This is a genomic window from Streptomyces yatensis, from assembly GCF_018069625.1.
Lineage (GTDB): Bacteria > Actinomycetota > Actinomycetes > Streptomycetales > Streptomycetaceae > Streptomyces > Streptomyces yatensis.
In genome coordinates this window covers 4,860,036-4,917,706 of record NZ_CP072941.1, presented here as the reverse complement: position 1 = coordinate 4,917,706, position 57,671 = coordinate 4,860,036, and the positions used below count along the sequence as shown (strand labels likewise).

General features: G+C 68.9%; 41 protein-coding genes, 3 rRNA genes and 1 riboswitch (2 of these 45 cut by a window edge). Of the genes, 19 read left to right on the top strand and 25 right to left on the bottom strand.

Going from position 1 to position 57,671, the window contains the following annotated elements; translation table 11 throughout:
* The 3 genes from J8403_RS20405 to J8403_RS20395 form a co-directional block, all read right to left on the bottom strand.
* Window positions 1-416 carry the 5' portion of a hypothetical protein gene (locus J8403_RS20405; protein ID WP_211124426.1) on the bottom strand. 88 nt of this gene lie to the left of the window's left edge, so 416 of the gene's 504 nt are visible here — the first part of the coding sequence; it begins with the start codon at window positions 414-416; the stop codon falls past the left edge of the window.
* A gap of 275 nt (window positions 417-691) precedes the next feature.
* Entirely contained in the window at window positions 692-1,246 is a 555-nt protein-coding gene (locus J8403_RS20400) for a hypothetical protein (RefSeq protein WP_211124425.1), read from the bottom strand.
* 165 nt (window positions 1,247-1,411) lie between these two features.
* Window positions 1,412-1,777 carry a hypothetical protein gene (locus J8403_RS20395; RefSeq protein ID WP_211124424.1) on the bottom strand — a complete coding sequence of 122 codons (366 nt, stop codon included), beginning with the start codon at window positions 1,775-1,777 and terminating at the stop codon, window positions 1,412-1,414.
* A 551-nt stretch (window positions 1,778-2,328) separates the two neighbouring features.
* Between J8403_RS20395 and J8403_RS20390 the strand changes: the two genes are divergently transcribed.
* From J8403_RS20390 to J8403_RS20375, 4 genes are all read left to right on the top strand, one after another.
* Complete coding sequence (locus tag J8403_RS20390) at window positions 2,329-3,099, top strand: DUF6227 family protein (RefSeq protein WP_211124423.1); 771 nt, start codon at window positions 2,329-2,331, stop codon at window positions 3,097-3,099.
* Window positions 3,100-3,686: 587 nt separating this feature from the next.
* Window positions 3,687-5,048, top strand: a complete 1,362-nt coding sequence (locus J8403_RS20385) for a PP2C family protein-serine/threonine phosphatase (RefSeq protein ID WP_211124422.1) — start codon at window positions 3,687-3,689, stop codon at window positions 5,046-5,048.
* 282 nt (window positions 5,049-5,330) lie between these two features.
* A riboswitch (cyclic di-AMP (ydaO/yuaA leader) is annotated at window positions 5,331-5,465 on the top strand.
* Window positions 5,466-5,476: 11 nt separating this feature from the next.
* Window positions 5,477-6,667 (top strand): M23 family metallopeptidase, encoded by a 1,191-nt coding sequence (locus J8403_RS20380; RefSeq protein WP_211124421.1) that lies wholly within the window; start codon window positions 5,477-5,479, stop codon window positions 6,665-6,667.
* A gap of 255 nt (window positions 6,668-6,922) precedes the next feature.
* A complete protein-coding gene (locus J8403_RS20375) occupies window positions 6,923-7,867 on the top strand; it encodes an aldo/keto reductase (protein ID WP_211124420.1) in 945 nt (314 codons plus the stop codon).
* 70 nt (window positions 7,868-7,937) lie between these two features.
* Here the strand turns inward: J8403_RS20375 and J8403_RS20370 are convergent, their stop codons facing one another.
* The 3 genes from J8403_RS20370 to J8403_RS20360 all read right to left on the bottom strand — a co-directional run bounded on the left by J8403_RS20370 (window position 7,938) and on the right by J8403_RS20360 (window position 9,408).
* Window positions 7,938-8,246, bottom strand: coding sequence for a hypothetical protein (locus J8403_RS20370; RefSeq protein WP_211124419.1), 309 nt, complete (start codon window positions 8,244-8,246; stop codon window positions 7,938-7,940).
* 107 nt (window positions 8,247-8,353) lie between these two features.
* The gene (locus J8403_RS20365) at window positions 8,354-8,563 is read right to left on the bottom strand and encodes a DUF397 domain-containing protein (protein ID WP_211124418.1); all 210 of its coding nucleotides are present in this window, start codon (window positions 8,561-8,563) and stop codon (window positions 8,354-8,356) included.
* A complete protein-coding gene (locus J8403_RS20360) occupies window positions 8,563-9,408 on the bottom strand; it encodes a helix-turn-helix domain-containing protein (RefSeq protein ID WP_211124417.1) in 846 nt (281 codons plus the stop codon). The genes J8403_RS20365 and J8403_RS20360 overlap by 1 nt, the downstream gene beginning before the upstream one ends.
* Window positions 9,409-9,628: 220 nt before the next feature.
* Here J8403_RS20360 and J8403_RS20355 point away from each other — a divergent pair, with 220 nt between their 5' ends.
* Window positions 9,629-10,255, top strand: coding sequence for an ATP-binding protein (locus J8403_RS20355; protein WP_211124416.1), 627 nt, complete (start codon window positions 9,629-9,631; stop codon window positions 10,253-10,255).
* A 19-nt stretch (window positions 10,256-10,274) separates the two neighbouring features.
* Here J8403_RS20355 and J8403_RS20350 read toward each other — a convergent pair whose 3' ends face one another.
* Window positions 10,275-10,994 carry a hypothetical protein gene (locus J8403_RS20350; RefSeq protein WP_211124415.1) on the bottom strand — a complete coding sequence of 240 codons (720 nt, stop codon included), beginning with the start codon at window positions 10,992-10,994 and terminating at the stop codon, window positions 10,275-10,277.
* A gap of 347 nt (window positions 10,995-11,341) precedes the next feature.
* Between J8403_RS20350 and J8403_RS20345 the strand changes: the two genes are divergently transcribed.
* From J8403_RS20345 to J8403_RS20330, 4 genes are all read left to right on the top strand, one after another.
* A complete protein-coding gene (locus J8403_RS20345) occupies window positions 11,342-12,052 on the top strand; it encodes a hypothetical protein (protein ID WP_246585912.1) in 711 nt (236 codons plus the stop codon).
* 19 nt (window positions 12,053-12,071) lie between these two features.
* Window positions 12,072-13,490, top strand: coding sequence for a ParB N-terminal domain-containing protein (locus J8403_RS20340; RefSeq protein WP_211124414.1), 1,419 nt, complete (start codon window positions 12,072-12,074; stop codon window positions 13,488-13,490).
* Entirely contained in the window at window positions 13,490-15,325 is a 1,836-nt protein-coding gene (locus J8403_RS20335; protein WP_211124413.1) for a DEAD/DEAH box helicase, read from the top strand. Before J8403_RS20340 ends, J8403_RS20335 begins: the two co-directional genes overlap by 1 nt.
* Window positions 15,326-15,415: 90 nt before the next feature.
* A complete protein-coding gene (locus tag J8403_RS20330; RefSeq protein ID WP_211124412.1) occupies window positions 15,416-16,774 on the top strand; it encodes a DNA cytosine methyltransferase in 1,359 nt (452 codons plus the stop codon).
* On the opposite strand, the gene J8403_RS20325 is transcribed toward J8403_RS20330, so the two are convergent.
* The 8 genes from J8403_RS20325 to J8403_RS20290 form a co-directional block, all read right to left on the bottom strand.
* On the bottom strand, window positions 16,700-17,167 hold the full coding sequence (locus tag J8403_RS20325; RefSeq protein WP_211124411.1) for a very short patch repair endonuclease: 468 nt from the start codon (window positions 17,165-17,167) through the stop codon (window positions 16,700-16,702). The two genes, J8403_RS20330 and J8403_RS20325, sit on opposite strands and share 75 nt — an antisense overlap.
* Before the next feature lie 124 nt (window positions 17,168-17,291).
* A complete protein-coding gene (locus tag J8403_RS20320; RefSeq protein ID WP_211124410.1) occupies window positions 17,292-18,494 on the bottom strand; it encodes a L,D-transpeptidase family protein in 1,203 nt (400 codons plus the stop codon).
* A 50-nt stretch (window positions 18,495-18,544) separates the two neighbouring features.
* Window positions 18,545-19,387, bottom strand: a complete 843-nt coding sequence (locus tag J8403_RS20315; RefSeq protein WP_211124409.1) for a hypothetical protein — start codon at window positions 19,385-19,387, stop codon at window positions 18,545-18,547.
* Window positions 19,380-19,985: a SigE family RNA polymerase sigma factor gene (locus J8403_RS20310; RefSeq protein ID WP_211124408.1), complete on the bottom strand. Its 606-nt coding sequence runs from the start codon at window positions 19,983-19,985 to the stop codon at window positions 19,380-19,382. Before J8403_RS20310 ends, J8403_RS20315 begins: the two co-directional genes overlap by 8 nt.
* A 65-nt stretch (window positions 19,986-20,050) precedes the next feature.
* Entirely contained in the window at window positions 20,051-21,568 is a 1,518-nt protein-coding gene (locus J8403_RS20305) for a PrsW family intramembrane metalloprotease (RefSeq protein ID WP_425519899.1), read from the bottom strand.
* Window positions 21,569-21,973: 405 nt separating this feature from the next.
* Window positions 21,974-22,789, bottom strand: a complete 816-nt coding sequence (gene trmB, locus J8403_RS20300; RefSeq protein WP_059147615.1) for a tRNA (guanosine(46)-N7)-methyltransferase TrmB — start codon at window positions 22,787-22,789, stop codon at window positions 21,974-21,976.
* A 120-nt stretch (window positions 22,790-22,909) separates the two neighbouring features.
* Window positions 22,910-24,124 (bottom strand): L-2-hydroxyglutarate oxidase, encoded by a 1,215-nt coding sequence (gene lhgO / locus J8403_RS20295; protein WP_211124407.1) that lies wholly within the window; start codon window positions 24,122-24,124, stop codon window positions 22,910-22,912.
* 274 nt (window positions 24,125-24,398) lie between these two features.
* A complete protein-coding gene (locus J8403_RS20290; protein WP_211124406.1) occupies window positions 24,399-25,862 on the bottom strand; it encodes an NsdA family TPR-like regulatory protein in 1,464 nt (487 codons plus the stop codon).
* Window positions 25,863-26,809: 947 nt separating this feature from the next.
* Between J8403_RS20290 and J8403_RS20285 the strand changes: the two genes are divergently transcribed.
* On the top strand, window positions 26,810-28,897 hold the full coding sequence (locus tag J8403_RS20285; protein WP_211124405.1) for an asparagine synthase-related protein: 2,088 nt from the start codon (window positions 26,810-26,812) through the stop codon (window positions 28,895-28,897).
* A 319-nt stretch (window positions 28,898-29,216) separates the two neighbouring features.
* Window positions 29,217-33,416, top strand: a complete 4,200-nt coding sequence (locus J8403_RS20280; protein ID WP_211128344.1) for an AfsR/SARP family transcriptional regulator — start codon at window positions 29,217-29,219, stop codon at window positions 33,414-33,416.
* Between the two features lie 273 nt (window positions 33,417-33,689).
* On the opposite strand, the gene J8403_RS20275 is transcribed toward J8403_RS20280, so the two are convergent.
* Window positions 33,690-34,415 (bottom strand): TetR/AcrR family transcriptional regulator, encoded by a 726-nt coding sequence (locus tag J8403_RS20275; protein ID WP_059147619.1) that lies wholly within the window; start codon window positions 34,413-34,415, stop codon window positions 33,690-33,692.
* Window positions 34,416-34,736: 321 nt separating this feature from the next.
* On the opposite strand from J8403_RS20275, the gene J8403_RS20270 reads away from it, so the two are divergent.
* Complete coding sequence (locus J8403_RS20270; protein WP_211124404.1) at window positions 34,737-36,092, top strand: NAD(P)/FAD-dependent oxidoreductase; 1,356 nt, start codon at window positions 34,737-34,739, stop codon at window positions 36,090-36,092.
* A 235-nt stretch (window positions 36,093-36,327) separates the two neighbouring features.
* Window positions 36,328-38,283, top strand: coding sequence for an ATP-binding SpoIIE family protein phosphatase (locus J8403_RS20265; RefSeq protein WP_211124403.1), 1,956 nt, complete (start codon window positions 36,328-36,330; stop codon window positions 38,281-38,283).
* Window positions 38,284-38,412: 129 nt separating this feature from the next.
* On the opposite strand, the gene J8403_RS20260 is transcribed toward J8403_RS20265, so the two are convergent.
* On the bottom strand, window positions 38,413-39,726 hold the full coding sequence (locus J8403_RS20260; protein WP_211128343.1) for an MFS transporter: 1,314 nt from the start codon (window positions 39,724-39,726) through the stop codon (window positions 38,413-38,415).
* Window positions 39,727-39,886: 160 nt separating this feature from the next.
* On the opposite strand from J8403_RS20260, the gene J8403_RS20255 reads away from it, so the two are divergent.
* The 4 genes from J8403_RS20255 (at window position 39,887) to rrf (ending at window position 46,127) form a co-directional block, all read left to right on the top strand.
* Window positions 39,887-40,438, top strand: coding sequence for a MarR family winged helix-turn-helix transcriptional regulator (locus J8403_RS20255; RefSeq protein WP_093470421.1), 552 nt, complete (start codon window positions 39,887-39,889; stop codon window positions 40,436-40,438).
* Between the two features lie 541 nt (window positions 40,439-40,979).
* Window positions 40,980-42,506 (top strand): 16S ribosomal RNA (locus J8403_RS20250).
* A 282-nt stretch (window positions 42,507-42,788) separates the two neighbouring features.
* A 23S ribosomal RNA gene (locus tag J8403_RS20245) occupies window positions 42,789-45,907 on the top strand.
* 103 nt (window positions 45,908-46,010) lie between these two features.
* Window positions 46,011-46,127 (top strand): 5S ribosomal RNA (rrf, locus tag J8403_RS20240).
* The 16S, 23S and 5S rRNA genes sit together here, the layout of an rRNA operon.
* A gap of 175 nt (window positions 46,128-46,302) precedes the next feature.
* Here rrf and J8403_RS20235 read toward each other — a convergent pair.
* From J8403_RS20235 to J8403_RS20205, 7 genes are all read right to left on the bottom strand, one after another.
* Window positions 46,303-48,189, bottom strand: coding sequence for a type IV secretory system conjugative DNA transfer family protein (locus J8403_RS20235; RefSeq protein WP_211124402.1), 1,887 nt, complete (start codon window positions 48,187-48,189; stop codon window positions 46,303-46,305).
* 1 nt (window position 48,190) lies between these two features.
* Window positions 48,191-49,585 carry an ATP-binding protein gene (locus tag J8403_RS20230; RefSeq protein ID WP_388592665.1) on the bottom strand — a complete coding sequence of 465 codons (1,395 nt, stop codon included), beginning with the start codon at window positions 49,583-49,585 and terminating at the stop codon, window positions 48,191-48,193.
* 49 nt (window positions 49,586-49,634) lie between these two features.
* Complete coding sequence (locus J8403_RS20225) at window positions 49,635-51,191, bottom strand: SCO6880 family protein (protein WP_093470422.1); 1,557 nt, start codon at window positions 51,189-51,191, stop codon at window positions 49,635-49,637.
* Between the two features lie 2 nt (window positions 51,192-51,193).
* Window positions 51,194-52,531 carry a hypothetical protein gene (locus tag J8403_RS20220; RefSeq protein ID WP_211124400.1) on the bottom strand — a complete coding sequence of 446 codons (1,338 nt, stop codon included), beginning with the start codon at window positions 52,529-52,531 and terminating at the stop codon, window positions 51,194-51,196.
* A complete protein-coding gene (locus tag J8403_RS20215; RefSeq protein ID WP_211124399.1) occupies window positions 52,521-53,411 on the bottom strand; it encodes a DUF8175 domain-containg protein in 891 nt (296 codons plus the stop codon). The genes J8403_RS20220 and J8403_RS20215 overlap by 11 nt, the downstream gene beginning before the upstream one ends.
* 310 nt (window positions 53,412-53,721) lie before the next feature.
* Window positions 53,722-54,030: a hypothetical protein gene (locus J8403_RS20210; RefSeq protein WP_009716148.1), complete on the bottom strand. Its 309-nt coding sequence runs from the start codon at window positions 54,028-54,030 to the stop codon at window positions 53,722-53,724.
* Window positions 54,031-54,342: 312 nt separating this feature from the next.
* Window positions 54,343-54,591, bottom strand: a complete 249-nt coding sequence (locus J8403_RS20205) for a DUF397 domain-containing protein (protein ID WP_211124398.1) — start codon at window positions 54,589-54,591, stop codon at window positions 54,343-54,345.
* Window positions 54,592-54,816: 225 nt separating this feature from the next.
* On the opposite strand from J8403_RS20205, the gene J8403_RS20200 reads away from it, so the two are divergent.
* A complete protein-coding gene (locus J8403_RS20200; protein ID WP_281427938.1) occupies window positions 54,817-55,824 on the top strand; it encodes a C40 family peptidase in 1,008 nt (335 codons plus the stop codon).
* A gap of 236 nt (window positions 55,825-56,060) precedes the next feature.
* Window positions 56,061-56,774: a phosphatase PAP2 family protein gene (locus J8403_RS20195; RefSeq protein WP_211124396.1), complete on the top strand. Its 714-nt coding sequence runs from the start codon at window positions 56,061-56,063 to the stop codon at window positions 56,772-56,774.
* Window positions 56,775-56,982: 208 nt separating this feature from the next.
* On the opposite strand, the gene J8403_RS20190 is transcribed toward J8403_RS20195, so the two are convergent.
* A protein-coding gene (locus J8403_RS20190; protein WP_211124395.1) for an FAD-binding oxidoreductase crosses the window boundary here: on the bottom strand, window positions 56,983-57,671 show its 3' end. Its footprint extends 928 nt past the window's final position; only the last 689 of its 1,617 coding nucleotides appear in the window; its start codon lies beyond the right edge, outside the window; its stop codon occupies window positions 56,983-56,985.

The following is a 57,671-nucleotide window of genomic DNA, read 5'->3' as shown; positions in this document are numbered from 1 at the left end:
GCCTTGTGCGAGTCCTTGGCCTTGTGCTGCTGCTTCTGCTCCTCCTTGTGCACGACCACGACCGGGGCGTCGTTGATCGCGATGTTCGTGCAGTCGGAGCCGATGTCGGTTTCGCCGGTCGGGGCGGCCACGGTGGTGATGAGGGTGTCGCCGGTGGCCGTCTCGCATTCGTTGGACTGGGAGATCGAACCAACGTTGCTGGCGAAGTTGACGCAGTCCGAACCGAGGTCGAGGTCGCCGGTGGGAGCGGTCGCGGCGGTGTTGGTGGTGGCGCCGGTCGCCGTCTCGCAGAGGTTTCGCTGAGCCCCGCTGGACTGCGGGAAGAGGCCGTGGGCACTCGCGCTGGCGGCGCCGCCGACTACCATTGTGCCCGCGGCCGCCGCGGCGATGAGAGCTGCCTTCTTACCGATCTGCATTGTTCTGGTGCCTCCATATCGGGTTCTCCGCGAATGATCCGCAGACACCTCCTAAACGAGATTTCCGCAAGCCGGGATCCGGGAGTAGCGGAAGCATCACCCATCCGCCACAGTAAAGGTATATTCGGCAAAGGTATATTCAGCCGGTGCGGAAGTCGGTGGATTTCTCTTCGCAAAAAATGAACGCGACCCCGGGGGGAATTTCCCCAAGGCCGCGTTCATCATGGGCGACTTTTTCCGGAAGCTTGGTGGCAAACTCCGGTGAGCTCGGTGTTTCAGGACCGCTGACGGTTTCCCTGGCCACCGCTCTTGCCGCTCTTCGTGCCGTTCGCGGTCGTGCCCTGACGTCCATTCTGGGGGTCGGAGCCGGCGACATTGGCACAGTTGGTCTCGGTGGTGACGTCAGAGCCGGGGCCGATCGTGATCGGGCCCAGCACGGAGGTGGTGCGACAGTCATTGGTCTGCTTCGTCACACCCCCCGACTTGCTGACGTTGACGCAGTTGGTCCCGTTCTTGATCTCGGATCCGGGAGCCAGGGCGACGGTGATCGGACCGACGACGGAGTGGGTACGGCAGCGGTTCTCCTGCTCCGACACACCCGACTCGGCGCTGTTGACGCAGTCGGTCTGATTGCTGAGTTCGGTCGGGCCAGCCGCCACGGTGATGGTGCCGACAACGGAACTGGTGGTGCAGCGATTGCTCTGCGTCCCGCCGTTGGCGCCTGCCGCGCGGCTGGGACCGGGAGCGGCGGCGTCGGCTCCGCCCGCACCGCCGATGAGCAGCGCACCCACGGCGGCCACAAGAAGCGCCGACCTTTTGCGCATGTGCATAACGAGCCTCCAATCGGGCTTTCGGTGCGGCGCGCTCGTCACCCTCACCGGAAGCCTTTTTCATGGCAGCGGCCCTGGAAGGGAGGCTTCCAGGGCCGCGATTCCCAACGGGGGGATGCCTCATGGCGCTACCGAGGGCGGGAACACCATGAAAGGGTCAGCGACTCAGCGATGGTTCTTCTTCACGTCGTCGTCGTCGACGGCGATGTTCGCGCACTTGGAGCCGATCTTGGTGTCGCCCGTCGGGGCAGCCACGGTGGTGACAAGGGTGGCGCCGGTGGCCGTGTCGCAGTCGTTGGCCTGGACGACCGAACCGCTGGTGTTGGTGAAGTTCACGCAGTCCGAACCGATCTCGATGTCGCCGGTGGGAGCGGCGGCAGCGGTGTTGGTGGTCGGGCCGGTGACCGTGTCACAGCTGTTCAGCTGCAGGATGAAGTCGTCGTTGTTGTTGGCCAGGGCGCCGCCCGCGCCACCGATGACCAGAGCGCCGGCGGCCGCGGTCAGGAGAATTGCCTTCTTGCCGATGTTCACTTAATTCCTCCGTCTGGGTTGCTCCGCGAATTCACGGACGCATGACACAACGAAGCTCATCAGTTAAGGCTTCGGGCTGCCAGTCAGCTTCACCCGTCCGGCATAGTGCGGCTCTTCCGGCGCGTGTTCTCCGGGAATCCCGCTAAGGGGGACCAATGCAAGGACCATTTGGCCCATCAGGCGCCTGAATCCCTTTTACGTGAATGGGGGGGAGGCGGCTGCCCGGCAGAGGTGGGGCCACGGCACGGGAGCGGGCCCCGGGCGCGCAACGTCCGGACGCCATCGGGGCGGTGGAGCCCCGATGGCGCGGTGGCGGCCGCAAGACGGCCTCACGGTGGCCGACCGACCCACCCTGCCCCGCGGGCGTACTTGTTCGACCGGTCGGACGAGTGATACATCCAGGCCCTACGACGCAGGAGTGAGTGAGGCACAGTCACACCGACAGCTTCGCGGAACCGCAGCGCGGCGCGTGTTCACGCCGCTACGCTAAGTGCGCGAGGTGGTCGCCCGGGGGGCGCGGCGAATCAACGCCGGGAGGCGGGAGGAGAGACATGGGGCACTCACGAGCGGACGGGACCCCGGCCGAGCTGATGGACGGGCTGCTCGCCCGTGCGCAGAACGGCTTCGAGATCGGCGAGGCGGTGCTGGCCCAGGCGCGGAGCGCCCTGATGCACCAGTCCGAGCTGCGGTCCTGCCGGCAGTGCAATGAGCGGTGCGGCCAGCTCGGCTACAGCACCTACCGGCATGTCTTCCTGCTCCCCGACGGCAGCAGCCTGCTGCTGTGGGAACTGGAGCACAACACCGGCGAGGGCGATCGTCCGCTGTACGAGCTCTACGCGGACGAGGACGCCCTGACGCTGGCCGAGCGCCGGGTCCATGATCGCCTCGGCGGCGCCCGCTGGGAGGAGCTCGACGGGTTACCGCTGTGGCTGCCGGACCAACTACTGCACACGGCCGAGCCCCTGGAGAGTTCCCGTGCGTATGTGGCCGACAATTCGGCCGACCATGCCCGTCGAGTCCTGCGCCGCGCGGAGAACCCCGACCGCCCGGGCGAGGAGACCGAGCGGCTGCTGACGACCGCGTTCGCCCATGACATCGCCCTCGCGCCCAAGCCCCGGCGTCGCTCCGGCGGTCCCGACGCGACCTGGTGCCGGTTCTACGAGCACGCCTTCCTGCTCGCCGGAGGGGACGAGGTCGTGCTATGGGAGCTGGAGCACAACCTCACCCGGGACGGACGGCTGGTGTGCGAGGTCTACCTCGACGAGGTCTCGGCGGAGCTCGCGGCGGACCGCCACGCCCGCGCGCTGGGCGTCGACCTCTGACGTCGCATCGGTGCCTCTGGCGTCGTATCGGTGCCTCTGACGCATCCGTAAGCTCTGGCTCATCTGCCACCCCTGGCGCATCCGTAACTCCTGATGCACCCGCGACTCTGGTGCCTGATGCCTGGTGTGCCCGTAGCCGCTGACGCTCGCGTAGCCGCTGATGCCGTCGTGGCCTCTGACGGGCCGGCAGCGCGCCCGCCGCGTCACCTCTGACGCTCTCGTGGCCCTGACGCGCCCACAGCCTCTGACGCGCCGCGGGGTGCCCGCCGGGTGCCGGCCGCGTGCCCGCTTAGTGCCCGTGTGACGCCCTCCGGTGCCCGTGTGCGCCCTTCCACGTGCCCGCCGCCTGCCCGCGGCGTACGCGCGGGAGCCGGGCCCGCTCACGGCGCCCGTCCGGCACCCGCTTGGCCGACATCGATTCGCCTGGCAGCCCGTCAGCCGGAAGCCTGGTGACGAAGTGGCGAAGGCGACGAAGGCGACGAAGACGGAGAAGGTGGATAAGGCGGCGAGAGTCGCGGCGGCGACGCCGTGACGACGGCGACGCCGTGACGACGGCGGGACGCGGACCAGGGAAGCGAGAGAAGCCGGTGCGGGTGCGAGGGAGCAGGGCTCGTACGGGCGCCCGTACTCAGTGGCGTACGGCCTGGCCCCGGCTGAGCCGCCCGCACACCCACCGCCGCCGCACCCGTCTGCGCACGCTCATCGACACCGGCGCCGCGACCGGTGGTGCCTCCGCCGACGGGCTCACCGGCCCCACCGCGGGGCCCGTCCCGGCCGAGGACGCTCACCAAGGGCTGCCGGGCCGCCGAGTGGCCCGCTGGGTTCCCGCCCTCCTCATCCTCGGCGGCATCAGCTTCGACCTGGCCACCCCGTCCGGCTACACCGCCTCGCCCTTCTTCGCCGCCGCCCCTCTGGTCGCCGCGGCGCTCTTACCGCTGCGCCAGACCATCCTCATGGCCGTCATCGCCGTCCTCACGACCTGTCTGCTGGCGGAGTTGCACGGTGTGACGGACCCGACCCAGGCGGCCACCGAGATCGTCACGGTCGCCACCGTGACCGTGCTGGCGGTGGCGATCAACCGGGTCGTACGCCGCAGCTACCACCGGCTCGCCTCGGCGCGCGGCGTCGCGGAGGCGGCCCAGCGCGCCGTCCTGCCCGCGCCGCCCGCCCGTCTCGCCGGGCTCGAGATCGCCGCGCGCTACGTACCGGCGGAGAAGTACGCGGCGATCGGCGGTGACCTGTACGCGGTCCAGGACACCCCGCACGGCGTACGGCTGATCGTCGGCGACGTACGCGGCAAGGGGCTGGGGGCCGTGGAGGTCGTGGCGATCCTGCTGGGCTGCTTCCGGGAGGCGGCGGAGCAGGAGACGACCCTGGAGGCGCTCGTGGGCCGGCTGGAGCGGGCGCTGCAGCGGGAGGGCGCCCGGCGGGCCGACCTGGAGGTGTTCGAGGGGTTCACGACGGCGGTGGTGGCCGAAATTCCGCGCGGCGCCTCCACCCTGCGGCTGCTCAACCGCGGCCATCCGGCGCCGCTGCTCCTGGAGGAGGACGGCGCGGTGCGCGCCCTGGAGCCGGAGGCGGCGGCGCTGCCGGTGGGGATGGGGGAGTTGGCCGGGTGGCCGGACCGGGTGATGGAGCTGGGGTTCGAGGAGGGGGAGACGCTGCTGCTGTTCACGGACGGGGTGACGGAGGCCCGGGACCGCAACGGCGAGTTCTACGACCCGGCGAAGCAGCTGCGCGGCCGCCGCTTCGCCGATCCGCAGGAGCTGCTGGACGCGCTGGTGGCCGATGTCGAGCGCCATACGGACGGCGGGACGTCGGACGACATGGCGCTGCTGGCGGTCCGCCGCACCCCGGCCCGCGGGAACGGCCGGGGGAACGGGCGCGACGACGGTGATGCGCACCGCACCGGCCCTACGGGGGACGGCGATGCCTCCCACCGTGCGTAGCCGTCCGGGCCCATACCGTGCGTAGTCGACCGAGCTCCCTCCGCATAACAATTGCTGCACGATCGGCCCGCACGCGTTTTTGGGAACCTTTGACCAGTGTGCCGACTCGCCCCCATCTGTCCCCTCTTGAGCGCTAAGTTCATGCCAAAGGTGCGCGGATTCCTCAGAACAGCTTGGAATCACATCGCGCTCTCTATTAACGTTCGATAACGCAGCGCGGTCGTCACAACCGTCGCAAGGGCGGCACCGTGCGCCGTCGCCGAATCCCGTACGCACACCGGCAGTACCGCACCACCAGCAGCACCAAGGGAACCGGGGAACCAACACCTTGGGGTGAATCGGGTCGAACCTGACCCGTAGGAGACCTTCCTGCTCCGAACCCGTCAGCTAACCCGGTAGGCGAGAAGGAAGGAAAGGAGTGCGCCTCCGTGGCGTCCAACAGGTCTGCCCTGGACGAGGCCCCGTATCGCACACGGGGAGGCGGTTTGGGGACCGCCACCGCCTACGGCCCCGGCTTTGACGCCGGCGCCGGGATGAGTTCCGGGGACGGCCACTTCGCCCCCGACGATCGGTTCGCGGACGCGGATGGGGACGCGTTCCAGGGCCCGGGTGCCGGATTCGAGACCGAGCCCTGGGAGGAGTGGAACCCCACCGAGGAGTCCATCGCTCCCGTACGCGGCCGGCACCGCGTGGCCAAGCAGCGCGGCGGGACCATGGCGCGCAGCGGCGCCGTCCTGGGGGTCGGCGTGATCGCGGCGGTCGGTGCGGGCGGTATGGCCAGCGCCAAGGACCGTCCCAAGCCGCCCATTTCCATGCCGGATCTCGGCCATGTCGCCGATGAGGTCAAGGCCAGCCTGCCCGCCGCCAAGGACCTGCCCGGCATCGGCTCCTGGGCGTCGGACGACAGCGGCGGCCCGCAGACGGCCGCCGCCCCGCTCTCCCAGGCAGGCCTGACCAGCGAGGACGAGCAGCGCGGCACCACCGACGCGGGCGAGGCGCTCCGCGCCCGCATCCTCCAGCAGGCCGAGAACCAGCAGAACGCGGCGGACGAGGACAGCCGCACCGCCGCGGCGAAGGCGGCCGCGGAGAAGGCATCCGACCAGGCCGCGGAGGTGGCCGCCCAGCGCAAGGCCAAGGCCGAGGCGGAGAAGAAGGCCGCCGAGCAGCGGGCCAAGGAGGCGGCCGAGAAGAAGGCCGCGGCCGAGCGCCAGGCCAGGCTCGCCGCCGCGTACACCCTCCCCGTCGGCTCGTACACCCTGACCGCGAGCTTCGGCCAGGCGGGCGACATCTGGTCGGCCGACCACACCGGCCAGGACTTCGCCGCCCCGACCGGCACCCCGGCCAAGGCGGTGCACGGCGGCACCATCACCCAGGCGGGCTGGGCCGGTTCGTACGGCTATCGCATCGTGCTGACCCTCAGCGACGGCACCGAGATCTGGTACTGCCACCTGTCCTCGATGGTCGTCACCTCGGGCAAGGTGACGGCGGGCGACGTCATCGGCCGCGTCGGCGCCACCGGCAATGTGACCGGCCCGCACCTCCACCTCGAGGTCCGGCCGGGCGGCGGCTCGCCGATCGACCCGATGCCCTGGCTGCGCCAGCACGGGATGAACCCCTGATCAACCCATGATCAACCCCTGATACTCCGGCGGCTCTGGCGCTCTCTCCCCCCTTGACGCCAGGGCCGCCGGTTCAGGTCCCGACGGGGCCGCCCCTCAGAAACACCTTCGAGGAACGGCCCCCTCAGGAACACCTCCGAGGTAACGGCCCCCTCAGGAACACCTCCGAGGCCCCCCGAGGAACGACGCCCTCAGGAACACCCCAAAGGCAGACCCCCAGGAACAACCCCGCCCGGCCACTCGTTGTAGAAACGTATGGCTGACAACACACAGAAGATCGGTGACCTGTCCGTCTTCCCGTTCTCCCTCGGCGGGAACGTCTTCGGCTGGACCGCCGACGAGGCCGAGTCCTTCCGGGTGCTCGACGCCTTTGTCGCGGCGGGCGGCAATTTCATCGACACCGCCGATGTCTACTCCGCATGGGTGCCGGGCAACGAGGGCGGTGAGTCCGAGACCGTCCTCGGCAACTGGTTCGCCTCCCGGCGCAACCGCTCCGACATCGTCCTCGCCACCAAGGTGGGCGGCGGCTTCCCGGAGCCGCGCGGCTTGACCTCGTCCGCCATCAAATCGGGCGTCGAGGAATCCCTCCAGCGGCTGCGCACCGACTACATCGACCTCTACTACACCCACTACGACGATCCGTCGGTGCCGGTGGAGGAGATCATCAGCACCCTCGACGAGCTGGTCAAGGAGGGCAAGGTCCGCGAGATCGCCGCGTCCAACGTCAGCGCGGAGCGCCTGGAGGCCCTGCTGACCTTCTCCACCCAGGAGAGCCTGGCCCGCTACGTCGCCCTCCAGCCGCACTACAACCTGGTCTCGCGCGACACCTTCGAGGGCGAGCTGGCCGACGTCGCCGCCCGCCACGACCTGGCGACGATCCCGTACTACTCCCTGGCGTCCGGCTTCCTCACCGGCAAGTACCGCCCGGGCACGGCGGTCGACAGCCCCCGCTCCTCGGGCGCGGCCCAGCACCTGGAGACCGAGCGCGGCCAGAAGGTCCTCGCCGCCCTGGACGACGTCGCCGCCAACCACTCCACCGAGCCCGCCACGGTCGCCCTGGCCTGGCTCCTCGCCCAGCCCACGGTCGTGGCCCCCCTGGCCAGCGCCAGCTCCGTCGACCAGCTCCCGCCCCTCCTGGCGTCGGTCGACCTCAAACTGACCCAGCCGGAACTGGACCTGCTGACCTCGGCGTCGGACTGAGCACCCCCCGACCAGACAGAACTCCAACGAGGGCGGGCACCCAAGACCAGCCCAGACCAGCCCGCCCTCGTCACTCCTCCCGCACGAGGCCCGCATTCGCAGCCCGTGTCCAGAGAAGGCGCTGCCACTCATTGGCGTCCGGTGCGGGCTTGGTGGTCAGTACGGGGTCCGGGCCCGTCCCGATGAGATGCAGCAGCGACCGGACGACGCCGTGGCAGTCGTCCGCACCGAAACAATCGGCCAGAGCCCTGGCCTCCTGAGCCGTGACCGGCGTGGGGCTCGCGTGAATCTGCTCGACGCGCCTGTCGATCTCCTCCCCACTCGCGTCCCCATCGGGAAGCGGGCCATCGGCGATGAATGCCTGCACCTCGGGTCTCATACCCGAAATGATCGTCCGCGGCGACTGCCCTGGCTGGGCAAGACGCCTAGGCAGGGCGGGCAAGTCGAGGTACGAACACAGCGGTTAAGCGCCCACGAAAGCGGGCTTCAGCCCAACTGCCCGTCCAGCACGGCCGTCACGAAGTCCGCCCAAGCGCGGCGCGAGAACCCGAGTATGGCCCCGTCCGGATCCTTGGAATCCCGCACGGCGGTCAAGCCCTGCCGGAAAGCAGCCTCGACGCACTCGGTGTTGCCGGCGCCGCTGTAGGAGGACTTGAACCAGCCACCGTCTTTATCGGATATGCAGGGCTCGCGCATCAGATCTCCTCACGGACGTGTTCGATGAGGGCGGAGGACGCTGCCATGTCCAGCGCCTGAGCGCGAAGGTAGTCGAACGCGACGCGGTAGCGCTCCAGTTCCTCGTCCTTCTCCATGAAGAGCGAGCCGGCGTGAATGTCTACGTACACGACGTCCAGTGAGGGCTCGGCGCCCCCGAGGATCACGAAGCTCCCCATCGCCGCTGAGTGCGCGCCCTTGGCGAAGGGCAGCACCTGGAGCGTGATGTCGGGCGACTCGTTGGCCCGCAACAGGTGGTCGAGTTGCTCCCGCATCACATCCCGAGATCCGACGACTCGCCGGATCACCGACTCGTCGAGGATGGCCCAAAGATGTGGTGGCTTCGGACGGCTCAGGATCTCCTGCCGCTTCATCCGAAGGTCGACCAGCCGCTCGATCTCCTTCGCAGACAGGCGCATCTCCGAGGCATGCTGCACCGCTTCCGTATATCCGCGCGTCTGCAGAAGCCCCGGCACGTACAGGCAGGCGAAGTGATCCTCCCGAGCCGCCTCGTCCTCCAACGTGAACAGCAGGTTCATGCTCTCAGGCAGGGAATCCGCGAAGGAGGTCCACCACCCCTGCCGCTTTGCGTCCTTGGCGAGGCCGACAACGGCCTCCCGCTCGGTCTCACTCGCTCCGTACTCACGACACAGCGCGTCCACGATGGGCCACTTCACGGGTCCTTCTTGCGTCTCGTACCGGCTGACGGTTGCCTTCGAGACCCCGACGAGCCGACCTGCCTCTTCCAGCGTCATCCCCTTGCGGGCCCGGAACTTGCGCATCATGACGCCGAGCTGGCGTCGACGAGTAGTGGCCCGCGCTGGCATGACGACTATCTCTCCCTCCGAGCTGGCCACGACGGGGCCAGCGGCAACAAGGCTATGGGCGGCCGAAGTTGCCACACCACTGGATTCACCCTTCCGAGAATCCGTGAGAAGTTACATGGAGAGACTTCTCAGTGCCATACTCGCATCAGCGAGACTACGCAGCGCGGTCGTACGGACACGGCTGGGCGCAGCGCTGACGTAGCGCCCAAGGAGTGTGCCCATGCATACGTTCTCAGTCACCGAATCTCAGCCACGCCGATGTGTTTTCCCCTTCGCTGCCGAGGCCTCTCAAGTGGCCGGCCTGCGCCAAGCAGTGAGAGCGGAACTCGCCTTATGGGGGATGTCGGCCCTCGCCGACGAAGCGCAGCTGATCGTTACGGAGCTGGCGTCGAATGTGGTCAAACACGTCGGCCAGGGCTCCGTAGCCACTCTCGTTCTGGACGCTGGCCCAAACCAGCTCCGCATGGAACTGCACGACAAGAGCGGCAAGGAGCCGCAGCACCTCCACCCCGCCTGCGACGAAGAATCCGGCCGCGGCCTGCTAATCCTTGGAGCCCTCTCGACCACCTGGGGCACGGTCCGCACGACGGCCGGCAAGGCGGTCTGGTGCGAACTGCCGCTGGCCCTGGACGAAACTCGCCGGCGCATCCAGCGCGCGACGACAGTGATGGAGGCCTACGGACCGGCAGTCGGCAGCCCGGCCGCATGGCTCCCCGATCGCGCGGTGCTGGAGGAGTCAGTGACCAGCCTGATCCTGGACGTGCTCCATTGGCTGACCGCACAAGGTCTGGACCCTGACGACATCCTCGACCGCGCCCAGACCCACTTCGAGGCAGAGGCCGTGTGACAGTCACCGTGCCGGCGCGTCAGCGCGCGGCAGCACGGAGCATCGCGCCGGCGTCGGCAGGCAAGCCGTACTCATGGAGTTCCAGTGCAGCCTGGATCACCTGTTTTTCGGGTTGGTCGCGCCCATAAATCTGGATGAGGGTGTCGGCAACCTGGTCCTGGTGCTCCTGCCGGAGCACGGCGAGGGAAGCAGCGCTCTCAAAGGGAGTGAGTACCTCTGCGGCTTGCCTCAGCATGGCGACGACGGCCCCGGAACTCTCCTGACTGTCGAACCGTTCCGCCATGGCGGCCACCTGCGTCGCAGCAGCCACGTCGTACGCCCTCTGCTGCCGGTCCCCGTGCGAAGGGGGGACCGGCAGCGGCGCTGTTCCTTTGCGAGCGTCGGCCAACTCCGCCTCCAAGCCGGCCCTTGACTCAAGGAGACGCTGGTTAGCGCGCATCAAGCGGCGGTGTCTGGTCCGCAGGCGGCGGATCCTGTGCTGCAGGCCTGGGCAGACTTGGCAAGGCCTCTGCTCGGCTGCGGCATACACCTCAAGTACGTCGTCCCGTGAGATGCCCAGCCCTTCCTCGCTTCCGGCCCGTTCAGCAGCGGCTTGGTGCAGCGCGATGACGAACCCTTGCTGGGGAAGGCGTTGTCCGCTTCGGTAGCGAGAGAGATCGCTGACGTTCTTTTTCTTGTATCCGTGCGGCTCCAGTGCCTCAGCCACGTCTTTCAGGCGGCCGCCCAGATGCTGATACAAGACGATCAGTATCTGGGCCAGTGCCCGTCTTCCCGGTGGGACATCTTCACGGATCTTTGGCCCAGCCTGGCTGGGCTTCGGTCTGGCCTGCCTTGTTCGCATCCGGAATCTGTTCTTCCGTATTTGGGATCTGCTCTTCCTGCTGCTGCCGGTCATGCCAACCAATTGTGCATCAGCGAGATTTGACGCGTTAGCGCGCAACACGAGTACTCACTGGACCTGCGGCTGCTCACGGTTCTTAATTGGGTGACCGCCGAGGATTCGGAGGTGGAGTGTCATGGCTGGCGATGACTGTCGCGCTATGACGCTTCTTAGGCGTGCCTATACAGGTGAAGTGGAGACTCAAGATGGCGCTGCTGCCGTCGTGGCAGGACAAGACGTTCGGGGGCAAGAAGCTCGGGGGCAAGATCCGTGCGGCTCTGTGGCTCGAGAGCGAGGTGGGGGAAGGCAACATCTTCACGAAAGCGCAGCTGCGCCAGGCGTTTCCGGACGACGCTCAGATCGACCGGCGGGTCCGGGACCTCCGCGATCACGGTTGGCGTATCGACACCAGCCGTGACGACCTTGCGTTGAAGCAGGAAGAGCAGAGGTACGTCACCAAGGGCGCCGAGGTCTGGATCCCGGGCCAGGCGAAGACCGCCAAGCACAAGAACAGCCTCACGGACGCACAGCGCCGCAAGGTGTGGCAGGACGACAACTTCCTGTGTCGTACTTGTGGCGTCGGCGTGGGCGAGTCCTACGACGATGGTGGCATCGAACTGTCGAAGCTGAACATCGCCCGCCGCGAGGTCCTGATGCCGGACGGAAGCACTGAGTTCCAGTACGTCACCGAGTGCAAGCGGTGTGGCACGCGTGCTGGTGAGCACAAGGCGGACCTCGCCGAACTGCTGGGCACGATTGAGACGCTGGCCCCGTTGGAGCGGAAGGCCCTTGCGGCCTGGATGGAGGCTGACCGTCGGACGCTCGGCCCGCTTGAGAAGCTGTGGGGGGTCTACAGGACACTGCCGGCCGATTCGCGCGCGGCCGTCAAGCAGGCCGTGACCGACGAGGACAGCTGAGAAGGGGAGGGGAACGGCTATGACTCGGGAGTTCACCCCGCCACGGGCGGCGGAGTTCAGCGAACTCATCAAGAAGAGGCTGGAGGAAGTCAAGACGGCGGGAGGCACTCGGGAGACGGTCACTGTCGAGTGGAATGAACAGCCCTTGCACGTCGAGGTCATCGACCTCCCGCTCGATGGCTTGTACTTCAACCCGAGTACTCACCGTATCCGTGCCCAGCGGAGTCATGACCCTGTGAAGAACGAGATCCTGGACAAGGATCCGTACGGTGCAGAGAGCCAGCGCTATCTCCGGTTCCTGCTTCAGGCCGAGCCGGCGGACCCTAATCGCCGCGATCCTGACTTCGACAAGCTGAAGGAAAGCCTGAAGGAGTTCGGCCAGAACGACCCTGGTCTGGTTACCCATGACGGAGTCCTCGTGAATGGCAACACCCGGGCTGCGGCGCTACTGGAGAACGGCACACAGTCCATGCGGGTAGGGGTTCTGCCCGAGTCGTTCACGCTGGCGGACATCAACGCCGTTGAGCTCTCCCTGCAGTTGCGTGACGACCACCGTCGCGACTACTCATACATCAACCGTCTTCTGGCGATGGAGGAGCAGGCGGCGTTGGGCCGTACGCCAGAAGCGATTGCCAAGGTGTTCCGGATCAAGACGCCCAGGTATCACCAGGAGCGCTGGATCCTGAGCACGATCCGAGACATGATCGAACGCAGTAAGAGCGGTGGCGGTGTGGCGCTGCGACTCGTGGATTTCGAGGACGATCAGGAGAAGCTGAAGGAGCTTCACCGGGCCTACGAGAAGCTGAACGCAGCCGACCCTGACCAAGCGGAAGAGTTCAAGGAACTCCGGATGGCCGCCATCACACTCGGATTCGCCAAGACCGACGTGCGCCACATCGAAGAGGGATTCCAGAAGAGATATCTGGAGCGCACACTACCGACGAATCTGAACACTGCTTCCGCACAGGAGGAAGCGGTAGCCGTACCCGGACTCGGCGTCTCGGTCCCAGCCGCATCGTCCGCAGTCTCGGCAGCCAGGGCGCTCAACGACCAGATTCTGCGCGCTAAGGCAGCCGTACTCAGTACTGACCCCGCCGTTTCGGACAACGAGAAGCAGAGCGCGCAGAGTCTCTTCGACGACGCCAAGGATGCGTTCGACAAAGCGATCGATGCCGCCGGCCGGGACGCCCGCGTGCGCAAGCGTAAGCAGATGGCCCCGGCACGCCTGGCTGACGCGTGCGCTGACATCGACCAGTGCGTCGTGGACCTCGTGCAAGCTCGTGCCACGCGCTCCCTGGATGAGGAGGCCTTCGACGAAGCGGTTCTGAAGCTCCGGGACAGTCTTCACAAGCTGGCTCAGCAGGCAGGGCGCGGTATGCCGAACCCCGGCGACGGCGTCTCCTGGCTCATCGAAGCTGTGGCCCTGGAGGGCTCCTGATGGCCGAGCCCGCAGCCGAAACCTCACTGCATCTTGGGTTCGATGACACCAGGACCCGGGTCGTCCTGAGGACTACAGAGAAGTACCGGGAAGATCTCGTCCAGCTGGCTGCCCGTTTCCGTACGGGCGGCCAGCTCGGCCCGCTGGCCGCGTCAGTTGAACTGGATGATCTCCTAGGCAAGCTGAACGCGATAACTGCGTGGCCGCACCCCGTCGGCGTGACGTGGGCTCCGGAGCTGCAGTCACTGGTCGTGGGAGTCCTTCAAGACGCGGAAGCGGTCAAGAAGCGCCTCCATGAGACTCCTGACCACACCGGTGAAGTCCTCCCTGAGGAAGTGGTCGGCCTTCTAGGGGAGGAGTGGGAGGCTGAGCTAAGCGCGTTTCAGCGGCGGGACATCGCCAAGCTGCTCTCCCTTCAGCATGGGGCGAACTTCAGCGTTCCCGGGGCCGGCAAGACCCGCGTGGCACTTGCGGTGTACGCCGCTCAGAAAGCGCAGGGCAAGGTCAGCAGAGTCCTGGTCGTCTGCCCGAAGGCGGCCTACGAATCGTGGCAGTACGAGACTGCCGTCTGCTTCTCTCATCCTCTCCGCACGCATGTCCTCGACCGGTCCCTCGATCAGTGGGCGGAGGTCTTGGTCGTCAACTACGAGAGACTGGACCGCTCACTCTCCACTCTTGCCGGCTGGCTGAAGTCTGCCCCCGCGATGATCATCCTCGATGAGGCGCACCGGATGAAGCTCGGTGTCCGAGGCACATACGGGGCAGCTTGTATGGCGCTCGGCCCGCTTGCACAGCGGCGCCTGATTCTTACGGGTACTCCTGCGCCCAACGGTTCGAAGGACCTGGAGAGTCTGCTCGGGTTCGTCTGGCCTGGGCACGGCCAGCGCTCCGTATCGCGTGCGGTGGCCGGCGGGGACTTGGCGTACGCCAGCACGGTGCTTCGACCGCTGTTCACCCGGACGACCAAGCAGGAGCTTGGCCTGCCGCCGATGCAGTTGCGGATGAGGTATGTGGATATGCCTGACCTGCACGGCGAGATCTACAGCTCCCTGGTGGGGGGTGTCAGCACGGGAGATGCCCGGGAAGACCTCACCTCCCTCGGGAAGACAGCGCTGCGGCTGCTGATGGCGGCGACGAGTCCGGCCCTGCTCCTTGAAGGCGCTACCCGTTACGAGCCCCTGGCTTACCAGTTGCCGCCTCTGGAGATCCCGGAAGGCGATTCCCTGTACACGCTCATGCAGAACCTCCCAGACTACGAGCTCTCGCCCAAGTACAAGGAAGCCCTGGCGATCGTCGCGGAGAATGCCGAGCGTGGCCGGAAGACCCTGGTCTGGACGACGTTCGTTCGGAGTCTCACCACATTGGCGCAACTCCTGCAGAAGTACAGTCCCGCGGTTGTCTACGGCGGGACGCCTGACCGTGACGAACAACTCCGCCGCTTCCGTGAGGATCCGGGGTGCAAGGTGTTGATCTCCAACCCGGCGACGCTGGGTGAGGGCATCAGTCTTCACCATGTGTGCCACGACGCTGTGTACGTGGACCGTGACTTCATTGCCGGGCGCTTCCTGCAAAGTCTCGACCGTATCCACCGTCTTGGCCTTGCTCCCGGCACGGACACCAGGGTGACTGTGCTCGCCGTGCGGAACACGATTGACGAGGTGGTCGAAGCGCGGCTCCAGCTGAAGCTGGAGTTCATGGGGAAGATCCTGGACGATCCGTCCGTGCAGCAACTCTCTGACCTGCAAGAAGAGCCTTCTGTTGCGGCAGGTCTCGCTCCCAGCGATGTGGAGGCCTTGATTCGTCATATCGGTAGGAACCGGACTGTTCGTCAGTAGAGGGATGCAAGGAGCCGCCTGACCCGTTAGCGTCTACGCTGTCCCCTGGTAACGTAGTAATTTTGCGTGTCTTAGCCAGGAGGACCGTCCATGGGCGCCAGCCCCCCATGCTGCCCGCAGGGTATCCCGCCACTCACCTCTGTCGAAATCTGCGCGGGAGCGGGTGGCCAGGCCGTTGGGCTGCATAAGGCTGGCTTCGAGCATCGGGCTCTCGTGGAGTGGGATACTCATGCCGTGGAAACTCTCAAGGCCAATGTGAAGAATTGGTCTTGGTGGGATTCAGGGAAAGCCGAGGGACTTAAGTCCCAGGATGTTAACAGTTTCCTCGGATCTGATCAGCATAAGGGTCTCGGCCTCGGGGAACGGCGCCTTGATCTCCTGGCAGGCGGGGTTCCATGTCCGCCATTTTCGCTTGCCGGGAAGCGCCTTGGTGAAGACGATGAGCGCGATCTTTTCCCGGCTATGCTTAAGATTGTCAAGAAACTTCGGCCGAAGGCCGTAATGATTGAAAACGTGCGGGGGATTCTGGAACCGCCACAGGTTTTCATCGACTATCGTAGGCGGATTTTGGCTGATCTGGGGGACCTTGGGTATCTCGTGCCTGAGGTCGACCAGTCTTGGCCTGTGGAGAGGCAAGAGAAGGCCATGAGTTCCGTTTGGCGGCTACTTGAGGCCCGTGACTTCGGTGTCCCTCAGTTGCGCCCCAGGGCCATTTTGGTAGTCATTCATAAAGATGTTGCGAACGCTGATGATTTTGTCTGGCCGAAGAGGGTAAAGGGTGAGGTTTCCTCGGTCAAGGAAGTTCTCTATGAGAGTATGCTCCGGCGCTGCAAGGAATTCTGGGGCAAGAATGAGCAGGGTAAGCGTGCGAGTGGCAAGCAGCGTACAGGGCAACAGGTTTTCAACACTTGGCTTGAGCTAGCTGAGAAAGCCGAGACGAATTCCACCGAGGGCATCGCGCCTACGCTCGTGGGAGGTTCCAGGAAGCACGGCGGCGCGGATCTGGGGCCAACTAGGGCTAAGCGCGCGTGGGCGGCCATGGGCGTTGATGCTACGGGGGTGGCCAATGATCCCGAGGACTGCGATCCAGAGCGGGACTTGTTCCGCCCGGCGGGCCCGATGCTGACTGTCCAGCAAGCCGCCATGCTTCAAGGGTTCCCCGAGGACTGGCAGTTCCAGGGGCGGAAGACAGCACGGTACAGGCAAGTTGGGAATGCTTTTCCGCCGCCCGTCGCCGAAGCAGTGGGCCGTGCCATCGCGGCCGTGCTGCGCCCCGAGCAGCGTGAAGAACTGCTTGAGCCGTACGAGATGGAGAGCAAAGAAGACTCCGCCGCAGGCGACGTGGGCGCCTACCAGGTGGAGGCATTCCCCGCTTCAGCCCTTACCGTTCCCGCGCGCCGCCCGGCGGGCGATGACCATAGCGGCGATCTTGTCGGCGCACGTGGTTGATGGCTCGTGCTCCCAGAACCGAAGGACGAGCCACCCTGCCGCTATGAGGTTCTCGTCAGTGTCTCGGTCGCGCGCGACATTCCGCGCGACCTTGTCTGACCAATAGCCCGGGTTGGTCTTAGGGGACACGTAGTGCTCTGGGCAGCCGTGCCAGTAGCAGCCGTCGATGAAGACCGCCACTTTCGCTGGACGGAAGACAATGTCGGCTGTTCGACGCAGGTCGGCTAGCGGCCGGGCAGCTACGCGGTATCTGAACCCCTGAGCATGGAGCAGCTGGCGAATCACACGTTCAGGCTTGGTGTCCCGCGCCTTGATCGCCTGCATGTTCCGGCGTCGCGCTGCGGAGGAGGCCCACGAACCCGGTGGCGGCACCCATTGCTCAGAGTCGGACATGGAACCAGCTTCGCAGAGGCCCCGTGGACGATGCGAGCACGGGTGTTGTGTGCGTGCAGGGCCGCAGGACTGTGCCCCTCCCCACTGAGGTGGTAGGGAGGGGCACACAGCTATGTGGGTGTACTCAGCGCAGGGCGCTGAGCTTTTGCCAGGACGGGTAGGGGAGGTTCCAGTCGCCGAAGCCGTTGCCCGTGGAGACCGTGGCGCGGGTGGAGCCGGCTATTTCGACGATGTCGCCTCGGGTGGCGCGGTTGTAGAACCACTTGCCGTCGGCGAGGGACATGCCGACGCAGCCGTGGCTCTGGTTGCTCTGGCCGAAGTAGCCGAGGCCCTCGTTCCAGGGGGCGGCGTGGGCGTAGGTGCCCGAGGTGGTGAGGTGGACCGCCCAGGGGACGTCCTTGTTGTAGGGGTCGGCTATGCCTACGGACTCGCTGGTCATATTGACCATGGGGGCCTTGTCGAGGACGACCATGGTGCCGTTCCAGGTGGGGTAGGAGGGCTGGCCGGCGGATATGGGGATGGTCTTCTGCTTCTGGCCGTTCTCGTAGACGGTCATCGTGTGGTTCTCGATGTCGACCTTGGAGATCCGGGGCGTGCCGATGGTGAAGGTCGTCGAGACATCGCGGCGGAGGTAGCGGGAGTCGCCGGTGTTCACGCCGCTGAGGTGGGCTCGGAGGGTGACCTTGGTGTCCTTGTGCCAGTAGGTCTTGGGGCGCCAGTCGACGCGCTCGATGCCGGTCAGGGGGTCCTTGGCCCAGCCCCAGGAGCCTTCGGTCCTGGGGCTGGTGGAGATGGAGAGGGTGCGTTCCACCGCTGCCTTGTTGGTGACGGGGTGGTCGAAGGCCAGGGAGACCGGCTGGCCTATGCCGACGGTCGAGCCCTTGGACGGGGTGACCGTGACGCCGTTGGTCTGCTGGGCGGCGCGGGTGCGGAAGGTGGAGTGCTGGACGGCGGACTTGCCGGCGGCGTTGGTGGCCGTGGCCTCGACGGTGTAGGTCGTGCCCGGGGTCATGGTGCGGGTGGAGCGCCAGCTGCTCTTGGAGTGGGAGAGGGCGCCGGTCACCGTGGCGGCCTGGGAACCGGCGCCGTCGGGGACGACGCGGACCTTGGTGAGGGTGCCGTGGGAGGCGGTCACCTTGACCGTGGCGTCGGGGGCTATCGCCGCCGTGTCGCTGCTTGGGGTGATCGTGATCCGGGCGGGCTTGGCGTCGGCCGGGTCCACCGAGGCGGTTTTCGACGCCGACTGGCAGCCGGCCAGCAGGGCGACGGCGATGGCGGGCACCGTGAGGGTACTGAGGGTGCGCAGGGAACGGATGGAGAGCAGCACGGAGGACCTCTTGCGGGAGTCGTGAGGGACGGCGGGAGGGGAGGAGCGGCTCAGCAACGCCTCTTCGCCTCCTCGGGGTTGTTCCGGTACGGGCCGGGGGAGGCGGTGGCGGTGGGATCGAGGCGCCAGAGCGCGACCGATACGCAGTAGGCGGCGGGACCGTCGATGTAGTCGCCGGAGGGGGTGCCGATGCCCTCGGCCTGCAGCACCCCGACCCGGGTGCCCGAGCGCATCAGGACGACCTGGGCGTCATGCGGTGCGCGGGGCGAGTGCCAGCCGTAGGTCATGGTGGTGGGCTGATCGACCGCGGCCTTGTTCGACAACGGTGCGTCCAGCGTCTTGGGGCGGGCACAGTGGTCCTTCAACGTCTCCTCGAGGGAGGTGAAGACCTTCGCGGCCTCGCCGTCGCTCGCATAGGCGTTGATGGTGTGGCGCGCCTGCTCCGCCGTGCGGCCCTGGTAGTCGCGGGTGCGCTGGGCGAGGGGGCGCGGACCATCGAGGCGGCAGCCGGGGGAGAGGTCGAGCAGCGGTGCCCGGCCGTCATCGGCGGAACCGATGGTGGCCTCGACCGTCTTCCAGCGCATCATCGCGTCGAACGGCAGCGCCGAGGGGCGCAGGAGGGCGCCCGTGGGGATCCGCGCCCCGGGGACGCGGTCCGTTCGCGGGGCGGGCGGGGCCGCCGGGAGCGTACGGGAGGAGTCGTCGCCGGGCAGCAGCCGCCAGGAGCCCGCGGTCACGGCTGCCACCGCGAGGACGGCCGCGGCGGTGATGGCCGTGCGCTGCCGGGCCCGGCGCCGACGGCCCCGCGCCCGCACTGCTTCCGGGCCCGCCAGACGTATGGAGGGCTCGACGCCTCGGGCGATATCGCGCAGACGCTCGTCCAGATCAGCCATGGGAGGGCACCCCCTTCGGGTGGCAGGTGGGCGGATGGGGTGCCGGTGTCGGTGCCTCGGCGTCGGCGTCGGCGAAGGTGCCGGCATCGGTATCGGCGTCGGCGTCGGCGTCGGCGAGATGGGAGCCGAGGGCCTTGCGGGCGCGGCTCAGCCGGGTGCGCACGGCGCCGGAGGAGACGCCCGTCTCCCGGGCCACCTGCTCGATGGGCAGATCGAGAAGGTGGTGCAGGACCACGGCCGTACGCTGCTCGGGCTTCAGCCCGCGCAGGGCATGGATCAGCGCCACCCGGTCCGGGGCGAGATCGGGAAGATCGGGGGGCGGGCCATGGCGGAAGTGGGCCCGCATGCGGTTACGGGCGCGGCGCCAGGAGCTGACGGCGAGGCGCAGGGCGACGGTGCGGACCCAGGGGGTGGGATCGCCCTCGGCGGTCAGACGGTCCCAGCGCTGCCATGCCCGGGCATACGCCTCCTGCACCGCGTCCTCGGCCTCGGCGAGATCGCCCGTCGCTGCATAGACCGCGGCCACCAGCCGCTTCGCCGTAGCCGTATAGAACTGGTCGAAATCGGATGGTGTTGATGAAGATGATCGTTCTGACATGAATCCCCCGCGCCCCCACGTGCTCCCCGCTTCTATGTAGGAACACGTCCGAAAGGGGCGGGAGGTTACAGACGACTTTCGGGTCCGCCGGGTCCGTAGGGGACGGGGGCGGTGTGGGGCGTCGCCGAGTTCGCGGGCGGCTGCGGGGTGCGCGGCGGCTGCGGGCCCTGCGGCGGAGGGGCGCCCCACGGCGCGTAGGTGGGCTGGGCCCCGTACTGCGGCTGGGCCCCGTAGCCGTACCCGTAACCGGTCCCGGGCCCGCCGTAGCCGTAGCCGTAGCCCTGACCGGTTCCGTAGTCATACGCGTGCCCGCCGCCGTACGGCCCCGCGGGCCAGAACGGTGGGGGCATCGTGCCCGGGGCCGGCCGGGGTACCCGGCGGGGCCGCGGGATCGGCACGGACAGCGCCGCATGGGCCAGGGCGGGCTGGGCGGTCTCCCGCCGTTCCCACAGACGGTCCAGCAGTTCCTTCTCGTGGGTGGTGAAGTCCGGGCCGGCCGTGCCGCGGTACGCGCGGCGGCGGAGGAAGGCGAGCGAGGTCGCGAAGGCGGTGTACTCGCCGACCGTACGGGCCGCCGGCGCGCCATGGGTGCGGCGGGCGAGGTCGCGGGCGATACCGCGGGCCCGCATCGAGGACAGGGCGAGGGGCTCGGGCGGGGTGAGCCAGCCCGCGGCCTGATAGGCGGCGAGCTGCTCCCGTATGGTGCGCAGCTCCTTGGTGCGGGACCAGAGCGTCAGCCAGGTCAGCAGCCCGAACATGGGGACCATGAACAGGGCGTAGACGATGAGGAAGCCGTAGCCGCCGAGGGTCGCCGAACCGTTCCAGACGCCGTGCAGGACCATCGCGGTCAGCAGCATCGCGATCGGTATGAGGACGCGGCGGACGCGCTGGTGCCGCGCCGTCGCGGCGGCTATGCCGAAGCCCACCCCCGTCATCGCGGTGAAGAGGGGGTGCGCGAAGGGGGACATCACGGCGCGGATGAAGAAGGTCGCGGCCGTGGTCGACCGGATGCCGGAGTAGCCGAGCGTCTGGTCGCTGACGAAGGCCGAGCCGAGATAGAGGATGTTCTCGGTGAAGGCGAAACCGGTGGCGGTGATTCCGGCGACGACGACCCCGTCGACCAGCCCGTTGAAGTCGCGGCGGCGGAAGAGGAAGAGCAGCAGGACGGCGGCCGCCTTGGCGCTCTCCTCCACGAACGGCGCGATGAAGGTGGCGCCCCAGGTGTCGGCGTCGGCCTGGCCGGTCGGGGACGAGGAGTCCACGGTGGTCATGAGCCACTCGGTGGCGAAGCCGTTGGCGATCAGCGCGACCAGTGTCGCGGCGCACGCTCCCCAGGCGAAGGCGAACACAAGGTTTCGCCAGGGCTTGGGGTCGACGCGGTCCAGCCACCGGAAGACCGCGATGATCAGTGGCACGGGGACCACGGCGAGGCCGAGCCCCACCAGGAAGCCCTTGGTGCCCGTCTGTTCGCGCACCAGCGCCAGGATGATCAGGCCGGAGAGCGAGAGCAGACCGGTGAGCGCGGTGGCCCGCAGCGCCTTGTTGTGCCAGACGCGGGCGAGCCGGCCCTCCGACCCCCACAGGCCCTGGCGGGGCGGATGCGGCCAGCCGGTCGGTGCGGCGCCGGTGCCGAACCACGGGTGCTGGTCACCGTAAGGAGCGCCGTAAGGGGTGCCGGGCGGTGCTCCGTCCTGCGGCGCTGCGCCCCGCGGCGTGCCGCCGTGCGGTGTGCTGTGCGCCGCCTCGTACGGGCCGCCCTGCGGTGCCGCGTTCAGGCCGCCGCCCTGGGGCGCGCCGTACGGCACTCCGTGCGGAGCCTCGTGCGGTGCGCCACGCGGAGCCTCGGGGAGCGCTCCGTACGGAGCCTCGTGCGGCGGCGTGACCGGTGGTTCGGGCGGCTCTTGAGGGGGCGGGGACTGATGCACTCGACCGACCCTAACGAAAGGGGGAAGGGGGACTCAGGGTTTATGCCCATCCCCTTGGGGGCGTTATGTGTCGTTGCGGCGGAAGATCAGGTCATGGACGAGGTGCCCCTTGTCCAGCCCCTGGCTCTCGAACTTGGTGAGCGGCCGGAAGTCCGGGCGCGGGGCATAGCCCCCGTCGGGCTGGGAGTTGTCGAACGCGGGGCTCGCGGAGAGGACCTCCAGCATCTGCTCCGCGTACGGCACCCAGTCGGTCGCGCAGTGCAGCAGCGCACCGGGCTTCATCCGGGTGGCGGCGAGCTCGATGAACTCGGGCTGGATGAGGCGGCGCTTGTGGTGCCGCTTCTTGGGCCAGGGGTCGGGGAAGAAGACCCGCAGCCCGGAGAGCGAGGCGGGGGCCAGCATCTCGCGGAGCAGGATGATCGCGTCGCCGTTGGCGACCCGGATGGTGTCCAGGCCGTTCCGCTCCGCGAGCGCGAGCAGATTGCCCTGGCCGGGGGTGTGGACATCGGCGGCGAGGATGCCCGTGCCGGGGTCGGCGGCGGCCATCTGGGCGGTGGCCTCACCCATGCCGAAGCCGATCTCCAGGACGACGGGGAGGCCGGGACGCGGGCCTGCTTCTGTGGCGAACAACTCACCGAGGTCGATACGGCTCAGCCCGTCGATGTCCAGGCCCCACTGTGGCCACAGGCGGCGCAGCGCCTCGCCCTGGCCCGGGGTCACCCGGCCGCGGCGGGGGCGGAAGGAGCGGATGCGGCGCTCGTGGTGCGAGCCGGCCGGATCGGCCACGGGACCGCCGGGGAACATCGGCTCGCTGCGGTCACGGGGGGCGGGCAGAGCGCGCTCCACGTGGGAATCGGGGGCGGTGGGGTTCTCGGACACAGTGCTTCGATTCTACGGGCGGAGGCGGGGAGCGCGGCGGGGCCGGTGCGGGGCAGGACGGCGTGCCGGGGCACCGGGGCATCGGGTCCGGTCCGGTGGCAGCCACCCACAGCCGCCCCCTCACCCCGCCCGAAGGGTCTCGAGCACTCGGCGGGCGACCTCCCGGCCGATCGGGAGTGAGGCCGTGGCCGCGGGCGACGGGGCGTTGAGCACATGGACGATCCGGGGCGACTGAGAGATCAGGAAGTCGTCCACCAGCGTGCCGTCCGGCAGCACCGCCTGGGCGCGCACGCCCGCCGGGGCCGCTATCAGGTCGTCGGCCGTCACATCGGGCAGCAGACGGCGCACGGCGTCGGTGAAGGCGCGCTTGGACAGGGAGCGCCGCAGCTCACCCGCCCCGTACCGCCAGTGGCGGCGGGCGATCCGCCAGGACCCCGGATACGCCAGCGTGCCGGCCAGCTCCTGCGGGCGCACCGTATGCCAGGCGTACCCCTCGCGGGCGAGGGCCGGCACCGCGTTGGGCCCGATGTGGACGCCGCCGTCGATGCCGCGGGTCAGATGGACGCCGAGGAACGGGAACGCCGGGTCGGGCACCGGGTACACCAGACCGTTCACCAGCGAGGCGCGGGAGGGCACCAGCTCGTAGTACTCACCGCGGAAGGGCACGATCCGCATGCCCGGGTCGTCGCCCGCCAGCCGGGCGACGCCGTCGCAGTGCAGCCCCGCGCAGTTGACCATGGCCCGCGCGCGCAGCACCGTGCCGTCCGCCGTGCGCACCGCGACCGCGGAGGGGCGGCGGCCGATGGTGCGCACCTGCGCCCCGTACCGCACGGAGGCGCCCGCGTCCTGGGCGAGCCGGGCCAGCCGGGCCGCCACCGCGCCGAAGTCGCAGATTCCCGTGGTGCCGACATGGATCGCGGCGAGGCCGCGCACCCATGGTTCGTACTCCGCGATCTGGGCGGGGCCCAGCTCGCGCACCGGAATGCCGTTCTCCCTGCCGCGCTGGACGAGGCCGTGGAGCCTGGGCAGCTCGGAGCGCTCCGTGGCGACGATGAGCTTGCCGGTGACCTCGTGCGGAATGCCGTATTCGGCGCAGAACTTCACCATTTCCGCGGCGCCGCGCACCGCGAACCGCGCCTTGAGCGACCCCGGGCGGTAGTAGATACCGCTGTGGATCACGCCGCTGTTGCGCCCGGTCTGGTGGCGGGCCGGGCCCGCTTCCTTCTCGAGCACGGTCACGCGGGTGCCTGGCGCGGCGCGCGTGATCGCATACGCCGTCGACATACCGACGATCCCGCCCCCGATCACCAGCACGTCGCAGTCCAACGCCGTCACGCCATGTCACCTCCCCGCGCGCCACACCGTCCAGTCGCCCGACCGTCGATCCCTATCATGACCTGCACCACTGACAACGGCCCGAAACCCGTGCCATGACTAGGGTCCGGGCTAGGTCCACCGGTCATATGGATCGATTCATGCCGAGTCGCGCATTCCGGGTGACACGCATCCGAATCGCGCATTCCGGGCAGCTCTCACCTCACCGCTCATCCCCGGCAGGTCACGCCTTTCATCCCGGGCCGGCCACGTCTCCGCCCACACCGAGGGCCGCTCACGCCGGGGCCACCAGCAGCGGCCGGGCCTGCTCGCGCAGCTCGGCGACGCGCGGCTCGTCGCGGTACGCCTCGAGGCGGCGCATCAGGTCGCGTACGTACTCCGTGGTGCGCGCGGACGAGATCCGGTTGGCGACCTCCACCGCGCGGGCGCCCGCCGCACAGGCCGCGTCCAGATTGCCGGACTCCAGTTCGGCGACGGCGGACACCACGAGCCGCAGCCCGTGCGACCGTACGAACTCCTCCGTCGGCCGGGCCAGCGCCTGCTCGGTGAAGCGACGCACCTGGCGCGGCAGCCGGAGATCGCGATAGCACTCGGCGGCGTCGGCCGCGAACCGCTCATGGCTGTAGAAGTCGAGCCAGGACGGATCGGGGTCGCCCGCCCGTGAGCGCTCCAGCCAGCCCTCGGAGGACTTCAGGGCCGCACCGCAGGCGGGCCCGTCCCCGGACTTGGCCTGGGCGCGCGCCTCCACCAGCCGGAAGAAGCTCATGGTGCGGGCGGTGGCCAGGCCGCGGTTGCGCTCCAGGGCGGCCTGGGCCAGGTCCACGCCCTCGTCGGCGAAGCCCCGGTAGGTGGCCTGCAGACTCATCGACGCCAGCACATAGCCGCCCAGGGGGACGTCGGCGGCGGCGCGGGCGAGGCGCAGCGCCTGGATGTAGTACCGCTGCGCGGCCTCCTGTTGGCCGGTATCGAAGGCCATCCACCCGGCGAGCCGGGTCAGTTCGGCGGTGGCGCCGAAGAGGGAGCGGCCGACCTCGTCGCTGTACGAGCCGAGCAGCAGGGGCGCCGCGTCCACCCTGAGGCACTCGGGAACCATGGACGAACGCCAGTCGCCGCCGCCGTACTTGGAGTCCCAGCGGCGCGCGTCCTCGGCGGCCTCGCGCAGCTTGGTGACGTCACTGTGGCCGACGCGCTGCAGCGCTAGGGCGTCCGGCGCCGCCCCGCCCGTGGTGCTCGCGGCGGTGGTCTCGTCCTCGGCGTCCTTGGGTTCGCGGGCCACCGAGCTGTCGGCGGGAGATATGAGCCAGCGTGAGGCCGGGGTGGCGTACGCGCTTACTGAGAAAGATCCGGCCAGGCTCTGCCAGATGCCGACCCCGCCGCGCCGACCCGCGAGATCCAGCCGGTAGAGCTCGGTCGCGGAGCGGACGGCCTGGCCGATGTCGCGCGGGAAGGCGAGACCGACCTCGGGGGCCGGATCGGCATCGGCCAGGCCGATTTCGTGCAGGGGGACGGGCCGGCCGAGTTTGCTGCCGATCGCAGCCGCAATGAGATGTGGCGCGGCCCCCTGGGGGACCATGCCCTTGGACACCCAGCGCGCGACGGACGTCTTGTCGTAGCGAAGTGTCAGGCCACGCTGGGCGCCGAGGTCGTTGACTCTGCGCGCGAGCCCGGCATTGCTGATCCCAGCGAGGGCGAGAACGGTGCCGAGCTTTTCGTTCGGCCCGCGTGGCTCCCTGGACATGCGCACCCCTCGACAGCACCGACGGCCGCCCCGGCATAAGCGCGGGGCATTCGTAAACCCAGCGTAGTTCGCCGCATCCCGACCGTTAAGAGGTGGTGTCCCGGATGGCGAGATTCTTGTACGAACGGGCGTGCGGGGCGTGACGTGTGCTCCCGGTGTGTGTGGCTGTGCGCCCGTGTGTGCGCTCTGTCTCAGTCGCGGCGGGGACGTTTCGATGGGTCCTGCGTGGGTCGGCCCGCTGTACTGGATCCAGTGGGCTGGGGGACGCCGCCGCCTCATTCCCCGCGGGTGGCGGAACGGTCCGGGAGGCGAATGCCGCCTCCCGGACTGTCGTGTCGGGGGGCGCGAGAGGCGGAAGTCGAGTACGTGCGGGGCGTCCGCAAGGGCATCGAGAGCGCCACGGCAACTTGGCTGAATAACGCCCATCACGGCCGGGCTCCCGCGTCGGGCCGGGGAGGGGGAGGCCCGACGCGGGAAGCCCTCTTCCGCTCGGATCGCGCGGGGATTCCGCCCAGAGCGGTGCGCCTCGTATCACATGCCGCGGATGCCCCGGTGCGCGGCGGACGCCGCGGCGCGGACGGTAAGTCCCTCCTCTGGTCTGCGGGTTGGCGCATTTTCCGCGCGCCCCCTCGTGCGCCCCTTGTGCGCCGCTCCGCATATGCGTCGTTGCCCTTGCGCTCTTGCGCGCCCCAGTCGTGGCAGCATGGGCCGCGGCGGAACGGCGGGTCGCTACCGGCGGTGGTTCCCTCGTGGGCTCCTTACGGATGCCTTCCTGGGAGGCATCACCTACTGGGATCAATTCTGCGATTTCTGCGGTCATCTGTGGTCACAGGACATCCAGGAGATCCATGTTGTTGTCCGGTTCGATGCCGAAACCGTCAACATGCTGTGCATGATGGCACCTACTTCTTGGTTGCCCTGGATGCCCACAGCCTGTGGAGGCGGCGATGCGGTGGTTGGTGGGGTGGAGCAGTACCGCATCCGGCCCGGTCCCTCCGGAGGGCCGTGCGATCCAGCCGGTCGGCGCCCAACTCCTGTGGTCCGACCCCGATCCGCTGTGGGCGGTCGGCGACTGGCGGCCCGATGAGGTGCGCGTCGTCCAGACCGATCCCTTCACCCGCCTCGCCGTCTTCGGCTGCTGCGGCGCCACCGACGAGGAGCTGCGGGTGGGGCTGTTCGCCGCCCGCGGCGGCGCCCTGCGCCATCTGACCGCCTGGTCCGGCAGCTACACCGCCGTCGCCCAGGTCGGCCGCCGCATCACCATCGTCGGCGACCTCGCGGGCGCCCGGCCCGTCTTCCACACCGACTGGGCCGGCGGCACCGCCTACGCCACGGCCGCGCTCCCGCTCGCCGACCTCATCGAGGCACAGCTCGACGTGGGCCACCTCGGCGCGCTGCTCGCCTGCCCCGACTCCCCGGAGGCCATGGGCGACGGCACGCCCTACATGGGCGTCAGACGCGTGCCCCCGGGCCATGCGCTGATCCTGCGCGACGGCGCCCGCGACGTCACCGGCTACGAGCCCACCGCGTCCCTCGCCGTAGCCGCGCCCCCACTCGACCAGGGCACGGCCGTGGACGCGGTCCAGGACGCCCTCGTAGAGGCCGTACGGGCCCGTCTCACCGCCCCGCGCCACGCCCCCGAGACCGACGACCTCGACCCCGGTCCGGTGCCCGGCATGGGGCCCGCCGAGCGGCGGGCCGCCCGCGGCGCCCCGGCCCCCGGCATCGGCGCCGATCTGTCCGGCGGCAGCGCCTCCGCCACCCTCGCCCTGCTCGCCGCCGGGCTCCCCGGAATGCCCGGCACCCTCTTCGGGCACGGCACCGAGGCGGGCGAGCGTCTCCTGGCCGTCACCTTCAACGACCTCGCCACGGCGGGCGGCGCCCGCACCCGCGAGGCCGAACTCGAACGGGCCGGTGCCATCGCCGCCAATCCGCGGCTGCACCATGTGGTCGTCGCCGCGGGCGAGGAGGCCCTGCCGTACGCGGGCCTCGACACCGGCGCCCTTACCGATGAGCCCGGCCCCTCCCTCGTCATCGCCGAACGCCACCGGCGCCGGCTCGCCGCGGGCAGCGCGGACCACTTCATCGGGCACGGCGCCCGCCAAGTGCTCGACGCCCACCCGGCGCGCCTCGCCGACCTCCTGCTCGACCGGCGCAGACGCCATCTGCTGCGCCCCGCCACCGCGCTCGCGAAGGCCGACGGCCCCTCCGCACAGTCCTTCTTCGTGCCCTTCACGGTCTACCGGGCCGCACGACGGCTGGCCCGCACCTCCTACCGCGACGGCGTCCAGGAGGCCGCGGTGCGCCTCCTGGAGCGCCGCTTCACCGACGACCAGGCCGTACGCGACCCCGGCGCCGTATCCGCCTCCCTCGCCGCCCTGACGTGGTGCCGCCCCGGCCCCGCCGCCCGCTGGCTCACCGGGGAGACGCTCGCCGAGGTGTCCGTCCGGCTGGAGGAGGCGGCCATGCGCCCCGTGCTGGTGCGCCGCCCCGGGGAGCGCCGCGCGGATGCCGCCCTCGCCCGCTACGCCGCGGACCACCGCGTCTTCGAGCAGGCCGCCGAGATCCGCAGCCAGCGCCTGCACGCGCCCTTCCTCGACAACCAGGTCGTACGGGCCTGCCGCGCGCTCCCCGAAGCGCTTCGGGTGCAACCGGGGGCGCGCGCCGCGGTGCTGCGGACGGTCCTCGCCGGAGCGGGGATCCGGGAGCTTCCCCCCGGTTGGGGAGCCACCTCCCACGCCGCCCACACCGCCGCCGTACGGACCGGCATGCGCACTTGGACGGGCGAGTTGATGACCCTCTTCGACGCGCCGCTGCTGGCGGACGCGGGCCTGATCGAGGCCCGTGTCATCCGTAAGGCGCTGCGCGCCGCCGCACAGGGGGAGCGGCTGCCCCTGGACGGCCTGGCCGAACTCGTCTCCACCGAAGTCTGGCTGCGGCGCCTGCTGGCCCGCCGGGGCACCTGCTGGACGGGTACGGCAGCGCCACGGCAGCGGGCCGTCGCCGGCGGAGTGGTGCCGCGCCCGAGCCTGTGACGGCTTCCGCACCGAGGCGGCACGAGGCCGCCTGGTGACACCTCGCCCGCCCCCTGGGTGCCCCGCGGGGCATGGCCCCTGGCGCTCGGGGAGCCGGGGCTGGTGCGGACCCGCCGCGGACCCGCCGCGCACGAAGCCGGCGTCCTTACGGCTGACGACGGCGAGCGGGTCCTCATGGCAGACGGCGGCGCGCGGCGGCGGACCAGCCCTCACGGCGGACAGGTCCTTATGGCGGACAAGTCCCCATGGCGGACGAGACGAGGGGGCCGCGCCGCACGATCTCCCCAGCGGCAACCGGCAACCTAGGAGAATGGCCTCTGTGCGGTATCTGATCCTCGGCACCACCGAAGCGCGCGACGACCACGGCGACCCGTTCCCCCTCGGCGGCCCCCGGATCCGCGCGCTGCTCGCCGCGCTCGCCGTACGGGCCGCACGCTCCGCCCCGGTCTCCGTCGACGTCCTGATCGACGAGGTGTGGGCCGACGACCCTCCGCATGACGCGCCCGCCGCGCTCCAGGCGCTGGTCGGCCGGTTGCGCCGGACCATCGGCAGGGACGCCGTCGTCTCCTCACCCGGCGGCTACCGCCTCGCGACCGCCACCCCCCAGGACGACATCGACCTGCTGCGCTTCGAGCGGCTGACGAACGAGGGCATCCGCGCCCTGGACGCCGACGACCCCGTGACGGCCGCCGCCACCCTCCGTAAGGCGCTCGCCCTGTGGCGCGGCCCGGCCCTCGCCGACCTGCCGGACCGGGACGCGCCCGCCGCCCGCCCCGAGGCGCTGCGGCTCACCGCACTGCACCGCCGGATCGACGCCGACCTCGCGCTCGACCGCCCTACGGACGTCATACCGGAGCTGCGCCAGCTCGTCGCGGACCATCCGCTCGACGAAACGTTCCACGCCCAGCTGATCCGCGCGCTGCGGGCGGCCGGTCACTCCGCCGACGCGCTCGCCGCGTACGAGGACGTCCGCCGGATCCTCGCCGACCGCCTCGGCACCGACCCGGGAGCGGAGCTGAGGGAGCTCCACAGACGGCTGCTGACGACGAACGCCGAGCCGGCCCTCGGGGAGCCGGGCGCCGCGCGCGGCACGCCCACCGCGGAGGCCGTGGCGCCGAGGGCCGACGGCCACGGGGGGAGCGGTGGGGGCGAGGCCCGGGCCGACAGCGGGGCTGGGTGGGCTCTCGACGGCCGGGGCGACAGCGCACCCACGGGGATGACCGACGGCCGGGGCGACGGCGCGGCCAGAGGCGCGTTCGGCGACCCGTCCAGGGGCGCGTTGGGCAACCCGTCCAGAGGCGCGTTCGACGGCCCCGCTGGGAGCGGAGAAACCGGCGGTGGGGCTCGAAGCCGGGGCGACGACGGCCGGGAGGCGGGCTCGGGCACCTCCGTGCCGCCTCTGCCGCACAGCAACCTCAGGGCCCGCCTCAACAGCTTCGTCGGCCGGCAGAACGAGATCGACGACATCCTCCGGGACCTGGCCGGCGCCCGGCTGGTCACCCTCACCGGCCCCGGCGGCTCCGGCAAGACCCGGCTCTCCGAGGAGGCCGCGGCGACCGTGACGGCCGGCTATCCGGACGGCGTCTGGGTGGCTGAACTCGCCCCGCTCGACCATCCCTCCGCCGTCCCCGGCGCCGTCCTGAGCGCGGTCGGCCGCCGCGCGACCATGCTGCTCGCCTCAGGGCTCGAAAGCCGCACCACGGGCCCGGACGGCGGGGATCCGACCAGTCGGCTCGTCGAGTACTGCGCCGACCGCCGGCTGTTGCTCCTGCTCGACAACTGCGAGCACGTCATCGACACCGCGGCCCGGCTCGCCGAGACCCTGCTCGCGCACTGCCCCGGTGTGACCGTGCTCGCCACCAGCCGGGAGCCGCTGGGGGTGCCCGGCGAGACCATCAGACCGGTGGAGCCGCTCGCGCCCGCCCCCGCTCACCAGCTGTTCGCCGAGCGCGCGGCCACCGTAAGGCCCGGCTTCGACCCGGCGGCGGACCCGGAGACGGCGGCCGCGGTCGCGGAGATATGCCGCCGCCTGGACGGTCTGCCGCTGGCGATCGAGCTGGCCGCTGCGCGGCTGCGGCTGCTGACCCCACACCAGATCGCGGACCGGCTGGACGACCGTTTCCGCCTGCTGACCAGCGGCAGCAGAACCGCGCTGCCCCGCCAGCAGACCCTGCGGGCCGTCGTCGAATGGTCCTGGGACCTCCTCGACGACCGCGAGCGCACGGTGCTGCGCCGTGCGTCGGTCTTCGCGGGCGGGTGGACCCTGTCCGCGGCCGAGGCGGTGTGCGCAGACGCCCCGCCCGGTGAGAACGTCCTTACGGTCGACACGGACGAGGATCGCGTCTTCGACGATGGCGCCTTCCGCGACGGCGTCTTCGGCGATGGCGCCTTGGAGGATGACGTCGACACCCGTGGCGCCCTTACGGACGCGACGGCAAGCACGCCCGAGCCGGGCGACACGGTCGCGTACGACGAGACGCGCCCCCCTCTGCGCTCCCATACGCGCCCCCACGCCAGGATCGCGCCCGCCGAGGTGCTGGAGCTGCTCGGGGCGCTGGTCGACAAGTCGCTCCTGGTCGTCGACCATCCGTCGCACGGTGCGGCGGCGGAGTCCTCCGGTACGCCCGGTGGGGAGCCCCGCTACCGGATGCTGGAGACGATCCACGAGTACGTCGGCAAGCGCGCCAGCGAGGACCCGGCGGCCCGTGCCGACCACAAGGCCGCCGTGGCCCGTCACACCGCCCACTTCAGGGACTTCATCCGCACCGCCGAACCCCGACTGCGCTCCGCCGAACAACTGCCCTGGCTCCACCTCGTCGAGACCGACCTCGACAACATCCGGGCAGCGCTGCACCGCTCCCTGACCGTCGCGGACGAGGACACCGTCTTCGCGCTCATCCATGCCTTGGCCTGGTTCTGGTGGCTGCGCAACTACCGGGACGAGGGCGCCGCCTGGGTCGGCCGTGCCCTGGCTCTCCAGGCCCGCACGCAGGGCACGGACGCCGAGGCGCACCGCATACCGGGCGGCAACAATCCCCTTGACCAGTTCCCGCACATCCCGGACCGGATTCCGGACGGCGAGGACGGTGTCGACGAGGAAGCCACCCGGTACTGGCAGCGGATGGACCTGCGGCTGATGCTCTTCGTCCTGCTCGCGGAGCAGGGCACCGGCCCGGATCTGAGCGACCCCAGGATCCGGGACGTCGCCATACGCATGCGCGACGCCTACGCGGGCCACCCGGGGCCCCGTAGCGCGTCCTTCCCCGCTCTGCTGTGGCCGTTCACGGCCTTCGTCATCGAGGGTTTCGCCGGCGGGATGCTGCCGCTCATGGACCAGACCGTGGCCGTCTGCCGCACGCACGGGGACGACTGGGCGCTCGGCATCACGCTGATGTACCGCACCCACCTCGCCATCGACATGCCGGGCGGTATCGAGACCGTCGACGACGACCTGGCCGAGCTGCGCGAGCTGACCGCCCGCGTCGGCGATCGCTGGCTGCTGGCCCAGGTGGAGGGCGCGCGCGGCGAGATCGCCACCCACCACGGCCGGTTCGCGGAGGCGAAGGCCGCCTACGAGAAGGCACTGCGGCTCGCGCAGGAGCTCGGCGCCCACACCGAGGTGCCGTTCCTCTACACCCGCCTCGCCGATCTCGCCCTCCACGAGCAGGACTTGGAGGCCACGCTGACGTTGGTGGCGCGCTCCGAGGAGGCGGCGGAGCGCTGCGGTACCCAGGACGTGTGGGCCTTCAACCAGATCGTGCGCAGCGAGGCGGAGCTGTCGCGTGGTGATCTGGCGCGGGCCAGGACGTATTGCGACGGCGCTTGGGATCGAGCGGGGCGTGGCACGCCTCCGCCGCAGTTCTGGGTCGTGGCCAGCGGCCTGGACGGCCGTATCACCGGCCTGGAGGGCGATCTGGTCGGCGGACTGCGCAAGCTGCGGGACACTCTGCGCGAGGGCTTCGAGGCGAGCTCCATGGAACTGCTGCTGGCCCATCAGGCGGAGTCGGCGGCGGAGCTCCTGACGCGATGCGGACAGGAGCGGCTCGCCGGTCGGCTGCTGGGCGCCGCCGACGGCTGGCGCGGTCGGCTGCCGCGCTCACCCCTGGTGGCCGGGGACGTCGGCGCGACCGTGGCCCGCGCGAGCGAGGCGCTGGGCGAGGACGCGGTGGAGAAGCTGCGCGCCGAGAACGCGACCCTGACCCCCGAGCAGGCCGTCTGCCTGCTCGATGAGGTGCTGGCGTCTCTCGACGCAACGGATGCAACGGACGCAACGGATGCCACCGACGTCGCGGATGCCACGGACGGCACCGACGTCGCGGACGCGACCGATGCCACGGAAGCCACGGACGCCACCGACGTTGCGGATGCCTTCGAAGCCACCGCGGCCCAAGCAGACGCCCAGGCCAAGGCCGTCGACCGTGCCGCAACCGACGACCAGGCCAAGCCCGACGCCCAAGCCCACCCCGACGCCCAGGCCAAGCCCGCCGACCGTGGCGCCGCACCGCCGCCCGCCCGCTGACGCGGGCGCACCCGCGGGCCCGCGCAACGCCCCGGCCGACAGTCGCGTGTCGTCACTCGTACGGAGGGGGCGCAACGCACCCCCGACCGCCACTCCCGACCGCCCCGGCGCACGAAACGCGCGCACCTGCTGGCGGACCCCGCCCACCGGGCCGACGCATCGCCGACCACTCCCGCGGGCGGCCCCGCAGCAAGCAGCCACGCCCGGCAGGGCTCATCGGACGTCGCCGATGTCACCCTGCCGGGCGTGGATTTCGCTCCAGGGCCGACGGCATCACCCCACGGGGCGCGACCGTAGCCCGTCCAGCAGGATGTCCAGCAGCCGGGCCGACGCCGCCGCCTGCTGCGCCGCGTCCGGCAGCGAGGGCGCCGCCGTGGCGATCACCAGCAGTACGTCGGCGACGGCCACATCCGGGCGCAGCTCGCCCGCTGCCCGTGCCCGCTCCACCAGCTGCCCGACGACCTCCAGCAGCGCCGCGGCGCCCGCGTCGTCCGGCTCGTCCTCAGGTGCGGTCGGCCGCTCGACCAGCCGGAGCTCCGGCTGACCCGGTGCGGCTAACGCCGCCTGCCGCTGCTGCGGCAGCCGGATCTCGGCCTCCACATCGACCCCGACCCGCAGCACCTGCGGCGGCAGCAGCCGGCCCGCGCCGGACGCCACCGAGGTGCGCAGGAACCGGGCCAGCGCGGACCACGGCTCGTTCTCCTGACCCAGCGCCGCTCGCGCCTGATCGGTCAGCCTCGCCGTCTCCTCCTCGGCTATGCGGCGCACCAGCACGTCCTTGCTCGGGAAGCGCCGATAGACGGTGCCCACCCCGACTCGCGCCCGGCGCGCCACGTCTTCCATCGGAGCCCCGTATCCCAGCTCACCGAAGACTTCGCGCGCCGCCCGCAGGACGTGCTCCAGATTGCGCTGCGCATCCACGCGCAACGGTGTGTTCCGTCCGCCGTTTCCGTCTGACGATGCGACGGCTGCGGACCATGACGAACCCTGAAGGTGCATAAGTGATCCCCCGGTAATGACGTCTCCCCCCGGAGACTCCCCGCCCAGACTGCCGAGGCAGTCACAACCCCGACGAAGTACGAACATAGTTGAGCCCAGGTCAAGAAAGAAGAGGGTAGCTCGGGACAGAACGTCCCCCGATCAGAGCAGAGGACCGCCTTTTTCTGACTCGCCCCTCGATCGTCACCGACCATCGAGGGGCTGACCTGCGGACATTTCGTACGTGTAACCGATTCCGCGCCGCGGGGCGAGTCAAGCCATCCGGTCACACAATTCGCCGGGGCTGTGGACAAACGGCGGTCGCGCGTGCCTCATGGGAGGGTGAAGGAACCCGCGCGCATTCTCGTTGTCGGTGGTGGCTACGTCGGGATGTACGCCGCGCTGCGCCTCCAGCGAAAGCTGAAGCGAGAGCTGAGGCAAGGCGGCGTGCAGGTCATCGTGGTCGATCCAGAGCCGTATATGACCTATCAGCCTTTCCTGCCCGAGGCGGCGGCCGGATCGATCTCACCGCGCCACGTCGTCGTGCCGTTGCGGCGGGTCCTGCCCGACTGCACGGTCGTCATCGGCGAGGCCACCGCGATCCACCACGGCAAACGCACCGCGACCGTGAAAACCCTCGCCACGGAGGAGGAGCGCACCGGCACGGTCGACATCCACTACGACGAGCTGGTGCTGGCCCCCGGCTCCGTGTCCCGCGCCCTCCCGGTCCCCGGCCTCGCCGAGTTCGGCATCGGCTTCAAGACCGTCGAGGAGGCCATCGGCCTGCGCAACCATGTCCTCGGGCAGTTGGACATCGCCTCCTCGACCCGGGACCCCGAGGTCCGCGACGCGGCGCTGACCTTCGTCTTCGTCGGCGGCGGTTACGCGGGCGTCGAGGCGCTCGGCGAGCTGGAGGACATGGCCCGGTACGCCGTCCGCTACTACCACAACATCGCCCCCGAGGATCTGAAGTGGATCCTCGTGGAGGCCACCAACCGGATCCTGCCGGAGGTCGGCGAGGAGATGGGCAAGTACGCCGTCCGGGAGTTGCGCGGCCGCAATATCGACGTCCGGCTGGAGACCCGCCTGGACTCCTGCGCCGACCGGGTCGCCGCACTGAGTGACGGCTCGCGCTTCCCCACCCGCACGCTCGTGTGGACCGCGGGCGTCAAACCGCACCCGATCCTCGCCGCCACCGATCTGCCGCTGAACGAGCGAGGCCGGCTCAAATGCACCGCGGCGCTCCAGGTGGAGGGCGTGGAGCACGCCTGGTCGGCCGGGGACGCCGCGTCGGTGCCCGATCTGACGGCCGACCGGCCCGGTGCGGAGTGCGCCCCCAACGCACAGCACGCCGTCCGCCAGTCCAAGGTCCTCGCGGAGAACGTGGCAGCCTCGCTCGCCGGCCGGCCGCTCACCGACTACGCGCACAAGTACTCGGGCTCCGTGGCCTCCCTGGGGCTCCACAGAGGCGTCGCCCATGTCTACGGACGCAAGTTGAAGGGCTACCCTGCCTGGTTCATGCACCGTGCCTACCACCTCAGCCGGGTGCCGACGTTCAACCGTAAGGCGCGCGTGCTGGCCGAGTGGATCCTGTCGGGGCTGTTCAAGCGCGAGATCGTCTCGCTGGGCTCGCTGGAGAACCCGCGCGCCGAGTTCAAACTCGCCGCGGACACCGGTCGCCATCCCGAGTCCAGTTGAGCCGATCGGGGCGGAGCCGGGAACTCCCCTCCCGGGATCGGCGTCTCACGGATGTCAGTCCGGTCGGCCACACTGGTCGTGTGACCATGGGTGGGCTCGTATCTGCAAAGAGTGACAATCGCGAGGATTCGGAAGTTTGCTGCATTCCCCTGGGGGCCGTCCCCCGTACCCGCACCCATCTCCCCGATCCCGCGCCGGCGCGCAGCTCAGCCACCACCCCACGAGGTAATCCGCAGTGAACTTCACGCGCTGGAGCGCCCGGCTCCCCCGAACCCAGCGACGCAACGCCGCCCGGGCAGACCGCGGTGGGCGGCGGCCGAAGCCCGCGGCCACCGCGGGCGGCGGCTCCGTCCCGGCGGCCCGGGGCGAGCGCGCCGACCCCTCCGGGCGCGGCGAGCCTCCCGCTGCCGCCGCTTCCGACGCCGCGCCGCCCGACGCCGTCCCGACCCTCGACGGGCTGTCCGTCCATGACCTCCTCGGCCAGGTGCCGGCGCTGGTCGCGGTGGTCTACGGCCCCGAGCACCGCGTCGCCTACCTCAACGACACCTATGTCGAGCTCTTCGGCTCCCGGGCGCCCGGCACGCCCGCCCGCCAGGCCCTGCCCGAGCTGACGGAGCTGGGGCTGCTGCCGCTCATGGACCAGGTCCTGCGCAGCGGCAAGCCCCGTACGGTCAAGTCCCGGCGCGTGCCCGCGGGCGGCCCGGCGACCACCCCCGGGCCGCGACAGGAGGGCTCGGCCCCCGGCCCCGGCCTATCGCGCCACGGCTACTACACCTTCACCTGCTCCCCGATCGAGATGGCCGCGCCCAGAGTCGTCGCCCCCGCGCAGCCGGCGGACGAGCGGGCGGTGGAGGGGGCCGTCGACGGAGCTCCGGTGGATGGATCGCCGGTGGACGGATCGATCCGGGAAGCCGTCCTCCGTAAGGGCGTCATGCCGGAAGCGGTCGCCACCGAGGCCGTCGCCACAGCCACCGCCGTCGGCACGGTCACCGAGCCCGTCCGCGGCGTGCTCGTCTTCGGCGCCGACGTCACCGACCAGGTCGAATCCGCGGAGCGGCTGCGCGCCGGCGAGCGCCTCCAGCGCGAGGCCGCCGTCACCCTCCAGCGCAGTCTCCTCCCCCAGGAGCTGGAGCAGCCCGACGATCTGCGGGTCGCCGCCACCTATCAGCCCGGCGGCACGGAAGCGGCGGTGGGCGGCGACTGGTACGACGTCATCACCCTGGGCGCCGGCCGCACCGCCCTCGTCATCGGCGACGTCATGGGCCGCGGGGTGCGGGCCGCCGCCGTCATGGGCCAGCTGCGCACCGCCGTCCGCGCCTACGCCCGGCTCGACCTCCCGCCGCACGAGGTCCTGCAGCTCCTCGACGGCCTGGCCGCCGAGATCGACCCCCACCAGATCGCCACCTGCGCCTACGCCGTCCACGACCCCAACGAGAACCGCCTCGTCTACGCCTCCGCGGGCCATCTGCCGATCCTGGTCCGCGACCCGGACGGCACCGTGCGCCGCGCCTCCGAGCCCACCGGACCTCCGCTCGGCACCGGCGGCTGGCTCCACACCACCGGCTCGGTCCCGCTCGGCCCCGGGGCCAGCGCGGTCCTCTACACCGACGGCCTGGTGGAACGGCGGGACAAGGACATCTACGACGGGGTGGCCGCCCTCGAGCGCGTCTTCGCGGGCGCGACCGGCTCGCCCCAGGTCATGTGCGACCGCCTCATCAGGGCCCTGGGCATCACCGCGGAGCACGACGACGATGTGGCGGTGCTGGTCCTCCAGCACCCCGCCCGTACGGGGCATGACGCCGAGCTCTTCCACAACGCCGCGCTGGAGCTCCTCGGTGGCGTGGAGGCCGCGCCGCGCGCCCGGGCCTTCGCCTCAGGGGTCCTCGCCAGCTGGCGCTTCCCCATGGAGCTGCGCGATCTGGGCGTGCTCGCCGCCAGCGAGCTCGTCGCCAACTCCCTCCAGCACGGCACACCGCCCATGCGGCTGCGGCTGCGCCGCACCGACCGCCGCCTGATCATCGAGGTGACGGACGGCGATGAGCATCTGCCGCGCCGCCGCCGGGCCGAACCGGTGGACGAGGCCGGACGCGGCATCTCGATCGTCGCGACCATCGCCTCGTCCTGGGGCTCACGCCGCACACCGGGCGGCGGCAAAGCGGTGTGGTGCGAATTCGCCCTGCCGGCGGGGTAGCTCCACGAAGGGGTCCCGGCAGCGCTGGCCCGAGGACAAGGCCGACCCCGAACAACGACATCGCCCTGGCACGGCGGAGCCGACTGACTCCTTCGCCGCACCAGGGCGATGGCGGAATGGCCGGGTGGCTCAGGCCGCGGTGGTCACCTCGTCCGAGGCGGCCGCCCGCGTCGCGGGCACCGCGGCACCGGCGACCGCCCGCAGCGGATTGTCCTGCTCGGCGGTGAGCCACTTGCCGAGCCTCAGCGCGAGCGCGGTGATGCCGAGCGAGCAGACGATCAGCGTCACGATGTACGTCCCATACAGCCCGGCACCGGCCATCAGCCCGCCGACCGCCGGGCCCACCGCCAGGGCAAGCTGCTTGACCAGCGCAAACGCCGAGTTGTACTGACCGAGTGCCGACGATGGCGCCAGATCGGCGACCAGCGGCGCGACGGTCGGCGACAGCATCGCCTCACCGATCCCGAACAGCGCGTACGCCGAGACGATCGCGATGATGCCGACGGCCTGGCTCCCGGGCACCAGCCCGGCGGACCCGGCGACGCACCACGCCACCGTCCAGACCAGCCCGACCAGTGCGATCACCCGGCTGCGCCGCCGCCGCTCGACCAGCTTGAGCACGACGAACTGCGCCAGCACGATCGCCGCCGTATTCGCGGCCAGAGCGACGCCCAGCATCGACGGCGATATCCGGGCGACATCCACCGCGAACGCCGACAGCCCGGACTCGAACTGGCCGTAGCAGGCGAAGAACATCACGAAGCCCAGCACACACAGCTGCACCATGGCCCGGTGGCCGAGCAGCGAACGCCAGCCGCCGCGGGCGCCACCGAGGTGCTCATCGGCGGTCGGTACCGGATCGTCGAACACCGGTGTCTTCGCCAGCCTTACGGTCGCGACCGCGGCGCCGAGCACCAGGAACATCACCGCGTCGATCGCGAAGAGCCGCACAAAGCTCGAGGCTGAGGAGGTGTCCACCAGCAGCCCGCCGAGCAGCCCGCCGACGCCGAGGCCCAGATTGCCGAGGAAGAACTGGGTGGCAAAGGCCCGCGACCGGGTGACCGGCGTCGAGCACCAGACGATCAGCGTGGCCAGCGCCGGCTGTATGGCCGCGATGCCCGCGCCGAGCACTCCGGCCGCGGCGATGACCAGCGGCTCGCTCGCCGCCAGCCCGAGCCCCATCGATCCGACAGCGGCGGCGACCGCGCCCGCGACGACAACGGACAGCGGCCCCCGTCGGTCGATCACCCGACCGATGAAGGGCAGCACGGCAAGCGCGGCCACGGCGAACGTCGCGAGCACCACGCCCGCGGTGTTCGAACCGAGGTCCCGCACCTGCGCCACATAGACGAAGAGGAACGGGACCGTGAAGCCGTTGCCGAACGCGCTCAGCGCGTTGCCCAGCTGGATACGGCGCAGCGCTGCGCCCATCGCGGTGGTCACACTCACCTACCTAGGTCGAGAAGGGTCAAGGGAGAACGGGGCTGACCTGCGGGTCAGCCCGGAGGATCGATGTCTGAAGACTTCGAACCTAAACTTCAATGCTTAAGAGTACAGAACGAAGGACTTCAGCGCCAATGACTTTCGTGTCATGCTGTTGACCATGGCGGAGACCCCCGACGCGGACGACCTGCTGAGCCTCGAGGAGCAGATCGCGGCCTATCAGCGCGAGTTCCAGGACCTGGACCCCCAGGTGGAGCAGGTCGTCAGCGCGCTCAGCCGGCTCACCCGGCGCATGCATGTCGCATACGGCCGCCAGTCGGCCAGGCTGGGGATCAGCAACTCCGAGTGGGAGGTCCTCAAGGCGCTCGTCCTTTCGGGCGCTCCCTACCGCCTGGGTCCCGGAGACCTGGCCAAGCGGCTTGGCCTCACCCCCGCCGCCATGACCCACCGCATCGACCGCATGGTCAACGAGGGTCTGGTCACCCGTGAGCGTGATGCCGACAACCGGGTCCGCGTCATCGTCGAGCTGACCCCCGACGGCCGGGAGAAGTGGCTGGAGGCCATGCGCCAGGCCACGGTCTTCGAGGCGGACCTTCTCCAGGACCTCTCCAGCGAGGAGCGAGGAGCCCTCGGCGCGATGCTCACCCGTGTGCTGCGCCGGGTGGAGGAAGCCCAGCCCGATGCCGAGGGGCGCCTGAGCAACCTCGACTGAGGCATTCGGCCCAGTCGGTGTTGACACGGGTCCGGGCGATCCGTAATGTACTCCGAGCTGCCACGGAGCCGTAACGGTTCTCTGGGCGGCACTTGCGCCGCACCGGCGGCAAACCACTTCTGCACGGCCCCTCAACGGGATGGATTTCGGCATGCCGGAATTCGGATCGGGAAGCTCGATTATGAGCATCCGGGGGAATCCGCTAAAGTGGTAATCACGCCGGAAGGCGCGAAAGACCCCGCTCCAGCAGGGGGCCGGAAACGGAATTCGGACCGGAAACGGAACGGAAAACGGATCTGGTAAGGTTGGAAACACCGAAGGGAAGCGCCCGGAGAAACCGGTGAAACGGTTTCGAAGGAAGCGTCCGTTCCTTGAGAACTCAACAGCGTGCCAAAAGTCAACGCCAGATATGTTGATAACCCCGTCCATCTCGGACGAGGTTCCTTTGGAAAATACACAGCGAGGACGCTGTGAGCGGACTGGATTATTCCTCCGGTCTGCTCCGCTCTCGTGACTGTGTGACCGGGATATCCCGGAAGCATTCACGGAGAGTTTGATCCTGGCTCAGGACGAACGCTGGCGGCGTGCTTAACACATGCAAGTCGAACGATGAACCGGTTTCGGCCGGGGATTAGTGGCGAACGGGTGAGTAACACGTGGGCAATCTGCCCTGCACTCTGGGACAAGCCCTGGAAACGGGGTCTAATACCGGATATGACACGCTCCCGCATGGGATGCGTGTGGAAAGCTCCGGCGGTGCAGGATGAGCCCGCGGCCTATCAGCTTGTTGGTGGGGTGATGGCCTACCAAGGCGACGACGGGTAGCCGGCCTGAGAGGGCGACCGGCCACACTGGGACTGAGACACGGCCCAGACTCCTACGGGAGGCAGCAGTGGGGAATATTGCACAATGGGCGAAAGCCTGATGCAGCGACGCCGCGTGAGGGATGACGGCCTTCGGGTTGTAAACCTCTTTCAGCAGGGAAGAAGCGAGAGTGACGGTACCTGCAGAAGAAGCGCCGGCTAACTACGTGCCAGCAGCCGCGGTAATACGTAGGGCGCAAGCGTTGTCCGGAATTATTGGGCGTAAAGAGCTCGTAGGCGGCTTGTCGCGTCGGATGTGAAAGCCCGGGGCTTAACTCCGGGTCTGCATTCGATACGGGCAGGCTAGAGTTCGGTAGGGGAGATCGGAATTCCTGGTGTAGCGGTGAAATGCGCAGATATCAGGAGGAACACCGGTGGCGAAGGCGGATCTCTGGGCCGATACTGACGCTGAGGAGCGAAAGCGTGGGGAGCGAACAGGATTAGATACCCTGGTAGTCCACGCCGTAAACGTTGGGAACTAGGTGTGGGCGACATTCCACGTCGTCCGCGCCGCAGCTAACGCATTAAGTTCCCCGCCTGGGGAGTACGGCCGCAAGGCTAAAACTCAAAGGAATTGACGGGGGCCCGCACAAGCGGCGGAGCATGTGGCTTAATTCGACGCAACGCGAAGAACCTTACCAAGGCTTGACATACACCGGAAACATCCAGAGATGGGTGCCCCCTTGTGGTCGGTGTACAGGTGGTGCATGGCTGTCGTCAGCTCGTGTCGTGAGATGTTGGGTTAAGTCCCGCAACGAGCGCAACCCTTGTTCTGTGTTGCCAGCATGCCTTTCGGGGTGATGGGGACTCACAGGAGACTGCCGGGGTCAACTCGGAGGAAGGTGGGGACGACGTCAAGTCATCATGCCCCTTATGTCTTGGGCTGCACACGTGCTACAATGGCCGGTACAATGAGCTGCGAAGCCGTGAGGTGGAGCGAATCTCAAAAAGCCGGTCTCAGTTCGGATTGGGGTCTGCAACTCGACCCCATGAAGTCGGAGTCGCTAGTAATCGCAGATCAGCATTGCTGCGGTGAATACGTTCCCGGGCCTTGTACACACCGCCCGTCACGTCACGAAAGTCGGTAACACCCGAAGCCGGTGGCCCAACCCTTGTGGGGGGAGCCGTCGAAGGTGGGACTGGCGATTGGGACGAAGTCGTAACAAGGTAGCCGTACCGGAAGGTGCGGCTGGATCACCTCCTTTCTAAGGAGCGCATAGCCGACTGCGAGCGCATGTCTCGCACGGTTTGCTCATGGGTGGAACGTTGACTATTCGGCATCGTCTGGATGCTCTTCTCTGTCAGTACTGCTTCGGCGTGGAACACAGAGCGAGTAGAGAGATGATGCCGGGCACGCTGTTGGGTGTCTGAGGGCACGGGCTATGACGCTCGTCCCTTCGACCGGTCCCGGTGAACCACATCAATGGGTGTGGGTGACGGGGTACGGGTCGTTGTTTGAGAACTGCACAGTGGACGCGAGCATCTGTGGCCAAGTTTTTAAGGGCGCACGGTGGATGCCTTGGCACCAGGAACCGATGAAGGACGTGGGAGGCCGCGATAGGCCCCGGGGAGCTGTCAACCGAGCTTTGATCCGGGGGTGTCCGAATGGGGAAACCCGGCAGTCGTCATGGGCTGTCACCCATACCTGAACACATAGGGTATGTGGAGGGAACGCGGGGAAGTGAAACATCTCAGTACCCGCAGGAAGAGAAAACAACCGTGATTCCGGGAGTAGTGGCGAGCGAAACTGGATGAGGCTAAACCGTATGTGTGTGATACCCGGCAGGGGTTGCGCATACGGGGTTGTGGGAGTGCTCTTGATCGGTCTGCCGGCCGGTCGGTGAGTCAGAAATTGTTGATGTAGGCGAAGGGCATGCGAAAGGCCCGGCGTAGAGGGTAAGACCCCCGTAGCCGAAATGTCAGCAACTTGCTTGAGTATTTCCCAAGTAGCACGGGGCCCGAGAAATCCCGTGTGAATCTGGCGGGACCACCCGCTAAGCCTAAATATTCCCTGGTGACCGATAGCGGATAGTACCGTGAGGGAATGGTGAAAAGTACCGCGGGAGCGGAGTGAAATAGTACCTGAAACCGTGTGCCTACAAGCCGTGGGAGCGTCGGACATCAGCTTGCTGGTGTCTCGTGACTGCGTGCCTTTTGAAGAATGAGCCTGCGAGTTTGCGGTGTGTTGCGAGGTTAACCCGTGTGGGGAAGCCGTAGCGAAAGCGAGTCCGAATAGGGCGTTTTAGTAGCGCGCTCAAGACCCGAAGCGGAGTGATCTAGCCATGGGCAGGTTGAAGCGGAGGTAAGACTTCGTGGAGGACCGAACCCACCAGGGTTGAAAACCTGGGGGATGACCTGTGGTTAGGGGTGAAAGGCCAATCAAACTCCGTGATAGCTGGTTCTCCCCGAAATGCATTTAGGTGCAGCGTCGTGTGTTTCTTGCCGGAGGTAGAGCACTGGATAGGCGATGGGCCCTACCGGGTTACTGACCTTAGCCAAACTCCGAATGCCGGTAAGTGAGAGCGCGGCAGTGAGACTGTGGGGGATAAGCTCCATGGTCGAGAGGGAAACAGCCCAGAGCATCGACTAAGGCCCCTAAGCGTACGCTAAGTGGGAAAGGATGTGGAGTCGCAGAGACAACCAGGAGGTTGGCTTAGAAGCAGCCATCCTTGAAAGAGTGCGTAATAGCTCACTGGTCAAGTGATTCCGCGCCGACAATGTAGCGGGGCTCAAGCGTACCGCCGAAGTCGTGTCATTGCAGCATGAGGTCCAACGACCGCTGTGATGGGTAGGGGAGCGTCGTGTGCCGGGTGAAGCAGCCGTGTAAGCGAGTTGTGGATGGTTCACGAGTGAGAATGCAGGCATGAGTAGCGATACACACGTGGGAAACGTGTGCGCCGATTGACTAAGGGTTCCTGGGTCAAGCTGATCTGCCCAGGGTAAGTCGGGACCTAAGGCGAGGCCGACAGGCGTAGTCGATGGACAACCGGTTGATATTCCGGTACCCGCTTTGAAGCGCCAACGTCGAACCAGGCGATGCTAAGTCCGTGAAGCCGCCCCGGAGCCTTCGGGCAAAGGGGAGTGGTGGAGCCGACGGACCAGACCTGTAGTAGGTGAGTGATGGGGTGACGCAGGAAGGTAGTCCAGCCCGGGCGGTGGTTGTCCCGGGGTAAGGGTGTAGCTCGAGGGGTAGGTAAATCCGTCCCTCATGTGGGTGAGACCTGATGCCGAGCCGATTGTGGTGAAGTGGATGATCCTATGCTGTCGAGAAAAGCCTCTAGCGAGTTTCATGGCGGCCCGTACCCTAAACCGACTCAGGTGGTCAGGTAGAGAATACCGAGGCGTTCGGGTGAACTATGGTTAAGGAACTCGGCAAAATGCCCCCGTAACTTCGGGAGAAGGGGGGCCATTGCTGGTGATCACCCTTGCGGTGTGAGCCGGTGGTGGCCGCAGAGACCAGCGAGAAGCGACTGTTTACTAAAAACACAGGTCCGTGCGAAGCCGTAAGGCGATGTATACGGACTGACGCCTGCCCGGTGCTGGAACGTTAAGGGGACCGGTTAGTCACATTTCGGTGTGGCGAAGCTGAGAACTTAAGCGCCAGTAAACGGCGGTGGTAACTATAACCATCCTAAGGTAGCGAAATTCCTTGTCGGGTAAGTTCCGACCTGCACGAATGGCGTAACGACTTCTCGACTGTCTCAACCATAGGCCCGGTGAAATTGCACTACGAGTAAAGATGCTCGTTTCGCGCAGCAGGACGGAAAGACCCCGGGACCTTTACTATAGCTTGATATTGGTGTTCGGTTCGGCTTGTGTAGGATAGGTGGGAGACTGTGAACCCTGGACGCCAGTTCAGGGGGAGTCATTGTTGAAATACCACTCTGGTCGTGCTGGATGTCTAACCTGGGTCCGTGATCCGGATCAGGGACAGTGTCTGGTGGGTAGTTTAACTGGGGCGGTTGCCTCCTAAAGAGTAACGGAGGCGCCCAAAGGTTCCCTCAGCCTGGTTGGCAATCAGGTGTTGAGTGTAAGTGCACAAGGGAGCTTGACTGTGAGACCGACGGGTCGAGCAGGGACGAAAGTCGGGACTAGTGATCCGGCGGTGGCTTGTGGAAGCGCCGTCGCTCAACGGATAAAAGGTACCCCGGGGATAACAGGCTGATCTTCCCCAAGAGTCCATATCGACGGGATGGTTTGGCACCTCGATGTCGGCTCGTCGCATCCTGGGGCTGGAGTCGGTCCCAAGGGTTGGGCTGTTCGCCCATTAAAGCGGTACGCGAGCTGGGTTTAGAACGTCGTGAGACAGTTCGGTCCCTATCCGCTGTGCGCGTAGGAGTCTTGAGAAGGGCTGTCCCTAGTACGAGAGGACCGGGACGGACGAACCTCTGGTGTGCCAGTTGTTCTGCCAAGGGCATGGCTGGTTGGCTACGTTCGGGAGGGATAACCGCTGAAAGCATCTAAGCGGGAAGCCTGCTTCGAGATGAGGACTCCCACCCACTTGATGGGTTAAGGCTCCCAGTAGACGACTGGGTTGATAGGCCAGATATGGAAGCCGGGTAACCGGTGGAGTTGACTGGTACTAATAGGCCGAGGGCTTGTCCTCAGGTGCTCGCGTCCACTGTGTTGGTTCTGAAGCAATGAACCGTATTGAACCCCCCCCTTTTGTTGTTTCTTTGGGGTGTGGTTCCGGTTCAACTTCATAGTGTTTCGGTGGTCATAGCGTTAGGGGAACGCCCGGTTACATTTCGAACCCGGAAGCTAAGCCTTTCAGCGCCGATGGTACTGCAGGGGGGACCCTGTGGGAGAGTAGGACGCCGCCGAACAATTTTTAGCCTCGGTCCCGAGCACACATAGTGCTCGGGACCGAGGCTTTTTTGCGTTCGCCTCAATATTCTCCGCGATATCCGTCCCCGGCTGCCTGTGGAAGAGACGCCCTGTCCGGGGATGGCTCTGACGGAGGATCTCTACCTGACGTCCCTGCCCAGCCGGCCTGAATGCCTACTGGCCAACCAGGGAGCGGTGGGGCCAGCGGGCTCGTGCCTGTTCCTGGGAGCGCATCAGGGCCAGTGTGGGCAGGCCCTGGGCCGCGCCCTGGGTGAGGAGATCGGGGAGCGCCGGGAGCGGGGCTACGGCGGCGACGTCGTCCAGGACGAGGGTCAGTGGTGGGTCGAGCCGACCGGAGGATGACCGTTCGGCCATGCGCCGGCCGTGCTCGACCACGTCTGAGGCGAGTGCGGTCAACAGGGGCATCGCACCCGGATGGGTTCGGGGGTCCTCGATGGACTCACCCATCAGATACAGCGTTCCCCCTTCGGCGACGAATGACTCCAGCGCGAGCGTGTCGGCACGTCCCGGATTGCAGGCATCCCGGATGTGGATCGAGGACAGCGCCCCGAGGGCGCGGGCGGTCAGCTCCTGGGCCATATCGCGGCGTTCGCGGTGTGCGGTGAGCGTGGCCTCCAGCTCGCCGGCCGCGCCGCCCGCCGCCTTGGGATGCGTACGGAGGATCTTCACGGGCTCATGGGCCGAGCTGCCCTGCGCCCAGCGGTGCACATGGCGGAACGGCCGGCCGTCCACCGCGGCGGCGTGCAGCCAGCAGCGGAGCATCGTCTCGGCGGCTTCCGCCATGGGCCGGTCCATGGCGTGCATGGGCCGTACGGGGGCGAGGAGGGCGGCGGCGCGGGCGGCCGCGATATCGCGGGAGCCGCAGCCCGACGCCGGGTTCCAACGCAGCCGGGCGGGGGTGTCGAGGAGATGGGACGGGTCGAAGACGTGGGTGGGGCCGAGCTTGGCGCGGGCGTCCTTGGTCGTGGACCAGAGCTCGGGATCGCTGGTGACGACGAGGACGGGGCCGACGGCCTCCAGGACTGTGTGGGCCGCGGACTCGCCGCGCTGGGCGCCGAAGAGGACGCGGGACTGGGCCAATTCGCCGTCGGGAAGGCCTGCCGCCGTCAGTGGGTCGGTGCGGGGGGTGGGGAGCGGCTGTACGGACGCCGGGTCGGGGTCGAACGGGCCGTACAGGCCCTCGTGGGCGGGCGGTGTGGTCGCGCCCTCCGTGGAGGCGTCCTGCGTGCGGGCTCTCTGCTCGGCGATATGGGGAGGCGGCTGATGACCCGTCCCGGTGGCCGCTTCGGCGGCCATGGCCTTGGCCTCATGCGGGTGACCGGCGACGGGTGCGACGAGGCCATTGCCGGGGACCGCCTCGGCCGGGGCCGGGGGCCCGACCGGGTGGCCTGGAGTGGCGCTCTCGGGCCAGGAGACGGGGGAGTCCTCAGCAGACTCAGCAGAAGGCCTGGCCGGGCCGGAGGCGGCTCCTGGGGCCGCCGGGCCGCTTCCCGGGCTTGGTGCGGGAGGAGACGGCGCCTCGGTGCCAGGGGTCGGCTCCGGCCTCGTACCGCTGCCGGTCCCGGAGCCCTCCTCGGCGGCCGTCGCGTCCGTAAGGCCGAGTCGTTTCGCCTCCGCCGCCTCCGCGCGGGCGGTTGCGCGGTCGATGCGGCGCTGGGTGCGGACCGTCCGGTAGCGGGCCAGCGTGCCGATCACGAAGATCGTCAGCACGATCAGCACCATCAGCTCACTGATGAAGACGCCCCAGAACAGCCCGTACCCCGACAGCTGGTCCTTCGGGGTGCTGGGCCATGCCGCCGCCAGGTCCTGGGGCTCCTGCACCAGATGGCGCAGCGCCATCGGTGTCCGCATGAAGGTCAGGTTGTCCGGCCAGGCGCCGCGGGCGAAGAGCCCGGCCAGACCGGTCGCCGACCACATCAGGCCGAGCGTGCCCAGCAGGAGGCCGATGGCGCCGATCAGCAGGCCGTCCGGAATGCCGCCTTGCGCGGACGGAGGTCTTCCGTGCTCCGCGGGCCCGCCGTGGTTCTGTCCCGCTGCCATCTCATGCCACCGTGGATCCGTACGACGGCCCGCCGTAGGTCTCCGCCTCGACCGCCGCGGCGGCTCGCTCCTCGGCCTCCGCCTCTGCTGCCATCTGGACGGCCAGTCCGTCCTCCGTCATCGCCCGGTCGGTGTAGACCAGGGGCCGCTCGGCCTCGGTGATCAGGTGTTTGACGACCTGTACGTTGCCGTTGACGTCCCATACGGCGATACCGGGAGAGAGCGTCGGGATGATCTCGACGGCCCAGCGGGGCAGGCCCAGGACGCGGCCGGTGGCCCGTGCCTCGTCCGCCTTCTGGGCGTAGATCGTCCGTGTGGAGGCCATCTTGAGGATGGCCGCGGCTTCCCGGGCCGCCGCGCCGTCGACCACGTCGGAGAGATGGTGGACGACGGCGACGAAGGACAGGCCGAGCCGTCGCCCGAACTTCAGCAGCCGCTGGAAGAGCTGGGCGACGAAGGGTGAGTTGATGATGTGCCACGCCTCTTCGACCAGGAAGATGCGCTTCTTACGGTCGGGACGGATCCAGGTGTGCTCCAGCCAGACGCCCACGATGGCCATCAGGATCGGCATCGCGATCGAGTTGCGATCGATATGGGACAGGTCGAAGACGATCAGGGGTGAGTCCAGATCGATTCCGGCCGTGGTGGGGCCGTCGAACATGCCGCGCAGATCGCCGTCGACCAGTCGGTCAAGCACCAGGGCGACATCGAGGCCCCAGGCCCGTACGTCGTCTATATCGACGTTCATCGCCGCCGCGGAGTCCGCCTCGGGGTGGCGCAGCTGCTCCACGATGTCGGTCAGCACCGGCTGGCGGTCGACGATGGTCTCGTTGACGTAGGCGTGCGCGACCTTCAGGGCGAACCCGGAGCGCTCGTCCAGCCCGTGCCCCATCGCGACCTCGATGATCGTGCGGAGCAGGGCGAGCTGACCGGTCGTGGTGATCGCCGGGTCCAGGGGGTTCAGGCGGATGCCGCCGTCCAGGGCCGCCATGGGGTCGAGCCGGATGGGCGTTATTCCCAGCTCCTGGGCGATGAGGTTCCATTCGCCGACCCCGTCCTCGCCCTGGGCGTCCAGCACCACCACCTGGCGGTCGCGGAACCGCAGCTGACGCAGGACATAGGTCTTCTCCAGGGCCGACTTTCCGTTTCCGGACTCGCCGAGCACCAGCCAGTGGGGGGCCGGCAGCTGCTGGCCGTAGAGCTGGAAGGGGTCGTAGATATAGCCCTTGCCGGAGTAGACCTCGCGGCCGATGATCACACCGGAGTCGCCGAGGCCGGGGGCCGCGGTGGGCAGATAGACGGCCTGCGCCTGGCCGGTGGAGGTGCGCACGGGCAGCCGTGTCGTCTCCACCTTTCCGAACAGAAAGCTGGTGAACGCATCGGTGACGGCGCTCATCGGATCGGCCACTGCGGAGCCCCTATCGTCCCTGTCGTCCCAGTCGTCTCTATCGGCGGATGCCGGTCGCGAACGGCAACGTGTTCACAAAGGCCCGGTGGTGCTCGCGGTCGCACCACTCCAGCTTGAGATAGCTCTTCCCCGCCGAGGCCCGGATGGTCCGCTTGTCGCGCGCGAGGGCCTCCGGGGACCGGGAGGACACGGTGATGTAGCCGACGAGGTTGACGCCCGCGGCGCCGCTGGCGAGATCCTCGCCGCGCTGGTCGAGCCGGCCGTGGGCGGCGATGTCGCGCGGGTCGACCGTGCGGTTCATCTTCGCGGCGCGGCTGGCCTCGGCCTCGTCGTTGGTCTTCTCGGTGAGCATCCGCTCGATGGCGACCTCGGTGGGCTCGAGGTCCATACAGACGGCGACCGTACGGATGACATCGGGGGTGTGGACGAGCAGCGGGGCCAGGAAGTTGACCCCGACCGGCGTCATCGGCCATTCCTTCACCCAGGCCGTGGAGTGGCACCAGGGCTCGCGGGTGCTCGACTCGCGCGTCTTGGCCTGGAGGTAGGTGGGCTCCATGGCGTCCAGCTCGGCGGGCCAGGCGTTCCGCTTGGTCATCGCCTGGATGTGGTCGATGGGGTGGTCCGGGTCGTACATGGAGTGGATGAGCGACGCCAGCCGCCCCTGCCCCAGGGGCTGCCGCACCCGGATGTCGGCCTCGGCGAGGCGGGCGCAGATGTCGGTGAGCTCACGGGCCATCACCACGGCGAGGCCCGCGTCCTTGTCGAGCCGGCGGCCGCCACCGCTGTGGCGGGTGGCGCGCGCGATGGCCTGGGCCTCGGCGGCGAGGTCGCGGGTGTAGTGCATACAGGCGACGAGATAGGCGCGGTGCTGCTCGGAGGAGGTGGAGACCATGGACTGCAGCTGGTCGTAGGAGTCCTTGAGCCAGTGGGGGGCCTGGTGGTCGCCGCGCCGCTCGACGTCCTTGGCGTGCGCGTCGGGGTCGGCGGGAAGGGTGCGGGCCAGGATCTGCAGACGGGTCACGAAGCCGTCGCCGTTGGCCACATGCTTGAGCAGGGTGCCGAACCGGTCCACGAGGGCTTCCTGGTCCTCGCTGTCGCGCAGCCCGACGCCCGGGCCCTCGATCTCGATGGCGGCGGTGACGGTGCGGCGGTCGGCGTGCAGGAGCACGGCGATCTCGTCGGGGCCGAAGGGGGCGGCCAGCCAGTTGATCCGGCCGATGCCGGGGGGCGGGCCGACCTCGATCTCCCGGCCGTCGAGGCGGGTGCCGGCCTCCGCGGCGCCGGAGCGGTAGGCGGTGGTGCCCTTACGGACGCTGCGCTTGTAGGAGCGGTTGATCTCGAACCAGCGGTAGAACGTCCGCCCGTTGTACGGGACGTACACCGCGGCCAGGGCGAGGGTGGGGAAGCCGACCAGGGCGACGATGCGGAACATCAGCACCTGCACCAGCAGGCCGCACATCATGCCGATGAAGGCTCCCCCGACGATCAGCGCGATCTCGCCGGTCTCGCGGTTCTTGCCGACGATCGCGTTCGGGCGGGGGCGCCCGATCAGATATGTGCGACGGGGCGCGATGGGGTGCGACTGGGCGTCGATCGTCACCGCCGGTCACCTCCCGAGTTGTTGCCGGAGCTGCGGTTTGCGGCGGAGCCGCCGCGGGAGCCTCCGGTGTGGCCGGTGCGGCTGGCGGGCGCGCCGCCCCCGCCGCCCGAGGCTCCGCCTCCGCCGCTGGGGCGGGTGCTGTGGGCCGCCACGCCGCCGGAGACGGGGTTGGCGGGCCTGGCCTGCCCCGGGGCGCCGCCGCCCCCACCGGCCTCGCCACCGCCGCGGGCGCTGTGGGCGTTGATGCCCTGCTTCACCAGGGCGGCGGGGGACGTGATGACGGCGGCGGCCTGGCGGGACGCGGGGTCGGTGCTGGCGCTGCGGGCCTTGACGATCTCATCGCCGAAGCCGGGCACGAAGCGGTAGATCATCGCGCTGGCGAAGATGGCGAGGATGATGATGGACAGGCCGGAGACGACGGCCGAGAAGGCGTCGGGCTTGTCACCGGAGGTGGAGAGCGCGCCGGCGAGGGCCAGCACGATCATGATCACCGGCTTGACGAGGATCACGGCGATCATGATCCCCGCCCAGCGGCGCACATGCCCCCACATGTTCTTGTCGACGAGGCCCGAGTAGACGGCGGTGCCGAGCAGCGCGCCCACGTAGAGGAGGGCGGCGCGGATGACGAGCTCGAGGCAGAGGACGCCGGCGGCGAGGATCGTCACGAGCGAGACGACGATGAGCATGATCGGGCCGCCACCGATGTCCTCGTCCCGCTTGAGCGCCTGGGCGAAGGAGCCGAAGAAGGCGTCGTTGTCCGCACCGGTGCCGGAGGCGATGGCTTCGGTGACGGCGTCGGTCGCGGTGACGACCGTATAGAGGATGAGGGGGGTGAAGGCGGAGGCCAGGACCGTCAGCCAGAGGAAGCCTATGGCTTCGGAGAGCGCCTCACCGAGGGGGACGCCGCGGATGGCGCGCTTGGCGACGGCGAGGAGCCAGAGGATGAGGGTGAGGACGGTGGAGGCGGCGAAGACGACGGCGTACTGGCGGAGGAAGGCCTCGTTGGTGAAGTCGACGGTGGCCGTCTCCTTGACCAGCTTGGAGAGCTTGCCGACGAGCCAGGAGGCGGCGTCGGCGCAGCCGCGGGCCAGGGAGGCGGCGGGGTCCAGGGGGTTGGCGGGGTCGGGGGGGCCGCTGGAGCCGCCACCGCCCTTTTCGCAGTTCTCCCGGACCTGACCGAGGAGGAGCTCGCAGTCGTCCTGTTTGCTGCCCGACGGAGTGGGGGTCGGCGAGGGGGCCGCCACGGCGCGGCCGGCCAGGAGGATGGCGGCCGTCTGCACGGAGGCGAGGGCTCCGGCGAGGGTGAGAGCGCGTCGGCGGGGGCTAGCGGGCATAGGTGAACCCTCCGTACTGCTCGACTGCCTTGGCGATCTCATCGGCGGTGGACGCGGTGCGGTCGCTGTTGACCGGTGCCGGACCGGCCTTCTGCGAGTAGCTCTCGGCCTTCCAGTCGTTGTTCACCCACCGCAGCTTGAGTGTCAGGGTGAACCAGTCGTTGGTGACCGGGTTCTTCGATCCCTCTCCGGCCGTGCCGAACACGCCGGTGCACCAGACCGCGACGGTCGCGCTGGTGTCCGAGATGGTGCCGACCTTCGTGCCCACAGGGGCGGTGCGCGAGACGTAGGTCATGCCGTCGGGCGCCTTGCCGTTCGCATCCAGGCCGATTCTCTCCAGGGATGCCTTGGAGTACGCCTTGTCGAGCCTGGTCCGGAGCCGGTCGGCGGCAGCGCTGGTGAAGATCTGGGGGACGATCTCATGGCGTCGGTCGCTGTTGTACATATCGGCGGACCCCAGAGCCACCGCGTAGTTCGCCGCCGCGCTCTGGGCGCCCTGTTCCGACTTGGCGAAGCCCGAGGCGATGCCCGTGGTGTCGTTCTTGCCGTCGACCGGGCGCTCGCCCGTGGGGGCGGTGGGGCGGGCTTCGGTGCCGGTGCCGCCGGGGTCGTCGCCGCTGGAGTCGCCGTGCTTGCCGCCGCCGCGGTTGACGAAGGCGATGGCCGCGAGGAGGAGGACGACGACGCTGACCACGGTGATCAGGTTGCGGCTGGGCTTGCCGGCGCGGCCGGGGGCTCGGCGGGGCGGGCCGTAGGGGTCGCCGTCGCCCTCGGGCAGGCGGGTGCGCGTCAGGTGATCTCCAGGGGCCGCGCCGCGGCCGCGGCGCGCCTCATGGCCCTCGTAGTCACCGCCGTATCCGTCGTCGCCGCCGAGACTCATCCTGCGTACGCCCCTTCACCCGTGCCGAGCCTGCTGATCCCGCCGAGCCTGCCGGTCGTGCCGGCCGCGTCATCCATGGTCCCTCTTCCGTCACCCGCATACGACGGTAACGGTGAGGACTGACGCTCGGGCGCGCTGGTGTGAGTGGACATCAAGCTGACACGTCCTCAGCGTGGTGAGCGGGAGCGGGCATCAGGGAGCAGCCTCGGGTACGGGGTGGGGGGCCGGTAGGGGGAATCGGGAGCGGGGCTTGCGGCCAGGGGTGTGCGCCCCGCGCGGGGGAGCGGCTCGGGGGCGGGCGGGGGCGCGGCTAGATGGCCATGCCGTACACGATCGTGAAGAGGGTGCCCAGTGATCCGATGATGAACACACCGGTCAGGCCGGCGACGATCAGACCCTTGCCCTGTTCCGCGCTGAAGGTGTCCCGCAGGGCCGTCGCGCCGATCCGCTGCTTGGCGGCGCCCCAGATGGCGATGCCGAAGCACAGCAGCAGTGCGACCGCCATCACGACCTCGATCATGACGCGGGCCTCGCTGCCCAGACTGCCGAACGGGCCCCAGTCTGGGGCGATTCCACCGATGATGGTGTTGATGTCGCCCTTTTCGGCCGCTAGGAACATGATGAACTCACCGCCCCTTGTGGGTTGTTGTGTCCCCCCGCCGGCATGGCGTGGGTCAGCCTCTATCTTCGCTGATGAATCCGCTTCCGCATGTCGACTTGGCGGCATTTCTTGGCGGATCTCGTGCGTGTTGTGGGACACGGCCGTCTGGCGGACGTGTGAGGCGTGTCAACGGAGTGTCGTATGGTCACTCTGTGTATCACGCGGGTGGGCATCCGGCAACGATCGGTGAGGATCGGCGGTGGGGGCGGGCGGTAGGGGCCGTCGGTGAGGGCCGTCGGTGGAGGTCCTCGGTGAACGGCCGTCAGCCGTTCACTTCCCCGTGGGCTCGTCGGCCTCCGCGAGGTCGGCGAAGTCGTCGAACTCGCCCGCCTTGACGCCCTTGATGAACGCCTCCCACTTGGTCCGGGTCGTGACGACCACGGTCTCCGGGTCGTTGCTCTCGCGCATCAGGATCTGGTCGTCGGGGCCCACGGCCACCTCGAGGTAGGCGTGGCCCTCCTCGCTGTCGTCGGGTGCGGCCCGCTGCCAGTCGAGCTCTTGCCAGTCGCGCCGTGTCATCTGCGGTCCCCAGGGTCGTGGTGCTCGGACGGCTGGACTCTACGCGGTGCGCGGCCCCGCGAGAGGCGGCCCCGGAAGAGCGGTGAGGCGCGCGGGGCGGGTGGGCGGCGCACAAGGGGGCGCGCGTCGGAGGCCCACCGTATGGTTTCGGCTGGGGAGCGGCTGATTTTCGCCGTGCGGACGCAAACGCGTTCGCATCGCGGGTGGATGGGGGAGGATGGCCGGGTGCGTAAGGTCTGGCTGGGTGTCAGTGTCGGTATCGGAGTCTCCTTTTCCTTCGTCGCGCTGCTCGTCGTCGGCACCTATATGGTCGCGGCGGATCTCATCGGCGGCGCGGGCGGTAAGGCCGTCGGGCTGGCGAAGGGCTCCGTTCCCTCCTCGTACGAGCCGCTGATCCAGCAGTACGGGAACTCCTGCCCCGCCATCAATCCCGCGCTCCTCGCCGCGCAGCTCTACCAGGAGAGCGGCTGGAACGCGAAGGCGCAGAGCCCGGCCAACGCCAAGGGGATAGCGCAGTTCATTCCGGCCACCTGGGCCTCGCACGGGGTCGACGGCAATAAGGACGGCGTCAGGGACATCTGGGACCCCCAGGACGCGATCCCGTCGGCGGCCGCCTATGACTGCTCGCTCGCCAAGTACGTCAAGGACGTGCCGGGCAATCAGACGCACAACATGCTGGCCTCGTACAACGCGGGCGCCTATGCCGTGATCAAGTACGGCGGGGTGCCGCCTTACCGCGAGACCCAGAACTACGTGAAGACCATCACCACCCTCGCCAAGAGCTTCGAGGCGCCGGTCCAGAAGGTCCAGCCCTCCCAGCAGTCGGCCGGGGCGATCTACTTCGCGCAGAAGCAGCTCGGCAAGCCCTATCTGTGGGGCGGGAACGGCACGCCGGAGCAGGGCGGGCGGTTCGACTGCTCGGGGCTGACGAAGGCGGCATACAAGACGGTCGGGATCGACCTGCCGCGTGTCGCCAACGACCAGTGGAACGCCGGACCCCACCCCAAACGGGACGAGCTGCTCCCCGGGGACCTGGTCTTCTTCGCCTATGACCTCGACGACCCGAGATCGATCCACCACGTGGGGATGTATGTGGGCGGCGGTTACATGATCAACGCGCCCTATACCGGTGCGGTGATCCGTTTTGACAAGATCGACTCGCCGGACTACATCGGTGCTACACGGGTGACTCAAGATGGCGCGAAAGCGCTGCCGCGGGCGAACTCCGCGTAAGGATTCCCCCTGAGCTGCGACGATCGGTCACCCTTCGATAACGTCCCGGTGATCGTTGGGTGGAGTACGGAACCCCCGGCGAGAAGAGGGAGTTCCCTGGAGGTGGATCGGAGCGTGGATCAGCGTGGATCGACGGCGGACTCTCCGGCGCCGGCCGCGATGCCACGGATCGCAAGGCATTACGGGGGGTCGGCAGCTGCACGTAGTGACAGGCAAGAGATAAGGGGCTACGGCACATGGCTGGACTCGCACTGGACGGGTCGAACCCCGATGTCAGCCTTCTCTACGACATCAACGGGCTGGCGAAGGACGCCCCCCACTGGTTCGACCGCGTCATGGAGTTCGTCGGCGAGTACGGGATCATCATCGGGCTCGCCCTGGTGACCCTGGCCGCCTGGTGGAGCGTGCGGAAGCGGCCGCAGGAGGCGCCGTCCGCCGTCGCCGGGCTGATGTGGGCCCCGCTGGCCGCCGGGCTGGCGCTCTTCGCCAACATCCCGATCCGCGGCTTCGTCGAGCGGCCGAGGCCCTTCAAGGACCACCAGGGGCTCGACGTCCTGGTGGCGGGCAAGACCGACTTCTCGTTCGTCAGCGATCACGCGACGCTGACCATGGCGGTCGCCGTCGGCGTCTTCATGGCCCACCGCGCCTACGGGGTGGCCGCGATAGGGCTCGCGCTGCTGGAAGGGTTCTGCCGCGTCTATATGGGGGTCCACTACCCGACCGATGTGATCGGCGGGTTCGCCCTGGGGACGGCGGTCACGCTGCTGCTGGCGCCGCTCGCGATGATGCTGCTGACACCGCTGACCACGGCGATCGCGAGTTCGCGTGTCGGCCGGCTGATACGGGCCGAGCCCGCCGCGGCCGACCAGGGCGCGGACGAGGCGTGTGCGGAACTCTCCGAGTCCCGAGCAGCGGGCGGCGACCACGGGAACAAGGACCTGGCGGCTTAGCGGCCGCCTGACGGACAGGCCCGACGGCCGCCTGACGGACAGGCCCGACGGCCGCCTGACGGACAGGCCCTACGGCCGCCTGATGGCCAGGCCCGACGGCCTGGATGCACGGCCTCCTTACGGATACACGGCCTCCTTACGGACGCGACGAAGGCCCGGCGGCTGCCGGGCCTTCTGTCATCTCCGGTCCCCCTCGCCCGCGAACGCCCTACAGCGCCTGCGGAAAGTCGAAGAGCCGGTCCGGGTCGTAACGCTTCTTCAGCCGCGTCAGCTTGTCGGCGGCCGAGCCGTAGTAGGCCGAGCGCCAGTCCTTCAGCGACGCGTCCGTGTAGTTCTGGTACGCCGCCCCGGAGGCGTACCGCCGCATCGCCGTATGGGCCCCGTCCAGCCAGGCGTTGCCCGCGGTGCCCGAGCCGCTCGCCGCCCAGGACGCGGTGTACTGCGCCAGGAACCGCGAGCGGCGGTGGACGAAGGACGTGGTCGTGGGCGAGACCCGGTTGACCGCCCCGCCGAGCGCGGTCAGCGCGATGCTCACCGCGCCCCCGCCGCCGGTGCGCCGCCCGTAGCGCTCCAGCTGGTCGAGCATCGCCCGTACGCCCGCCTGGCTCAGCGAGCGGTCGTAGAAGTCCGAGCGCGCCGCGTAGGTCTCGCGGTTCAGCACCCCGGAGGCGCTGTGGCCGGGCTTGTCGCCCGGCAGATGGCAGTTGGTCGTCGAGGTGTCGCCGCAGCCCGCGTACATCCGCATGGCGTCGACATAGCCGCGGCGGCGCAGGCTGACCTGTGTGGCCGGGCCGGGGCCGCCCGGTCCGTCGGCGAGCCGGTCCACCGCGTTCTGCAGCGCGCCGTAGGTACCGAGCGAGAAGCAGCTGATGGAGACGGTGGGGGTGCTCCCGGGGG

Bases quoted from the DNA above. Each gene is read 5' to 3' on its own strand.
- J8403_RS20400 (WP_211124425.1), bottom strand. From the start codon at position 1,246: ATGCACATGCGCAAAAGGTCGGCGCTTCTTGTGGCCGCCGTGGGTGCG.
- J8403_RS20390 (WP_211124423.1), top strand. From the start codon at position 2,329: ATGGGGCACTCACGAGCGGACGGGACCCCGGCCGAGCTGATGGACGGG.
- J8403_RS20375 (WP_211124420.1), top strand. From the start codon at position 6,923: ATGGCTGACAACACACAGAAGATCGGTGACCTGTCCGTCTTCCCGTTC.
- J8403_RS20370 (WP_211124419.1), bottom strand. From the start codon at position 8,246: ATGAGACCCGAGGTGCAGGCATTCATCGCCGATGGCCCGCTTCCCGAT.
- J8403_RS20365 (WP_211124418.1), bottom strand. From the start codon at position 8,563: ATGCGCGAGCCCTGCATATCCGATAAAGACGGTGGCTGGTTCAAGTCC.
- J8403_RS20360 (WP_211124417.1), bottom strand. From the start codon at position 9,408: ATGCCAGCGCGGGCCACTACTCGTCGACGCCAGCTCGGCGTCATGATG.
- J8403_RS20355 (WP_211124416.1), top strand. From the start codon at position 9,629: ATGCATACGTTCTCAGTCACCGAATCTCAGCCACGCCGATGTGTTTTC.
- J8403_RS20345 (WP_246585912.1), top strand. From the start codon at position 11,342: ATGGCGCTGCTGCCGTCGTGGCAGGACAAGACGTTCGGGGGCAAGAAG.
- J8403_RS20340 (WP_211124414.1), top strand. From the start codon at position 12,072: ATGACTCGGGAGTTCACCCCGCCACGGGCGGCGGAGTTCAGCGAACTC.
- J8403_RS20335 (WP_211124413.1), top strand. From the start codon at position 13,490: ATGGCCGAGCCCGCAGCCGAAACCTCACTGCATCTTGGGTTCGATGAC.
- J8403_RS20330 (WP_211124412.1), top strand. From the start codon at position 15,416: ATGGGCGCCAGCCCCCCATGCTGCCCGCAGGGTATCCCGCCACTCACC.
- J8403_RS20325 (WP_211124411.1), bottom strand. From the start codon at position 17,167: ATGTCCGACTCTGAGCAATGGGTGCCGCCACCGGGTTCGTGGGCCTCC.
- J8403_RS20315 (WP_211124409.1), bottom strand. From the start codon at position 19,387: ATGGCTGATCTGGACGAGCGTCTGCGCGATATCGCCCGAGGCGTCGAG.
- J8403_RS20310 (WP_211124408.1), bottom strand. From the start codon at position 19,985: ATGTCAGAACGATCATCTTCATCAACACCATCCGATTTCGACCAGTTC.
- J8403_RS20290 (WP_211124406.1), bottom strand. From the start codon at position 25,862: ATGTCCAGGGAGCCACGCGGGCCGAACGAAAAGCTCGGCACCGTTCTC.
- J8403_RS20285 (WP_211124405.1), top strand. From the start codon at position 26,810: ATGCGGTGGTTGGTGGGGTGGAGCAGTACCGCATCCGGCCCGGTCCCT.
- J8403_RS20275 (WP_059147619.1), bottom strand. From the start codon at position 34,415: ATGCACCTTCAGGGTTCGTCATGGTCCGCAGCCGTCGCATCGTCAGAC.
- J8403_RS20255 (WP_093470421.1), top strand. From the start codon at position 39,887: ATGGCGGAGACCCCCGACGCGGACGACCTGCTGAGCCTCGAGGAGCAG.
- J8403_RS20235 (WP_211124402.1), bottom strand. From the start codon at position 48,189: ATGGCAGCGGGACAGAACCACGGCGGGCCCGCGGAGCACGGAAGACCT.
- J8403_RS20230 (WP_388592665.1), bottom strand. From the start codon at position 49,585: ATGAGCGCCGTCACCGATGCGTTCACCAGCTTTCTGTTCGGAAAGGTG.
- J8403_RS20220 (WP_211124400.1), bottom strand. From the start codon at position 52,531: ATGCCCGCTAGCCCCCGCCGACGCGCTCTCACCCTCGCCGGAGCCCTC.
- J8403_RS20215 (WP_211124399.1), bottom strand. From the start codon at position 53,411: ATGAGTCTCGGCGGCGACGACGGATACGGCGGTGACTACGAGGGCCAT.
- J8403_RS20210 (WP_009716148.1), bottom strand. From the start codon at position 54,030: ATGTTCCTAGCGGCCGAAAAGGGCGACATCAACACCATCATCGGTGGA.
- J8403_RS20205 (WP_211124398.1), bottom strand. From the start codon at position 54,591: ATGACACGGCGCGACTGGCAAGAGCTCGACTGGCAGCGGGCCGCACCC.
- J8403_RS20195 (WP_211124396.1), top strand. From the start codon at position 56,061: ATGGCTGGACTCGCACTGGACGGGTCGAACCCCGATGTCAGCCTTCTC.